The sequence below is a fragment of the Peribacillus aracenensis genome (genome assembly GCF_025175645.1).
Classification (GTDB): domain Bacteria; phylum Bacillota; class Bacilli; order Bacillales; family DSM-1321; genus Peribacillus; species Peribacillus aracenensis.
The window spans coordinates 1-57671 of record NZ_JANZMJ010000025.1 but is presented as its reverse complement, the minus strand read 5'-3'; the positions used below and the strand labels follow the sequence as shown (position 1 = coordinate 57671).

General features: G+C 41.4%; 50 protein-coding genes, 9 tRNA genes and 2 rRNA genes (1 of these 61 running past the window's edge). 11 read left to right on the top strand and 50 right to left on the bottom strand.

The genetic code is table 11. The features are described from left to right. The 3 genes from nagB to N0M92_RS20905 all read left to right on the top strand — a co-directional run. Positions 1 to 646 carry the 3' portion of a glucosamine-6-phosphate deaminase gene (gene nagB / locus N0M92_RS20915; RefSeq protein ID WP_260287639.1) on the top strand. Its footprint begins 89 nt before the window's first position, so only the last 646 of its 735 coding nucleotides appear in the window; the start codon falls outside the window, past its left edge; its stop codon occupies positions 644 to 646. Between the two features lie 15 nt (positions 647 to 661). Beyond that, complete coding sequence (locus N0M92_RS20910; RefSeq protein WP_260287638.1) at positions 662 to 1384, top strand: GntR family transcriptional regulator; 723 nt, start codon at positions 662 to 664, stop codon at positions 1382 to 1384. Between the two features lie 63 nt (positions 1385 to 1447). Further along, positions 1448 to 2170, top strand: coding sequence for an SIS domain-containing protein (locus N0M92_RS20905; RefSeq protein WP_260287637.1), 723 nt, complete (start codon positions 1448 to 1450; stop codon positions 2168 to 2170). Positions 2171 to 2279: 109 nt separating this feature from the next. Here N0M92_RS20905 and N0M92_RS20900 read toward each other — a convergent pair whose 3' ends face one another. Both N0M92_RS20900 and N0M92_RS20895 read right to left on the bottom strand, forming a co-directional pair. Beyond that, on the bottom strand, positions 2280 to 5396 hold the full coding sequence (locus N0M92_RS20900; protein ID WP_260287636.1) for an MMPL family transporter: 3117 nt from the start codon (positions 5394 to 5396) through the stop codon (positions 2280 to 2282). Continuing rightward, entirely contained in the window at positions 5397 to 5861 is a 465-nt protein-coding gene (locus tag N0M92_RS20895) for a MarR family winged helix-turn-helix transcriptional regulator (protein ID WP_260287635.1), read from the bottom strand. It abuts the gene before it with no gap. Positions 5862 to 6030: 169 nt separating this feature from the next. Here N0M92_RS20895 and N0M92_RS20890 point away from each other — a divergent pair, with 169 nt between their 5' ends. Next, positions 6031 to 6555 carry a YtxH domain-containing protein gene (locus tag N0M92_RS20890; RefSeq protein ID WP_260287634.1) on the top strand — a complete coding sequence of 175 codons (525 nt, stop codon included), beginning with the start codon at positions 6031 to 6033 and terminating at the stop codon, positions 6553 to 6555. Between the two features lie 180 nt (positions 6556 to 6735). On the opposite strand, the gene N0M92_RS20885 is transcribed toward N0M92_RS20890, so the two are convergent. The 11 genes from N0M92_RS20885 to N0M92_RS20835 all read right to left on the bottom strand — a co-directional run bounded on the left by N0M92_RS20885 (position 6736) and on the right by N0M92_RS20835 (position 18659). Beyond that, on the bottom strand, positions 6736 to 7626 hold the full coding sequence (locus tag N0M92_RS20885) for a peptidylprolyl isomerase (protein ID WP_260287633.1): 891 nt from the start codon (positions 7624 to 7626) through the stop codon (positions 6736 to 6738). Between the two features lie 230 nt (positions 7627 to 7856). Next, positions 7857 to 8930: an ABC transporter substrate-binding protein gene (locus N0M92_RS20880; RefSeq protein ID WP_260287632.1), complete on the bottom strand. Its 1074-nt coding sequence runs from the start codon at positions 8928 to 8930 to the stop codon at positions 7857 to 7859. Further along, complete coding sequence (locus N0M92_RS20875) at positions 8927 to 9730, bottom strand: ABC transporter permease (RefSeq protein ID WP_192207493.1); 804 nt, start codon at positions 9728 to 9730, stop codon at positions 8927 to 8929. The genes N0M92_RS20880 and N0M92_RS20875 overlap by 4 nt, the downstream gene beginning before the upstream one ends. 1 nt (position 9731) lies before the next feature. After that, complete coding sequence (locus tag N0M92_RS20870; protein ID WP_192207492.1) at positions 9732 to 10535, bottom strand: ABC transporter permease; 804 nt, start codon at positions 10533 to 10535, stop codon at positions 9732 to 9734. Beyond that, positions 10525 to 11634 carry an ABC transporter ATP-binding protein gene (locus tag N0M92_RS20865; RefSeq protein WP_260287631.1) on the bottom strand — a complete coding sequence of 370 codons (1110 nt, stop codon included), beginning with the start codon at positions 11632 to 11634 and terminating at the stop codon, positions 10525 to 10527. The genes N0M92_RS20870 and N0M92_RS20865 overlap by 11 nt, the downstream gene beginning before the upstream one ends. A gap of 63 nt (positions 11635 to 11697) precedes the next feature. Then, the gene (locus N0M92_RS20860; RefSeq protein ID WP_192207490.1) at positions 11698 to 12240 is read right to left on the bottom strand and encodes a helix-turn-helix domain-containing protein; all 543 of its coding nucleotides are present in this window, start codon (positions 12238 to 12240) and stop codon (positions 11698 to 11700) included. A 496-nt stretch (positions 12241 to 12736) separates the two neighbouring features. Beyond that, complete coding sequence (locus N0M92_RS20855) at positions 12737 to 14122, bottom strand: protoporphyrinogen oxidase (protein WP_260287629.1); 1386 nt, start codon at positions 14120 to 14122, stop codon at positions 12737 to 12739. 164 nt (positions 14123 to 14286) lie between these two features. Next, a complete protein-coding gene (locus N0M92_RS20850) occupies positions 14287 to 14811 on the bottom strand; it encodes a GNAT family N-acetyltransferase (protein ID WP_260287628.1) in 525 nt (174 codons plus the stop codon). A gap of 121 nt (positions 14812 to 14932) precedes the next feature. Further along, positions 14933 to 16966, bottom strand: coding sequence for a Na+/H+ antiporter (locus tag N0M92_RS20845; protein ID WP_260287627.1), 2034 nt, complete (start codon positions 16964 to 16966; stop codon positions 14933 to 14935). A gap of 485 nt (positions 16967 to 17451) precedes the next feature. Then, positions 17452 to 18342, bottom strand: a complete 891-nt coding sequence (locus N0M92_RS20840; RefSeq protein ID WP_260287626.1) for a diacylglycerol/lipid kinase family protein — start codon at positions 18340 to 18342, stop codon at positions 17452 to 17454. Between the two features lie 146 nt (positions 18343 to 18488). After that, positions 18489 to 18659: a hypothetical protein gene (locus N0M92_RS20835; protein WP_260287625.1), complete on the bottom strand. Its 171-nt coding sequence runs from the start codon at positions 18657 to 18659 to the stop codon at positions 18489 to 18491. A gap of 195 nt (positions 18660 to 18854) precedes the next feature. Between N0M92_RS20835 and yhfH (N0M92_RS20830) the strand changes: the two genes are divergently transcribed. The 5 genes from yhfH (N0M92_RS20830) to yhfH (N0M92_RS20810) are packed head-to-tail and all read left to right on the top strand — an operon-like array spanning position 18855 to position 19674. Beyond that, the gene (yhfH, locus tag N0M92_RS20830; RefSeq protein WP_098372155.1) at positions 18855 to 18989 is read left to right on the top strand and encodes a protein YhfH; all 135 of its coding nucleotides are present in this window, start codon (positions 18855 to 18857) and stop codon (positions 18987 to 18989) included. A 43-nt stretch (positions 18990 to 19032) separates the two neighbouring features. Beyond that, the gene (gene yhfH, locus N0M92_RS20825) at positions 19033 to 19170 is read left to right on the top strand and encodes a protein YhfH (protein WP_260287623.1); all 138 of its coding nucleotides are present in this window, start codon (positions 19033 to 19035) and stop codon (positions 19168 to 19170) included. Between the two features lie 29 nt (positions 19171 to 19199). Then, positions 19200 to 19337 carry a protein YhfH gene (gene yhfH, locus N0M92_RS20820; protein WP_076372630.1) on the top strand — a complete coding sequence of 46 codons (138 nt, stop codon included), beginning with the start codon at positions 19200 to 19202 and terminating at the stop codon, positions 19335 to 19337. 29 nt (positions 19338 to 19366) lie between these two features. Further along, the gene (yhfH, locus tag N0M92_RS20815) at positions 19367 to 19504 is read left to right on the top strand and encodes a protein YhfH (RefSeq protein ID WP_192207483.1); all 138 of its coding nucleotides are present in this window, start codon (positions 19367 to 19369) and stop codon (positions 19502 to 19504) included. Between the two features lie 29 nt (positions 19505 to 19533). Continuing rightward, the gene (gene yhfH / locus N0M92_RS20810; protein WP_098371755.1) at positions 19534 to 19674 is read left to right on the top strand and encodes a protein YhfH; all 141 of its coding nucleotides are present in this window, start codon (positions 19534 to 19536) and stop codon (positions 19672 to 19674) included. A gap of 126 nt (positions 19675 to 19800) precedes the next feature. Here the strand turns inward: yhfH (N0M92_RS20810) and N0M92_RS20805 are convergent, their stop codons facing one another. The 18 genes from N0M92_RS20805 to N0M92_RS20720 form a co-directional block, all read right to left on the bottom strand. Continuing rightward, entirely contained in the window at positions 19801 to 21432 is a 1632-nt protein-coding gene (locus N0M92_RS20805) for a PucR family transcriptional regulator (RefSeq protein ID WP_260287622.1), read from the bottom strand. 166 nt (positions 21433 to 21598) lie between these two features. Then, the gene (locus tag N0M92_RS20800) at positions 21599 to 21814 is read right to left on the bottom strand and encodes a hypothetical protein (RefSeq protein WP_192207481.1); all 216 of its coding nucleotides are present in this window, start codon (positions 21812 to 21814) and stop codon (positions 21599 to 21601) included. Between the two features lie 16 nt (positions 21815 to 21830). Then, entirely contained in the window at positions 21831 to 23315 is a 1485-nt protein-coding gene (locus N0M92_RS20795; protein WP_260287620.1) for an NCS1 family transporter, read from the bottom strand. Positions 23316 to 23357: 42 nt separating this feature from the next. Then, complete coding sequence (gene hydA / locus N0M92_RS20790) at positions 23358 to 24776, bottom strand: dihydropyrimidinase (RefSeq protein ID WP_260287619.1); 1419 nt, start codon at positions 24774 to 24776, stop codon at positions 23358 to 23360. 14 nt (positions 24777 to 24790) lie between these two features. Beyond that, a complete protein-coding gene (gene preA, locus N0M92_RS20785; protein WP_098371750.1) occupies positions 24791 to 26077 on the bottom strand; it encodes an NAD-dependent dihydropyrimidine dehydrogenase subunit PreA in 1287 nt (428 codons plus the stop codon). Positions 26078 to 26103: 26 nt separating this feature from the next. Beyond that, positions 26104 to 27462 carry an NAD(P)-dependent oxidoreductase gene (locus N0M92_RS20780; RefSeq protein ID WP_397443892.1) on the bottom strand — a complete coding sequence of 453 codons (1359 nt, stop codon included), beginning with the start codon at positions 27460 to 27462 and terminating at the stop codon, positions 26104 to 26106. Positions 27463 to 28168: 706 nt separating this feature from the next. After that, positions 28169 to 29434 carry a GTPase HflX gene (gene hflX, locus N0M92_RS20775; protein WP_260287616.1) on the bottom strand — a complete coding sequence of 422 codons (1266 nt, stop codon included), beginning with the start codon at positions 29432 to 29434 and terminating at the stop codon, positions 28169 to 28171. Positions 29435 to 29704: 270 nt separating this feature from the next. Then, positions 29705 to 31828, bottom strand: coding sequence for a heavy metal translocating P-type ATPase (locus N0M92_RS20770; RefSeq protein WP_260287615.1), 2124 nt, complete (start codon positions 31826 to 31828; stop codon positions 29705 to 29707). Continuing rightward, a complete protein-coding gene (locus N0M92_RS20765; RefSeq protein WP_192207476.1) occupies positions 31821 to 32192 on the bottom strand; it encodes an ArsR/SmtB family transcription factor in 372 nt (123 codons plus the stop codon). The genes N0M92_RS20770 and N0M92_RS20765 overlap by 8 nt, the downstream gene beginning before the upstream one ends. A 536-nt stretch (positions 32193 to 32728) precedes the next feature. Beyond that, complete coding sequence (locus N0M92_RS20760; protein ID WP_034304915.1) at positions 32729 to 32929, bottom strand: cold-shock protein; 201 nt, start codon at positions 32927 to 32929, stop codon at positions 32729 to 32731. A 599-nt stretch (positions 32930 to 33528) separates the two neighbouring features. Further along, positions 33529 to 35223: a methyl-accepting chemotaxis protein gene (locus N0M92_RS20755; protein WP_260287612.1), complete on the bottom strand. Its 1695-nt coding sequence runs from the start codon at positions 35221 to 35223 to the stop codon at positions 33529 to 33531. Between the two features lie 13 nt (positions 35224 to 35236). Next, positions 35237 to 36406, bottom strand: a complete 1170-nt coding sequence (locus N0M92_RS20750; RefSeq protein WP_260287611.1) for an ATP-grasp domain-containing protein — start codon at positions 36404 to 36406, stop codon at positions 35237 to 35239. 186 nt (positions 36407 to 36592) lie between these two features. Beyond that, positions 36593 to 37318, bottom strand: a complete 726-nt coding sequence (locus tag N0M92_RS20745) for a class A sortase (RefSeq protein WP_260287610.1) — start codon at positions 37316 to 37318, stop codon at positions 36593 to 36595. Positions 37319 to 37442: 124 nt separating this feature from the next. After that, a complete protein-coding gene (locus tag N0M92_RS20740) occupies positions 37443 to 38519 on the bottom strand; it encodes a DUF916 and DUF3324 domain-containing protein (RefSeq protein WP_260287609.1) in 1077 nt (358 codons plus the stop codon). A 166-nt stretch (positions 38520 to 38685) separates the two neighbouring features. Beyond that, entirely contained in the window at positions 38686 to 41901 is a 3216-nt protein-coding gene (locus tag N0M92_RS20735) for a pectate lyase-like adhesive domain-containing protein (protein ID WP_260287608.1), read from the bottom strand. Between the two features lie 167 nt (positions 41902 to 42068). After that, positions 42069 to 42803: a WxL domain-containing protein gene (locus tag N0M92_RS20730; protein WP_260287607.1), complete on the bottom strand. Its 735-nt coding sequence runs from the start codon at positions 42801 to 42803 to the stop codon at positions 42069 to 42071. Between the two features lie 22 nt (positions 42804 to 42825). Further along, a complete protein-coding gene (locus tag N0M92_RS20725; RefSeq protein ID WP_260287606.1) occupies positions 42826 to 43596 on the bottom strand; it encodes a WxL domain-containing protein in 771 nt (256 codons plus the stop codon). Between the two features lie 20 nt (positions 43597 to 43616). Continuing rightward, positions 43617 to 43958, bottom strand: a complete 342-nt coding sequence (locus N0M92_RS20720) for an LPXTG cell wall anchor domain-containing protein (protein ID WP_260287605.1) — start codon at positions 43956 to 43958, stop codon at positions 43617 to 43619. Between the two features lie 1044 nt (positions 43959 to 45002). Here N0M92_RS20720 and N0M92_RS20715 point away from each other — a divergent pair. Continuing rightward, entirely contained in the window at positions 45003 to 46463 is a 1461-nt protein-coding gene (locus N0M92_RS20715; protein ID WP_260287603.1) for a helix-turn-helix domain-containing protein, read from the top strand. Between the two features lie 392 nt (positions 46464 to 46855). Here the strand turns inward: N0M92_RS20715 and N0M92_RS20710 are convergent, their stop codons facing one another. The 7 genes from N0M92_RS20710 to sigW all read right to left on the bottom strand — a co-directional run bounded on the left by N0M92_RS20710 (position 46856) and on the right by sigW (position 54758). Then, a complete protein-coding gene (locus N0M92_RS20710; protein ID WP_260287602.1) occupies positions 46856 to 47227 on the bottom strand; it encodes an iron chaperone in 372 nt (123 codons plus the stop codon). Between the two features lie 273 nt (positions 47228 to 47500). Then, on the bottom strand, positions 47501 to 49303 hold the full coding sequence (glmS, locus tag N0M92_RS20705) for a glutamine--fructose-6-phosphate transaminase (isomerizing) (protein ID WP_260287601.1): 1803 nt from the start codon (positions 49301 to 49303) through the stop codon (positions 47501 to 47503). A gap of 451 nt (positions 49304 to 49754) precedes the next feature. Further along, positions 49755 to 51104 (bottom strand): phosphoglucosamine mutase, encoded by a 1350-nt coding sequence (gene glmM, locus N0M92_RS20700; RefSeq protein ID WP_260287600.1) that lies wholly within the window; start codon positions 51102 to 51104, stop codon positions 49755 to 49757. A gap of 56 nt (positions 51105 to 51160) precedes the next feature. Then, positions 51161 to 52519 carry a CdaR family protein gene (locus tag N0M92_RS20695; protein WP_260287599.1) on the bottom strand — a complete coding sequence of 453 codons (1359 nt, stop codon included), beginning with the start codon at positions 52517 to 52519 and terminating at the stop codon, positions 51161 to 51163. Continuing rightward, positions 52512 to 53336 carry a diadenylate cyclase CdaA gene (gene cdaA, locus N0M92_RS20690; RefSeq protein ID WP_137020543.1) on the bottom strand — a complete coding sequence of 275 codons (825 nt, stop codon included), beginning with the start codon at positions 53334 to 53336 and terminating at the stop codon, positions 52512 to 52514. Before cdaA ends, N0M92_RS20695 begins: the two co-directional genes overlap by 8 nt. A gap of 218 nt (positions 53337 to 53554) precedes the next feature. Further along, the gene (locus N0M92_RS20685; RefSeq protein ID WP_260287598.1) at positions 53555 to 54178 is read right to left on the bottom strand and encodes an anti-sigma factor family protein; all 624 of its coding nucleotides are present in this window, start codon (positions 54176 to 54178) and stop codon (positions 53555 to 53557) included. Positions 54179 to 54194: 16 nt separating this feature from the next. Continuing rightward, positions 54195 to 54758 (bottom strand): RNA polymerase sigma factor SigW, encoded by a 564-nt coding sequence (gene sigW / locus N0M92_RS20680; protein WP_063236211.1) that lies wholly within the window; start codon positions 54756 to 54758, stop codon positions 54195 to 54197. A 172-nt stretch (positions 54759 to 54930) separates the two neighbouring features. On the opposite strand from sigW, the gene N0M92_RS20675 reads away from it, so the two are divergent. Further along, positions 54931 to 55116: an aspartyl-phosphate phosphatase Spo0E family protein gene (locus tag N0M92_RS20675; RefSeq protein WP_260287597.1), complete on the top strand. Its 186-nt coding sequence runs from the start codon at positions 54931 to 54933 to the stop codon at positions 55114 to 55116. 138 nt (positions 55117 to 55254) lie between these two features. Here N0M92_RS20675 and rocF read toward each other — a convergent pair whose 3' ends face one another. The 12 genes from rocF to N0M92_RS20615 all read right to left on the bottom strand — a co-directional run. Continuing rightward, positions 55255 to 56157, bottom strand: coding sequence for an arginase (gene rocF / locus N0M92_RS20670; protein WP_260287596.1), 903 nt, complete (start codon positions 56155 to 56157; stop codon positions 55255 to 55257). A 206-nt stretch (positions 56158 to 56363) separates the two neighbouring features. Then, a tRNA-Ala gene (locus N0M92_RS20665) sits at positions 56364 to 56439 on the bottom strand. Positions 56440 to 56462: 23 nt separating this feature from the next. Then, positions 56463 to 56534: transfer RNA gene (locus N0M92_RS20660), tRNA-Gly, on the bottom strand. A gap of 3 nt (positions 56535 to 56537) precedes the next feature. Beyond that, positions 56538 to 56612 (bottom strand) — tRNA-Gln (locus tag N0M92_RS20655). 104 nt (positions 56613 to 56716) lie between these two features. Next, positions 56717 to 56800, bottom strand: a tRNA-Tyr gene (locus N0M92_RS20650). An 18-nt stretch (positions 56801 to 56818) separates the two neighbouring features. Further along, positions 56819 to 56894: transfer RNA gene (locus N0M92_RS20645), tRNA-Thr, on the bottom strand. Positions 56895 to 56915: 21 nt separating this feature from the next. Beyond that, a tRNA-Val gene (locus tag N0M92_RS20640) sits at positions 56916 to 56991 on the bottom strand. Positions 56992 to 57001: 10 nt separating this feature from the next. Beyond that, positions 57002 to 57076 (bottom strand) — tRNA-Glu (locus tag N0M92_RS20635). A 31-nt stretch (positions 57077 to 57107) separates the two neighbouring features. Further along, positions 57108 to 57180 (bottom strand) — tRNA-Thr (locus N0M92_RS20630). 3 nt (positions 57181 to 57183) lie between these two features. Continuing rightward, a tRNA-Asn gene (locus tag N0M92_RS20625) sits at positions 57184 to 57258 on the bottom strand. Positions 57259 to 57303: 45 nt separating this feature from the next. Next, positions 57304 to 57419 (bottom strand): 5S ribosomal RNA (rrf, locus tag N0M92_RS20620). 75 nt (positions 57420 to 57494) lie between these two features. After that, positions 57495 to 57671: ribosomal RNA gene (locus N0M92_RS20615) — 23S ribosomal RNA — on the bottom strand; the annotation flags it as partial.

Genomic DNA, 57671 nt, shown 5'->3' with positions numbered 1-57671 from the left:
TAAGTTGGGCCTTGCTACAGGCGGCACCCCAAAAGGAATGTATGATAATTTGATTGAAGATCATGTGAATAATCATACTTCCTATGAAAATGTAACATCTTTTAATCTTGATGAGTATGTCGGCTTAAAACCAAATGATCCAAACAGTTACCATTATTATATGAATGACTCCTTATTCACTCACATCAATATAAATAAAGAGCGTACTCACCTGCCAAATGGTACGGCTGATGATACTTACGGGGAATGTAAACGGTATGACGAAATGATTGATTCAGTGGGAGGGATCGATCTTCAGATACTTGGTATTGGGCAAAATGGCCATATTGGTTTTAATGAACCTGGAACTTCATTCACATCGGGTACACATGTCGTGACACTTGAAGATTCAACGCGCCAAGCGAATGCACGTTATTTCGATTCCATAGACGAAGTTCCTACACATGCCGTTACGATGGGCATTTCAACGATCATGAAAAGCAAGGAAATCCTGCTGCTGATATCTGGTGAAGAAAAAGCCGAAACCTTGAAGAAATTGATAAACGGTGACATTTCCGAGGACTTCCCTGCATCTATCCTAAAAAAACATAATAGTGTTACAATTATCGCAGACCAAAAAGCTTTATCCGGAGTGATAATACCCTAAAAGGAGCGAAAGTCGATGATTGATAAAAACTCACCTCTTCCGATTTATTTTCAAATCGAAGAACAAATAAAAAGACAAATAGAAAACGGTGAGTTCCAAGCGCACAATGCCCTTCCATCTGAACGTGAATATGCCGAGCAATTCGAAATTAGCCGGATGACCGTCCGGCAAGCCATAAATAATTTGGTGAATGACGGATACTTATACCGTCAAAAAGGAAGGGGAACCTTTGTCGCCGATAAGAAGCTGGAGCAGCAACTCAATGGGTTGACCAGCTTCACCGAGGACATGAAAGCCAGGGGATTAAATCCAAGCAGTAAGCTGCTGAGCTTTGAAATCATTCCGGCTGATAAAAAGATTGCCAGTGAATTGCACATTTCCCTTTATGCTCCCGTTTATGAAATAAAACGCATTCGGTTGGCTGATGATGTTCCAATGGCCCTCGAGACCGTATACATGTCTGCCAATTTAATTAAAGGGTTAACGGAAGAGATCATTAACCTCTCTCTTTACCAATATGTAGAGAATTACGTTAAACTTAAAATAGACTATGCTACACAAACGTTGGAATCATCGATTGCTTCTGAATTAGAAGTCACCCATTTAGCGATTCCAAAGCACTCACCCATATTATTCATTCAAAGGAATACGTTCCTAATGGATGGAACTCCCCTCGAATATGTTAAATCGGCATATCGTGCGGACAGATATAAGTTCACTATCACTATAAGCAGATAAAATGGAATATTTTCATCACTAAAGTCTTTTAATTGCCAAAGGTAATCGGAGGGTGTCACAAATATGAATTCATACTTTGAAGAAGTGCAGGCTTTACTCACAATTGTGGGAGAACAGGAAAAGCAGTCAATTAAGGAAGCCGTGGACCATATCTCAAAAGCGGTGATGTCGGATGGAATCATCCATCTATTCGGAAGCGGGCACTCTCATATTTTGACCGAAGAGGTATTCTACCGGGCAGGTGGGTTAGCCGCAATTCGTCCTATTTTCGTTGAAGATTTGATGCTTTTTAAGGGAGCTTCAAGGTCATCCCAACTTGAACGGCAAAATGACCTATCAGAGAAATTCATGCATGATGAGGATATCCGTCCTGGTGATGTCTGTATCGTCATTTCATCATCCGGCGTAAATCCCGTTCCCATAGATGTCGCCACTATCGCAAAAGAAAAAGGGGCCTTCGTCATTGGATTAACATCACCGGAGTATGCAAAAAGTTGTCCTTCGCGGCATAAACAGAAGCATTATCTCCACGATGTCGTTGATTTGGTCATAGACAACCATATTGCCAAAGGTGACACATTACTGAAATCAAATAATATATCTTTTGGTTCTGGATCGACCGTGATCGGGGCCGTTCTCCTCAATATGATATTCACGCAAGTCATCCAAACGATTATTGAAACAGGGGAGACCCCTCCCGTATTCCTAAGCAGTAATATCGAAGGGGCAGATGAACACAATCAAAAGATCATCGCGAAATATAAAACAAGAATCGCCCAATTATGAACCGATATAGCCAAAAAGGAATACATAAGCTTTTATGTTCATCGTGAAGCAGTCATTTAAAAGAAGGCATCCATTCGGATGCCTTCTTTTATTCAATGGGTACTTCCCTTTATTCCTTATTCTTCAAAAAGGGCCACCAATTCGCATTACCAAACGTCGCAACCATAACAGGAATAAACAATGGCAATATGACAAACGCATATAAAGCAAGTCCCACCAAAATTAAAGTGGCTATCTCCAAGAGCGATAAAACTCCTGCTGGCATCATGGCAGCAAAGGTTCCACCCAGAATGACGGCTGCTGAGATGATCACCGTTCCCATTTTTCTCATGGACAGTAACATCGCTTCCTTGACCGGTTTACCTTTCCATTCGTTAAAGCGATCCATCAAGAAAATGCTATAGTCAATGCCAAGTGCAATCAAGATAACGAACGCAAAGAAAGGAACTGCCCAGCCGATGCCGGCATAACCGAGAATATTAACAAAAATCAATTCTGTAATGGCTGCCGCTGTATAATAAGTCAAAACGAGTGACACAATCAAATAGACCGGCATGACCAGGGATCGCAGCATGAAAAAGAGAATGATTGCGATACCCGACAGCATCAAAACGACCGTCCGCGAGAAATCCTCCTCAGACATTATGCCCAAGTCATGATGCGTATTTGTGATTCCCCCTATCGCCACCTGCGCATTTTCAAGCTTTGTATCTTTCGTTACTCTTTCAACGGCTGCCTCGATCGAATCGATTTGCTCGATTGCTTCATTGGAATATGGGTTTGCCTTGAATACCACATCCATTGTCATGATTTTACCATCTTCAGATAAATACGCGTTCAATGCCTCCCCGAATTCTTCGCTTTCCACTACTTCTTTGGGAATGTACATGCCTGTTACCGTTTTATCCGTTTTTGCCAGTCCTGATAAATAACCCTGTGCAGACGATAGTCCATCATGGACTTCATTCAGACCATCCGCACTTTCATTTAAGCCATCTGTCAAATCGGTAAGTTGTCCGCCGAGGCTTGAAAAACCATTTAGGAGCTCTTGCTGCCCATTGCTTAAGCTGGTAAGTCCTCCTTTAAATCCTGACAGGTTATTTATGACTTCCCCCTGACCATTGGCCATCGTGCTTAGACCTTTTTGTAAAGTGTCAACACCTGAAATCAATTGGTTCAGGCCCTCCCCAAGAGAAGTTTGACCCTTTACGATTTCTTCCATGTTTTGATTCGCCGTATTCAAACCGCCGGACACTGAACCAAGATTCCTATTGAGTTCGGAAAGGCCTGCTGCCATGGTCTCCAAGCCACCCTGTGCCCCTTGCACCGTTTGCTTGATCGTTTGATAGGACTGATCAGCCTGTAACTCTGGATGTGCGGCTTCCATTTGCTCAAAAGAAGGATTTAAACCAACAAGGCTTTGTGATACGCCCGTAAGGTTAGTTTGAATCTCTTTGTATCCCCCTGTGAGCTCACTTAACCCATTAGCTGATTGTTTATAGCCTTCGAGGAGCTGTCCGCTTCCGGCCGCGAGCTTTTCCAAGTTTGCCTTGACCTCAATCAGGCCGTTTTTTATATCCCCAGTGCCTGAGGAACCATCGCGAATGCCTGCTTCAATGCTTGTTAGCGCCTTCTCCACCTGACCTACGCCGCTTTTTAATTCATTGGTGCCTGATATGAGACCCCCTATTCCATCCGTCGCTTGCTTCAAGCGCGGTCCTGAATCGGAAAGCTCACTGCCTGCCGTCTTTAATCCATCACTGATTTGTTTAATGCCTTCATTTCCTTCCCCGATTCCCTTTTCCAAAGTTTCGGCTTGGTTCGCGACAAATAAGTCCTTAATGGGTTCACCTGTCGGGCGGGTCATGGAACGAACTACATCGACTTCATCCACCTTGACGACTTCCTGGCTGATTTTTTCAGCAAGTGCAATGTAATCCTCCGAATCCATGCGTTCGTCATTTTTTATAACAATCTGTGTTGGCATGGATTGTCCTGGCCCGAATTCATCGGAAATGATATTAAATGCCATGATGGAAGGAACATCACCACCCGCCTCTTCAAGGGAGTTATATGAAATCTTCCCATCATACATAAACAAAAAGGGAACACAGACGATTGCCACGATCATAAGCGCCAACAATGGGCGGTTCAAGGAGAAGTTACCCAGAATTCCCCATAGTTTACTTTCACTATGCTCAAGCTTCCCTTTTGCCGGCCAAAATAGCTTCTTGCCAAGAACCGCCATGAAAAATGGAACGATCGTATAAAGGGCGATCATTAAAATGAAAACCCCTATGGCAACGGCCGCCGCAGATTGATAGAGCTTAAAAGTAGAAAAACCGATTGCCGCAAAGCCAATCATTACAGTCAGCCCACTGAAGAAGACAGTCTTGCCGGCGGTTCGGTATGTCTCCACGATCGCTTCAGGCAAGGACTCCTGTGACGATAGCTCCTCCTTGAAACGACTAAGAAGCAGGATGCAATAATCAGTCCCGATCCCAAATAAAATACCTACCAGGAATATTTGGGTGTAAGACGAAATCGGAAAGTCCCATTTATCCACCAGGAATGAGACGATGGATTGTGAACATAAATAAGTGAAACCGACTGTCACTAACGGAATGATCGGTGTCACCACTGAACGAAAGACTATCAGCAATACAGCCAGAATGAAGACAACCGTGATGCCTTCAGTTTTCTTCAGCCCCTCTTGGGAATTGGCATTAAGATCTTCATCGATCATCCAGCTGCTTGTGTAATAATGCTCGACATTCACTTGTTCCAACTCTTTATAAAGGGCATCGATCACATCCTTAGCTTCTCGGTCCCCCTTTACCATCGTGATGGAAGTCAAAACTGTTGATTCATTTTCCGAGACCAACTGACCTTTTAGCGAGGGCTCTTTAAAATGGGTCATGACCTCTTTGATACCAAGCTCCGCTTTATTCTTTTCAAGCTTTTGGACCGCTATCTCAATCTCTTTCAATTCCGAGGAAGTCAACTTCTTATCACCATGGAATACGAGAGCCACTTGTGACTCATCCTTATCCTGGATCTCTTTCATTAGCGCATTGGCCATCCCGGAGGAATACTCTGCCGGTACATCCAGCTGTCCCTTATTCCGGACAAGTTCCGCCATATTCGGTGCCGCAAACAATAATCCTGCTGTCATTGCAACCCAAACGATAATGACCAGCCATCTTCCCTTTATGATCCCCCTCATTTATATTTCCTCCCATTCCTCATTTTTCATTTGAATGAAAATTTGTGAAAGCTTCTCATATGTATCAAGGAATTTAACGATCTCTTCATAATCGAATTTCGTCATGATGCTCTCTACCAATTTATGAATCTTATTTTCCGTTTCCTGTAACAATGCTTCCCCCTCTTCGGAAAGCTTCAAGTGAAAGACCCTTCGGTCACCCAGGTCCTGTTCCCGTTCTATCAATCCTTTTCCTTCCAGCCTGTTGATGTTGGACGTGACGGCACTCTTATTAATATAAAAGGCATCACTGATTTCCGTCGATGTACACAACCGCTGTTGTTGAATGAACCGTAAAGTATAGTATTGTTCGTTCGTCAGCACATCACAAATCTGATCTTTTATTAAAAGCTCACCCATTTTATTGACATAGAAGGAAACCCTCATATATCGATCAATCAATCCAGAAACTTTGTCATTAGACATCGTTGCACCTCCCAAAAAGTAGTTCAGTCATTTAACTATATGTAGATTACTATTGTTTTATTTATTATGTCAATCCCATGATAGTTTATTATTTCCAGTTTATCTTATGGTAAATAAGGGAAAACCCAAAGTAAGCAAACAATCTACTATTCTAAAGGAGGAACTATAAATGACTCAATCAACTATCGAAAATCAACCGAATAGCAAACTCTTAAAAGGGATTCTGATTGGGGGGCTTGTTGGTGGTGCGTTGACCTTACTTGACTCCAATACAAGAAATAAAGTAAAGCGTTCAGCCGTCCTTTTAAAAGACAACTCCATGAATATGATTGAACAGGCCAAGGAAAATCCCGGAGAAATGAAGGAACAGATGGTATCAGGAGTCAAAGGGGCAACAGAGACGATTAAAGAGGCAATCAATGACGTTGAAACACTATATGAAACTGTTAATGAAGACGTGGTGGGTAGAGTATCCGAAGTAAAGGATATCTCCACTGATGCCCTTGGTACAGCTAAAGATGCAACAAGTGAATTGAAAGACATCAGCTCAAAAGTGGTCGTTGCCGGTAAACAGCTGAAAGAAACACCATCACAATCATTGAAAGCCGATAATGATAAAGGTGAAAAAGAGAGTGATGAAATCGTTAAAGAATCAGGATTATCCAATCAAAAATCCATTTCATCCAACTTCTAATATAAAAAAAGCTGAGGCATGATGCCTCAGCTTTTTTTTATCGCTTGTACAATTGGGATGTTGATCGCTCCAGACACTCGCTTTCCGCGGGCGGTCGGAGCCTCCTCGGCTTCCGCCTGTGGGTCAATTGGTTCGGGAACAACCCTTTTGTTTTTTCATATATCACTTCACTTGATAACCTTAATTAGAGTCCTCCAATTTATTCGTTATCTCATGGTCTTTTTTCACTTCAGCCAACCAAACTGGATATTCCTCTTGTAATTTTTCAGAAAGAAGTGTTTCTTTAATTACATCTTTACTGTCTTCTAAATTAGCCTTTTTTGCTTCCTTCTTACCGGTTACTTTTATGATATGGTACCCATAATCGGATTTGACTGGATCACTGACTTTATTTATATCAAGATTAAAGGCAACATCTTCAAACTCTTTCACCATATCACCTTTCCCAAAATACCCTAGGCTTCCGCCCTTATCCGCCGTTTGTGCATCAGTGGAATATTCAGCTGCCAATTTAGCGAAATCACCGCCTTCTGCAATTTCTTTCGCAACTTTTTTAGCCGTTTTTTCATCTTCGACTAAAATATGACTAGCCTCCACTTGTTCGGCTTGATCAAATGTATCTTTATTATCTTCAAAATACGTACTGATTTCATCGTCCGTCACGGTAATTCTCGGTTCGACCAGTTTTTTCGTTTGCAGGTAAACCACAATGTCCTTTTTCAGGGCATCCATGGAAGAGCCGCTTGCTTCCAATTGCTCTTTTAACGACTTTTCATCACCATAGGACTCTCCCATAACATCGATTTCTTTCTGGATTTCTTCATCCTTAATTTTAATTCCCGCTTTTTTCGCTTCCAATTCAATCAATTTATTCGTAATTAACAGGTCTAAAGTATCTGCTCCGTACCCCGCAACAAGCGTGTCATACAGTTCATCCTTATTGATTTTCTCGCCATCGATACTCGCCATTGTCTTACCCGTTGATGATATCATCGCAAATGCCATGATCCCCGCAATGATCAAAATGCTCCCAGCCCAAATATATGCCTTCGTGCTTCTTAATAGTTTCATGAATACTCTCCCTTAATTTTTTCTATCATGATAGCTTGTGAATATTAATTAATCCTTAAGATTTACAACCTTCAATATGCACTAACCCATCATTATACTAACATACTTATATCCCTACAGATATTTTAGAGTATTTCATCTTGCTACCAATTGATTTGGTTGATCATTACCAAAAAACGAAAAAGCATGGTGTACGGAGGGAACTCCTACACCATGCTTTTTTTCTTGTATTATTTACGATGCATCTTGAATTCAAGGAAGAGTTCGTTGTAATGGGCCAAGTTTTTCTTCCCGAGGTTTTCGTACACTTCGAGTTTCTTTGTCAGTTCCGGTGATGGATAGAAGCGTTCATCCTTCACCACTTCTTCAGGCATATATTTCAGTGCTGCTTTATTGGGTGTCGAGTAACTTACATATTCAGCATTCTGTGCCGCAACTTTCGGGTCCAGCATGAAGTTGATGAACTGGTGAGCTGCATCGACATTTTTAGTTGTTTTCGGGATGACCATATTATCAAACCATAAATTGGACCCCTCTTTTGGAACAACATATTCAAGATCTTCATTTTCAGCCATGATTTCAGAAGCAACTCCCGACCAAACCAGTCCAATCGCCGCTTCCTGGGCTTCCAATAGCATGCGGCTTTCATCTCCCACTATCGCCTTAATATTCGGGGTGAGGGCATCAAGTTTGGATTTTGCCTCTTGAAGGTGTTCTTCATCTATATCATTCAATGAATAATTCAAAGAGTTCAGACCCATGCCCATCACTTCCCTAGCGCCATCCGTCAAAAGGATTTCATTCTTTAAATCTTTATCCCATAAATCCGCCCAGGCCGTTATTTCTTTGCCACCAAGCATCTTGGAATTATAAACAATTCCGACTGTTCCCCAGAAATAAGGGACGGAATATTTATTCTCCGGATCGAATGGCAGGTCGATGAACCGCTCATCGATGTTTTTCAAATTCGGAAGCTTGGAATGATCCAAGGGAATCAGCAAGTCTTCTTGCCGCATCTTATCGATCATATACTCAGACGGAATGGCAATATCATAAGTCGTACCGCCCTGTTCGATTTTAGTCATCATGGCCTCATTCGAATCGAACGTCTCATAAATGACCTTTATCCCTGTTTCTTCTTCAAAGCGTTCGATTAGATCCGTATCGATGTAATCGCCCCAATTATAGATGGTAAGCGTATTGCTGCTCGTAAACCCCTGCGATGAATTCAATCTTGAAATCGCATATAGCAGCAAAGCGGATACGAGGGAAATGATCAAAAACATTTGGACAAGCCTTTTCATCGTTTCCCCCCCATTCCCGTTTGCCTTACACGTTGAGTTATAAAGTAATATACGACAACCAACAGCAGTGTCACGACGAACAGCAGTGTGGATAATGCATTGATATTCAATGAAATCCCACGGCGGGCCAATGAATAGATTTCCACAGAAAGAGTGGAGAAGCCATTACCGGTCACAAAGAACGTAACCGCAAAATCATCAAGTGAATATGTCAATGCCATAAAAAAACCAGCAAAGATACCTGGTAAGATGTATGGAAGGATGACCTTCGTCAATACATCCCACCGGCTTGCCCCTAAATCTCTAGCGGCATCAATTAAAGTAGGGCTCATTTCCTGAAGTTTCGGCAGGACCAGCAGCACTACAATCGGGATGCTGAAGGCGATATGCGACAACAGTACCGAGTAGAATCCAAGCTTGATCCCGGCCATTGTGAATAAAATCAGGAAGGAAGCACCGATGATCACATCGGGACTGACAATCAATACATTATTCAATGATAATACCGTATTCTTAGCTTTACTGCTCGTAAAGGACCGAATACCAATCGCCCCCATCACCCCTATGATCGTTGAGATCAGTGCAGATAATAAAGCGATCACAAGTGTATTCAATACAATGATCAGCAGCCTTGTATCTTGGAACAGTTCCTTGTACCACTCCATCGTGAACCCTTTAAAGTCATACATCGTTCCACCGCTGTTAAAGGAGTAAAAGACTAAAAAGAAAATCGGTGCATAGAGTATGATAAAAATCAAAACGAGAAACGCTTTTGATATTGGTGATAATTTATTGCCCAATTTACACACCCTGCTTTCGGTTACCCGTTACAAACATAATCAGGAACATTATAATAATCAAAAATACCGCGATTGTGGAACCCATTCCCCAATCCTGTGTCACAAGGAAGTGCTGCTCGATAGCCGTACCAAGCGTAATGACGCGGTTACCGGCAATCAGTCTTGTAAGCATGAACAAAGAAAGTGCCGGGATGAAGACTACCTGGCATCCCGTCTTTACACCATCTAACGTCAATGGAAAAATGACACGGCGGAATGTCATCCAACGGGACGCTCCCAAGTCATTGGCCGCATCCACAAGGGTTGGATTCATTTTATCAAGCGCATTGAATATCGGTAAGATCATAAACGGGATGAAAATATAAACCGAAACGAATATGAAGCTGAAATCCGTAAAGAGAATCTGCTGCTTTCCGATTCCTACAACCTCTAGAAAACCATTCGCCACACCATATGTGCCAAAAATACCAATGAAGGCATAAGCCTTCAAAAGTAAATTGATCCAGGAAGGGACGATGATCAGCAAAAGCCACAGCTGCTTATGCTTTGTTTTCGTTAACAAATATGCGGTTGGGTAAGCGACTAAAAGGGATATTCCCGTAATCAGGAAAGCATACCAAAATGAGCTTAATGTCATTGTTAAATATACTGGCGTAAAGAACTTTTGATAGTTAATCAATGATAGATTTCCTTCAATGTCAAAGAAGGAATAGTATAGGATTAACAAAATGGGTGCAATCACGAATAAAGCAATCCATAAGACATATGGGATGAAGTAAATATTCCGGGATAATTTATTCTTCATGACTTTCTCCATCATGATACGCTTCCAGACGCTTATCGAATTCTTCTTCAGTCTCACCCAATCGCATGACATGAATCGATTCCGGATCGAAATAAAGACCTATTTCATCTCCAACTGCCACTTTTTTCGTTGATTGGACAAGCCATTCATTCCCATCATGGTCATAACAGCTGATTTCATAATGAACACCGCGAAATAACTGGGAGCCCACCCGAACTTGCAGTTTTCCGCGGTCGACGGAAGTAATCTCTAAATCCTCCGGGCGGATGACAATATCGACAGCTTCATTACTGTTCAATCCTTGGTCGACACATTCGAACTGTCTGCCGACGAATTCCACGAGATAATCTTCAATCATTTTTCCTTTTACAATATTAGACTCACCGATGAAATCGGCAACGAACCGATTCAGCGGTTCATCATAAATATCCGTAGGGGTTCCACTTTGCTGAATTTTCCCTTTGTTAAGGACAAAAATCTCATCTGACATCGCTAATGCTTCCTCTTGGTCATGAGTGACGAAGATAAACGTGATTCCAAGCCTCTGTTGCAGCTCCCGCAATTCATATTGCATTTCTGTACGCAATTTTAAATCGAGGGCAGATAGCGGTTCATCCAGAAGGATAACTTCCGGTTCATTAACAATTGCCCTGGCAATCGCCACCCGTTGCCGCTGACCGCCGGACATTTCCCTGATTTCCCGTTTTTCATACCCCTCCAAATTGACAAAGCTGAGGGCTTCCTTCACCTTGATTTCCACTTCCGAATTCTTCATTTTTTTGATTCGAAGACCAAATGCTACATTTTCAAACACATTTAAATGCGGAAAAAGTGCATAATCTTGAAATACCGTATTCACTTGCCTTTTATTGGCTGGCACATCATTGATCTTTTTCCCTTCAAAGTAAATATCACCTTTGGAGGCTTCCGTAAATCCAGCAATCAAGCGAAGGATCGTGGTCTTCCCACATCCGGAAGGACCCAAAAGCGTATAGAACTTCCCTCTCTCGATTTCAAAACTAACATTATCGAGAACTACCGTATCATCATCAAATTGCTTCGTAACCTGATCGAAGCGTATTATATTCCCGTTTGACATTGCTTCTTCCCTCTCTCCATTACCTTACTCATCAATCTTCAACCATTGCATTTGTTTTGGATTCTATAAGTATGATTCCGTCACCACGAGTAATAACTCTGACGGACCTTCAAAATCATTAATGATTTGATGTTCATCTGAAGCATGAAAATAAATCGACTCCCCCGCCTTGACAAAATACGTGTGTGTACCTAGCTTTACAATAACTCTTCCGCTTAATACATAACCGAATGTTTCAGACAAGGATGGTTCAAACTGTTTGAACTCCCCTTTTTCCTGGAGAGTCAGCCGAATAGGTTCCATTTCCTTTTCATTCGATTCAGGCACGAGCCACTGAATTTGATACCCGCGTTCTTCATCGATGAAAAATGTTTGTGCTTCTTCTTCATAAACCACTTTTTGGACTTGATCCTCTTCATCGAAGAACTGCTTCGGCTTGCAGCCGAGTACTTCTAAAATATTGAAAAGAGTTTCAATTGAAGGGGAACTAAGATCCCTTTCCAACTGTGAAATATATCCTTTGCTTAAATCCGTTCTTTCCCCCAATTCTTCCTGGGTCAACCCTTTTTTCAAACGAAGGTTCTTTATTTTTCTTCCAATTTGCATCCCATTACCCTCAATCGGTTTACTTATAGTAAACCCAAAGTAGTTAAAGTTTTGTATAAGTAAACTTCCAGTTTAATTTTACGAATATCATTATACAGGAAATGCGGGAAACTTCAAACGGAATTTCCAGTCATGCAAAAAAAGGACCGCCACAGGGCTGTCCTTTCTGATTTACTATTGGAAATGAAGCAAAGCAGGGTATAGAAATAGTTACCTCTCGTGATTCTTCCACGTTTTCAATTGTAATTCTTACATATTATTATCATAACTGGTGCTGCAATCGTACCTATTACAAAATCGCTAAAAGTTAAAACAAAGTTGATTGGTACGGAAGGTACGAGACTCCTGCGGGAAAAGCGCGTCCAGGGGAGCCCGTGGAAAGCAAGTGCCTGGACGGAAATCAACGTTCCATTTTACAAACACTCAAAAAAAACAGTAGATGATATTTTTCCTCGAGTTTGTCTACAGTCTGAGACCGCCACTGGCAGCCCCCCTTTTACAACTTCAGACATATCTCTTGCGCTTTCTTTTCCCCATCAGCAATACAGTCCGGTATACCGACACCATTGTATGAACAGCCCGCAAGTAAAACATTGGGATAATTCTCGGAGATTTTCGCCTCCAGCGATTGAACGATTTGCGGATGTTTAATATGGTAGTTCGGCATATTTTCATGCCATTTCGTCACTTCATTCGTTACTGGATCCGCGGAAATGCTTAGACTGTTTTTAATGTCACGTAAAGCCACCTGGATCAATTCCTGGTTTGTAAGGGACCGTAAGCGTTCATAGTCCGGACTAGAGCTTTTATAAAAAAGCCTTACCAAAAGCTGACTGTTTTCAGAAGTATGCTCCCATTTTCGGCTAGTCCATGTACATGCATTGCAAATCAAATCACTATTATCACCTGCAATGAAACCTGTCCCGTCTTTAGGAAGCTTGCTGTCCGGGATATCGAATCCAAGATAAACGCTAATCATCGAACTATTGATCAAGCCGTCGAAGTCCTCATCCAACTCCCGATCACCCAATAATTCCTGGGCTACTGTATGCGGTGTACTCAATACGATGAAGTCCGTTTCCAGCGTTTCACCGTTTGCCAATGAAATGATATATCCTTCATCTTCTCTTCCGATTTTATCCACGCTGACCCCTTTTGAAATTTCCACCAGATCGAGGCTTTCCTCAATTCGGTCAACCAATGTTGATAAACCATTTTTAAACGAAAGGAACTTCTTGTTTCCCTTGCTTAGGTATTTCTGCTTATTTTCCGATAGACCGCGTATTATACTGCCATATTCATTTTTATAATCCAGCATCTCTGGCAGTGTTTTGGCAATGGTCAATTCATTTAATTTTCCTGAGTAAACACCCGATAGGACAGGTGATATCTGCTTTTGCACCAATTCCTTACCTAAGAAGCTTTCAAGAAATGAACCAATTGAGTCATTCTTCGTAAACGTCTCATTTTTTGTATAGAAATCCTTTAAGGCGTCAACCTTCCCTTGGGCAGAAACCAGATCGCTTTTCGCCAGCGACTCCAGGCTCATTGGTATTCCGAATAGGGCATCCTCGGGAATTCCCTTCAGCATCCCATCTGTATGGATAAAGGACTTTCCCGTCGCATTATAGACAACTTGCTCCTCTAGGTTCAATTCCTTAATAAATGGTTTTACATTTTGTTTCCTGGCGACAATCGAATCGGCACCCGCTTCGATTTTAAATGGACCATTGTGCACAGTCCTTATTTTACCGCCTAGTTCCTCATTTCCTTCTATTAATATCAATCGTACAGAGAGACTTCTCGCTTTAACTGTTCTTTGTAAATAATACATCGTTGATAAACCGGTAATGCCTCCACCTACGACTACGACTGTTTTCATTAGGACTACACCTCGATTAACGAATTTTACATTAAGTAAAGTGTACCATAAGGCAGCAGCATTATTAAAAGCGGCCCTTCTAATTCATTGGTTTTGTTATGACACCTGTAACAAATTTGACAAAAAAAGACCTCTCCTCTTGGAAAAGTCGAGATCAAACAATATTAGTTATTCACTTCTTCCTTGTTCATCGTATCTAATCGATACTCCATTATCTCCATCAACCCGCTTCTGCCTACTTTTTGAATCCCTGTATCCTTATACCCGGACTTCGCATATAGCGATTTTGCAATCACGTTCATGACATTCACTGTCAGAATGATCGAATCCTTGTTTGGAAAAATCGCTTTTGCGAATTCCGGAAGGATTTGCAAGGCTTTCTTCGCAACCCCTTTACCTTGATGCTTTTGATCAACAAGAAATCCACGGAGTAATATCGCTTTTTCATCATTGGTGAAAGGGGTGATGTCCTCGCCAATGTGTAAAACGAAAAAACCAACTGGGATACCTTCAGCCAATATTACGATAGGATGCCTGTCGCAATCTTCCCGGCAATATTTCAGTGACTCTTCGGGCAGGGCTGAAAAAGGGGTTTGTGTATCCGGTAAATAAAACTGGGAAAGCTGGTGAAGATGTTCCTGTAAATAAGGCGTTAAGATGATGGTCTCGTTTTCCTTGTCCTGTTTCATTGAACACACCCTCTATCATCAATTTTTGGATACATTAATGATTCGATGACCCGCCCGATATTCCCTTCACAAACCAGAAGGAGCACTGTCGAATATACCGGCAGTGCTCTCCTTAAGTTAATCAATGTGCATTTTCATTGATGGTCAGTGCTTCCCGTAAATTGATTTGCTGGCGGAGTATGTTGGCAACATCACGGGAAATTACTCGTTTTTCAAACATATCCTGCACGTCGTCACGTTCTGCCTGGATCCCTTTATAGAACAGCTCTCTTTCATAATCGGCCATTTTACTCGGGGTCCGGCCTCTATTTTCACGTTTGCATTTTAAAATCAGCACTTTATACTCTTCTATGATCATCGAGGATGTCTTATGATTATCGGCTGTAATTCCGGCCTGTATCTCTTGGATGGCAGCTTTATACATCCTGATTTTAAGATCCCTGACCTTTTCCAATCTCTTAAGATTGATTTTTCTTATTTCACTTTTATTAGGGAAAAATAATTTTAAAACCCTCAGCATACTTCTTCTGAAAAGCGTTACCGACCTGAAAAAACGGAACTTCAGTCGATTTGTTACGGCACTTTCCATTCGCTGGATGTATTCCTTGCATATATACGCCGTCTCCCGGTCCACTTTTTCATCCTTGATGAGTTTATCCAGGAATCTTTGCTCTGCTTCAAGGGCCTTGAAGCGAAGTTCTTTCTCTTCTTCCCTTAATGCAGCCGGTTCTTTCTCCTGTTCTACATAGGATAATTCATTGATCTTGGTAAAGTACCTCGAAATGATCGATAAAGCCGCTTCCCGGTTTTCATCTGTCATTTGTGACTCAATCACCCGAATTGCCGCTTGATGTGAGTGAATGGCAGCAGTTTTCGTTTTGTCAGCCTGCTTGTCCACCACTTCCTCTTCTTCAGACCGTGCCACGATTGGCAGAAATACACTCGCAACAATCAAGGTCAGCAAAATGACTCCTGCTGCTATGAAAATGATTAACGAACGCTCAGGAAAAGGACTTCCATCCGCCAACACATACGGAATCGAAAACGAACCCGCTAACGTTACAGCTCCGCGAACACCGGAAATGGTAATGATTCCGGCCGCTTTGAAGTCCGGTTTTTGGGCGCCTGTTTTTTTCATCATCCAGCCAATCGACCAGGCAGCCGTAAGCCAAATGAATCGTAAAGCGAAGAGGAAAAGTGTAATGACCACGATATAAAGGATCACTTGTCCATTATTGAAGGCCGGATCTTGAAAGATAATTTTCGCAACGCTTGGGATTTGCAAGCCAAGCAAGACGAATACAAGGCCATTTAATATATATAAAATGACGGACCATGTACTTCTTGAAACGACCTGAAGTTCCACGGTTGGTGATATTTCCCGATCTCGTTCAACGGCATGGACAATTCCCCCCGCCACGACTGCTAAAATCCCTGAAAGGTGGAAATGTTCCACAGCGAGGAAAATAATAAAAGGAGTTAGGATTTGGATCAGCATATGCATCGTGACGTCTTCCATCCCTAAACGGCGAAGAACAACACGAAGCCTAATAATGATGAAAGCAATTATTGCTCCACCTACAAACCCACCAATTGAAATCCATATGAAACTGAAGGTTGCATCGACTAAGGAGAAAACACCAGTGACTGTAGCCGCAACGGCAAACTTAAAGGCAACTAGACCTGAGGCATCATTCATTAGTCCTTCTCCTTCGAGAAGGTGCATGATGCTCTTCGGTAACTTGACCCGACTCGCCAAAGCGCTCACTGCCACAACATCTGTAGGTGACAAAATGGCTGCCAAAGCGAAAGCTGCCGGCAATGGAATCGAAGGGATCATCCAATTAATCAAATACCCGCCTGCCCAAACCGTTATGAATACAAGGCCTAGTGCAAGCATTAGAATGGGCGCTCTCAACTTCCATAGCGCTGTTCGGGGTACATTTTTGCCATCATTGAACAATAGGGGCGCAATGAATAACAGTAAAAACAATTCCGTCTCCATCTCAACATGCATTCCCAAGGGTAAAAGTGCCAATATGACACCCAGTGTTATCTGTATTAATGGTACAGGTATAAAGGGTATAAAATGGTTAATTACATTAGACATTCCAATCAATATAAGAAGGGCTAATATAACAAGAAAAAACTCCATACAAACATCAAACTTCCTCTCTCATCTATTCTCATAACTATAAGCGTAACATATTTATACCCATTCATTCATGCATTAACTATTCTAACCTAGAATCCTCCTGAATAATGATACCTGTTAGAATATCATGAAGATCGAGGTGATTGAATGTTTCAAAATCAACTCCATCAACAAACTTGGTACGCATAAAACAGAAAAAAGCTGATTGGCTAACCATAATCAGCTTTTCCCGCATGATGGATGAAAATGGTCTTTGTGAAAGGCTCTTTTCGTAAAGATTGTTGTTTTTAAAACGAGACTCCTGCGGGAGCCAGCGGGATAGGTGAGTCCCACAGGCGTTTACGCGGAGAAGGCTCACCGCCCGCCCTGCGGAAAGCGAGCATCTGGAGGGGAAATCAACCACACCGCACTACTTGGTAAATAGCAACAAAGCATTGCGAAAACAGCCTTGTGAAAAGACATTACATAAGCTTTGACAAAAAAACTTATTTAGGTCCCGGGACAAAGAGGCGAAGATGTTTGTGCAGTACGTTTGCCTGGAAGGGAAGAAGGATGCCTTCATCGCCATCGATATTGACTGCCAGTTCCTCTGATGTGGCTAAATGGAGCTTGGATGTTTTAATATATTCAACTTCGTCATGCCCCTTGATCTCCCCCTTAATTAAACTGGGAATGATCTTGACGATGAGAGGAAGAGATAAATCCTTAATGATGAATGTGTGCAGTTTTCCATCATTCACTTCCGCCTCTGGTGCAAGTTGTTCGAAACCGCCGACAGAGTTAGTCATTGTTGCAATTAGTAAATGGGCCTCGCCTATCCATTTTCCCTGATCATGTTCAACTGTTAAAGAAAACGGAGTCTTTTTAATGATCGCTTTTGCTCCTTCAATGAAATATGCAAAAGACCCTAGACGGGTTTTTTGTTCAACGGTAACATTATAGGTGGCCTCGGCGATCGCCCCTACTGCCAACACATTCATGAAGTAACGGTCATTGATCTTCCCTATGTCCGATTCCTTAATATGCATATCCTTTAATATCTCAATGGCTGCATTCGGATTCAAGGGTATTCCCAAAGATCTCGCGAAATCATTAATGGTTCCTAGTGGAATGATTCCGAAAATAGGCCGATGTTGCTGCTCGCCCAAGCCATTCACTATCTCATTCACCGTTCCATCCCCACCCATGGAAATGACAGCATCGAACCTTTCTGCACAGGCCTCCTTAGCAAAATCAGTAGCATCCCCCTCTCCTTCCGTTTTACAAACGCTTACCTCATCATAAAATTCACCAAGGGCCTTTTCCGCCTTCGGCAAAATCTTCCCTGCCTTTTCCTTACCTGAAGATGGATTGATGATAATCATCGCCTTCGACATATGCTACCTCCCATGATTGTACTTCTATTAGCAAGTTACCTCTTTACTGATGTACTAAAACCACACGGACATTTTTTCTGATTGTTAAATAAGCATTTCCCCCAGTAATTTACAAATAATCGCTGCCACTTGAATTTTGCACCATTTTAAAACAAGCTCTGATTTGTTACATAGCTGTGAAACAGGCATTCACTGATCACTGAACTTTCCTGTTCCACATCTGTTACATTATATCTATCACAACCAATTGAAAATTGTCTGTCCCTTTCGCTTCGCACTTTGTTTTTTCCTTTCATAAAAAGCATTATTTCTTCCATTCCCTACTTCCCATAAAGAAAAATACAAAAATAAATGGATGTTAAATCGCTTTCCTATAAGGTTTCCACACTAATCGCGAAAAAAAATTTCAAATTTTCTGTAAAATACCTATACAATTTCCAAATTCGGGTATATACTGTATTATAACAACAAACAAATAACGAAAACTGTACTATAAAGAGGAGGAGCGAGACATGCAAGCAAATCAATCAGATTTATTCATAATCGATTCATTTAAACATTGCCCGGAGTGTGGTGAAACACATGTGGACCACTCAGATTCCTATCTGATGGAATGCGATCGCTGCCTTTCCAAACGTGAAGAATAAAGCGATCGGAAAATATATCTACCATTAAAAAGGAGGAAATATCATGCAAAAGAAAAAATCCATTGAGTTTTTTAACAATATCCCTGCTAAACATTGCCCCGAGTGCGGTGACCATATTATTGAGCACGCTGAGTCCTACTTAATGGAATGTGACCGCTGCCTTTCCAAACGTGAAGACTAATTAAACCAAATCAAAAAGGAGGAGCCATCATGCAAACTATAAATCCACTGGAATTCTTCAGGACTCTGCCGCCTAAACAATGTTCGGAGTGCGGAACCCATATCACTGAACAAGCTGAATCCTACTTAATGGAATGTGACCACTGCCTTTCCAAACGCGAAGACTGATTAAACCAAATCAAAAAGGAGGAATCATCATGCAAACTAAAAACCCATTGGAATTCTTCAGGACTCTGCCGCCTAAACAATGTTCGGAGTGCGGGACCCATATCACTGAACAAGCCGAATCCTACTTAATGGAATGTGACCGCTGCCTTTCGAAACACGAAGAATAAATTAAACCAAATCATAAGGAGGAATCATCATGCAAACTAAAAACCCATTGGAATTCTTCAGGACGCTGCCACCTAAACAATGTTCGGAATGCGGGACCCATATCACTGAACAAGCTGAATCCTACCTCTTGGAATGTGACCGCTGCCTTTCCAAAAAAGATGAATATTAATAAAAGATGCTGACATCAAGAAGCTATTTAGGCCATTTTGATGTCAGCATTAATCCTTTATTAGCTTTCCTTTCCTTGCATTAAAAAAGGATGTCCCCGGGACACCCTTCGGTCGTTCTTATTTTTTTATCTCCCAATATATTTGTCTACATATTTCCCACTTACCTGCCTGCTGCTGTATTGTAAGAAGTCCAATGCAAAAATCATGAATTCAAGGCCTAGACGCTTATCTGAACGCATAAAATCTGAACCTAGCAGTTTCTCCAATTTTTCAAGCCTATGATATAGTGTTTGCCGGACAATGAATAGTTGTTTCGATGTTTCCTGTTTGGAACCGTTACAAGCAAGATAGGTCTTCAAGGTAGGCATTAACTCACCATTGTTTTGCTTGTCATACTCAATGACCGGACCTAAATATTCGTACACCGTTTCCTCCAGATTACCATGTTTATTTATGAGCGAAATCATGCGATGCATATGTAAGTCCTGATAAAAGAAGCTCCTGCTATCCTCTGGTAGTGTATCCTGAAGCAGCAAAGTCTCACGGGCCGTTTCATAACTTTTATAAATCTCACTTAACCTTTGAACATGCTTTCCAAACCCAATGGAAAGCAGACCCATACGATTACGCCCGCTTACATCCATTTTCATGATTCGATCCACCGCGCTTGTAACCCTTGATTTCCAATCTTCAGATGAACGATTATCACCTAAAATAAAAACAAGATGCTGATGTATTTCCATGGAGAATATCTGGAATCCATACTGTTCAAAAACTGTTCTAAACATTATCTTAAAATAGGTTCCATCTAATTTTGTGGAACTTTTATATTTTGGGTGTGGTTTGCAAATGCAAACAATTCCGCCATCCAACTGCATTTTCGGATCAAGATAGGAAAGCCTCTCCCGGATTGCTTCGTCACTATATTCACCTTCAATCCAATTTGTAAGCCATTTACTTTCTTCCGACATTTTCTTTTCTTCTATATATAACTCCCTTAATAGATGCTGTGCCAATGCGGTAGCCGTTCGATCCAAGATCAGAGAATCAAAATCAGTCAACTCTCTGCCGTTGCTGCAAATGAACAGTTCCGCATAATTTTCACCGAGCACTTGAATCGGCTGTCCAAGAACGGTTTTATTTAATTTCCGCTTCTCTTCGTATATGTCCGCTACCATTTGAAAGGTTATTTTTTTCTTGGTTTTTGGAATGACTGCTATTTCATTTTCATTAAAGATAAGAATAACCTGTACATTTAAATAGCTGTGGAGAAATTTTAGAATTGGTTCATAATGGTCAATTTCGAGGAGATTTTTATTTAACTGCTGGGAGTAGTTTTCTAAGTTGGAGATCATCTCATATTGTTTATTGATGATAAGGGAATGAATATCCTGTGTGATTTCTACGAAGGGGACTTCTTCATGAAATAGGATGATAGGGAATTGCCGTTCATTTGCGAGATCAATGGCACATTGCGGCACGGCCATGGTGTCGGCGCCAACCTCTATACAGAGTCCGGCCGCATCGCATTCAATTAACTGTCTTAAGTAGGATAGAAATGTGTCATCGCAATCCTTCCACCCTAAACCTGTGGTCAGAATCAGTTCATTTCCATTTAACAAATGGCTGATTTGGGTGACTTCCATACAGTGTACCCACTTCACTTGACGCTTTATCCCACCGCTACCTGCAATTATATCCGTCAGATTAAAATGCTTGCGTGTTAGAATTTCCTCGACTGTAATCGATGTATTCATCCGTCCACATCCTTTTATAATACTGCTTTAAAATCTATTATAAACGGACACCCCTTAAATCTCCAGACACTTGTTAGAAACTCTAACGTCAAAATTCTACAAAAAGCTCGAGCAGGTACAAGAAAAAGGACCCATTCGTGAGGAATAGGTCCGGTCCATAACCATTTCAATGCAATTTTTTGACAAGCAATGTAGAGAAGTATTTCCTTCCTTCCGGGGTCTTGATGTTCAATTGCTTCCATTCCTGTTTCGTTCCTTCAATCAGTTCAAAATCGAGAAAAGCTCCACTTAAACTTTCGGAAACCCGGGTGATTCGATATCCTCTTTCAAGTAAAAAATCGATTTGTTCCCTTTCTAAGAGATACTCTTGATATTCGGACATTTCCATTCCCCCCTTTTCATACGTTCTCCTTGCCCGTTGTAGCCGGAAAAACCATCTCTTCCTCAAGTTCTGTACCTTTTTCGATTTTCCAATCCCTGCCAACGGAAATCCCTAAATATTTCTCATCGCTGGGATCCATGATTTCAGCTTGTTCATATCGCTTGAACCACCAATACTTAGCTAATATATAATAACTTGCACCGCCGAGAAATAAGCCAATAATAAACGAATAATTTGAAAAAATCGTCGCCCCTATTCCTCCAATCACCCAAGAAATGATTCCTGCCCAATTCACTCCATTCAAGTATTTATACTGACCTTCACTCTCATAAAGTTCTTTTACATTCACTCTCCGTTTACGGAGGAAATAGTAATCCGCTACAAGGATGCCGACAATGGATGCCAGGATTCCACCTATTATTAATAAAACTTCTATTATGATGCCGAACAGGCTCCATGGCTGAACTACTATCCCAATAACTCCCGCCACAACGACTCCCGCCCAGAATGGCATTTTAGGACCCATGACATTGGAGAAAATGGTAGCCGCGGGAATGACATTGGCCGTAGTATTCGTCGACCATTGAGCGAATACGATCATGATTAAAAGGACGCCGAGAGCAATTCCACTTGCTGATCCCTGTACGGCAACTACAGGATCATAATTGGAAACGGCCATATAAGAAACCGCTCCGATAATGACCATGAACGTCTGCGTGATGGGATAGGTGATAATATTCCCAATTATTTGCCCCTTATTGCGCTTGAACCAATTTTTTTCATTTTTTGGTGCCTTAATATAGCGGGAAAGTGTGGGCATATCTGCAGTCAATGTGCCCCAAAACCCCATATTAGCCATGATGACGACCACGAAGGCAGTGGCGGCAGCCCCGCCAGTGACCGGACTTTCAATCCAGGACCATACATCTCTCCCTTTGGCCACAGCCTGATCGGATAGAGTGAAATACATCCAGCCAGAAATTAAAATGATAACGGGCGCCGCCAAGTCGGCGAATCGTTCTATCGACTTTATTCCCATTGCCGTGTTGACCAATTGTAATACGGCAAAAATGAGAAAGCATATAAACCAATTATCAAAGTCAAAAAGGGTTGTGAAGATAGCGTTCATTGCAGTGGCTCCAAAGTAAGTATTGAGGCCGAACCAGCATGACGCTACAAAACCCCGTACAACCGAAGGGATGTGGGTGCCAATCGTACCGAACGGCGCCCTCATATAGACTGGGAATGATATTCCATGTTCAACACCAATATCCCCTGTCATTGTCATCAAAAAGCCGAGAACCACACAGGCAATGACCGTTGCAAGAACGACCCAGCCTAAGGATAAACTTTGAACACCGTTCCCACCGATTGCGAAGGCGGCCAATACTACAGCCATGCCCACCCAAATGAAACCAAATCCGGCTGCACTTATATTTTTCTCACTATGAGGTATAGGCAGCAAATCGGGAGACTTTAAATAATCCTTCTTCTCACTCATAGAAAATCCCCCTAAATTAATTTGCAAGTTTCCTTACCGAAGTTAGACTGGAAGCTTTTTCCCGGTATCCGGCTTCAGCGCCGCATTATATTTTGCCCGTTTCAGGAATTGCCCTTTTCCAGCTTCGCCTACAAATTGTTTGTCTTTAATGACGAATTGACCTCTCGATAAAACGGAAACCGGTTCACCTGTAATTTCCATACCTTCGAACGCATTATAATCCACAGCCATATGATGGGTATCAGCAGAAATGGCCCTTTCAACTTTAGGGTCAAAAATGACAATATCAGCATCCGAACCTACTGCAATCGTCCCTTTCTGAGGGAATAACCCAAATAGTTTAGCAGCACGCGTGGAGGTCATGTCGACGAATTGATTCAAGGTAATACGCTCTTTCATGACCCCTTCAGAGAAGAGGATGCTCATGCGGTCCTCAATCGTTGGGCCACCGTTCGGTATTTTCGTGAAATCTTCACGCCCAAGTTCCTTCTGTCCCTTAAAATCAAAAGAGCATTGATCGGAGCCGATGGTTTGCAGCTGTCCCGTTTTCAAAGCATTCCATAGCACTTCCTGGTTTTTCTTCTCCCTTAACGGCGGGGACCATACGTACTTAGATCCTTCGAAATGGGGCTTTTCAAGATAAGACTGGTCAAGAACCAAATATTGCGGACAAGTCTCTCCCCAAATATCCACCCCTTTATTTCTTGCCTCAGTGATCTTTTCAACCGCATCTTCACAGGTGACATGAACCACATAAAGCTGACCATTTGCCATTTCCGTCAGTTTAGCTGCACGTCCAGTTGCTTCCCCTTCAAGTTCCGGTGGCCTTGTCAATGCATGGTAAATTGGATCGGTGTTACCTTCAGCAAGCGCCTGCTTTGTAAGATAATCGATGACATCACCATTTTCAGCGTGAACCATGACAAGTGCGCCAAGTTCCTTTGCTTGCAACAAAGTGCGGTATAGCGTGGCATCATCAGCTTGAAAAACATTCTTGTAAGCCATGAACACTTTAAAGGAAGAAATCCCTTCATTATCGATGATACTTGGCAGCTCAGCCAATACATCATCATTAATCTCACTGATCATTAAATGAAATCCATAATCTATGGCCGCTTTTTCATTGGCCTTTTCATGCCATGTTTCAATTGCTTTTTTTAACGGCTCCCCTTTTTCGGTCAGACAAAAGTCGATGATCGTCGTCGTGCCCCCATATGCAGCAGCTATCGTCCCCGTTTCATAATCATCCTTCGTCGTTGTCCCTCCGAACGGCATATCGAGATGGGTATGCGGATCAATGCCCCCCGGAAAAATATATGCCCCTCTTGCATCAATGATTTCAGCCCCTTCAGCAGGCAGGTCCTTGCCAATCATTGCAATCTTCTCATTTTCAATCAATATATCCGCCTGATACGTATCTGCAGCGGTTGCAATCGTTCCATTTTTAATGATTTTCTTCATCTTCAATCCCTCCATCATTTTACGAAATCAACACTTTCACTGCTTATGCCCCCAAGGAAAGACTGGCGTTCATTCCATGTCATTGGAGGTAATTCATTTGTCAATTCGATCATATCGATCGCCCCATCGACAGGACAGACGATCGAGCAAAGGTTACAGCCTACACAATCCTCTTCGCGCACTCTCAAGAAGGAGCTGCCTGACGTGTCCTTTAACATATCTATACATTGATGAGATGTATCTTCACACGCAATATGGCATTTATTGCAGTTGATGCACACATCATTATTAATGCGCGCAACAACCTTGTAATTGAGGTCTAAATTCCCCCAGTCGGAATAACGCGGTACGGACTTACCGACAATATCCATCACGGAAGAGATCCCTTTTTCATCAAGGTAATTGGACAGGCCATCAATCAAGTCTTCTACTATTCTAAAACCGTGATGCATGGCAGCCGTACAAATTTGAACTCCAGTCGAACCCATCAATAGAAATTCCACCGTATCCTGCCAATTTGAAATGCCGCCTATTCCGGAAATGGGAACATTGATCATTTTATTCCTTGCACACTCAGCCACCATATTCAAGGCAATCGGCTTCACGGCCGGACCGCAATACCCTCCGTGAGCCCCCTTGCCGCCTACATGAGGAATCGTATTCCATGAATGGATGTCCACTCCCGCCAAGCTGTTGATCGTATTGATCATGCTTATTGCATCCGCACCGCCGCGCACCGCCGCTTCAGCCGTAACCGTAATGTCAGTTATATTGGGTGTAAGCTTGACGATGACAGGTTTGGATGCAGCTTCCTTCGCCCAGTATGTTTGCTTTTCCACAAGTTCGGGAACCTGTCCCGAAGCAGCTCCCATCCCACGCTCAGCCATACCGTGCGGGCAACCAAAGTTCAACTCGTAACCATCGACCCCTACATCTTCTATACGTTTGATGATTTCATGCCACTTTTCCTGTTGTGGCTCCACCATCACCGATGCAATGATTGCATGATCAGGGAATCTCTTCTTCGTTTCATATATTTCTTTCAGATTCACTTCAAGAGGTCGATCCGTAATCAATTCTATATTGTTGAACCCGGCAACTCTCTGTCCATTAAAGCTGACCGCTGCAAAACGCGATGAAACATTCAGGATGGGATCACCCAACGTCTTCCAAACAGCTCCACCCCAGCCAGCTTCAAATGCGCGCTGGACTTGATAACCCGAATTAGTAGGTGGTGCTGAAGCAAGCCAAAAAGGATTGGGAGATTTAATACCTGCAAGATCAATTGATAAATCAGCCATGATAAGCCTCCTAATTTTTATAGTTATTAAGCAATGTCCACCGCTTCGCCCATCAAAATCGAGTCAATTTCATAGGCTGTCTTCTTCCCCTGCTGGGCAGCTGAAACAACCATTGCCTCACCTTGTCCTTTTCCGAAGATCACGTCACCGCACGCAAAGATCTTTTCATTGGATGTCCTGTAGGAATCACCCTCCAATGTTACGACCCCATCATCATGTTGAATGCCGAACTGTTCAATCAATCCTACATACCTGGATTGGCCTATGGCACGAATGACTCCATCGACCGGTATGACGAACTCTGATCCGGAAATTTGGACTGGACGGCGCCGGCCATCTTCCCCCGCCTCGCTAAGCACCATCTTCACGCACTCGATGCCCGTAACCTGACCGCTTTCATCCGAGAGTATCCTGGAGGGGGCAGTCAGCCAGTGAAAACCGACACCTTCTTGTTTGGCAAACTCATATTCAAAATCATAGGCTGTCATTTCCTTTTGTGTACGACGATAAATAATGCTCACCTGTTCGGCGCCCAGGCGTACAGAACAGGTTGCGGCATCGATCGCCGTGTTTCCAGCCCCTATTACCGCCATCTTCTTCCCAATGAATTTATCAGTGATTGCCCCTGTTTTCGTTGCTTTTACGAAATCGATTGCATCATAAACGTCAGCCAAGTCCTCCCCTTCAATTCCAAGCTTAGGAACATCGGACATGCCAATCGCTAAAATGACCGCATCAAAGTCGGCAGTCAGCTGATTTGCGGAAACATCCACCCCGACCCGAGTATTCGTTTTAATATCAACATCCAAACTCTTTACTTGTTCAACTTCCCAATAAGAAATGCTCTGAGGTAAACGGAACGATACAATTCCGTAAGTATTTAATCCGCCTGAATTCTTTTCAGCTTCGAAAATGGTTACGCTGTAGCCAAGCAAGGCTAGCTCCCTTGCTGCAGACAAACCCGCCGGACCGCTTCCAACAATGGCAACTTTTTTGCCATTCTTCTTTCCGGTCTTGAATAGGGCTTGTTTATTTTGGATGGCCCAATCTGTGGAATAACGCTGGAGATTGCCAATCATGATTGGCTTTGTAGAATGGTTCAGGACACATGCCCCCTCACATAGCTCCTCAGTCGGACATACCCGCGCACAGCTGGCACCGACAGGATTGGCTGTCATGATGGTCTTGGCCGATCCTTTAAAATTACCTGAAGCTATCTTCTTAATAAAACCTGGAATATCTATTCCAGTCGGACAGGCTTGGATGCATGGGGCATCATAGCAGTATAAACATCGATTCGATTCTTCCAAAGCTTCCCTTGGGGATAACCCCCTCTCCGCTTCCTGAAAGTTAATCTCCAGATCACCTTTTAACGGGCTCGTCATACTCATTCACTATTTCTCCTTCCAAACATTTATTTTGAAAAATAAAAAGGGAGGAATTGCATGCGTTTCTCTCTACTGTCCTAATATTCAAACGATTGAAAGCATTGCCAACATGGTTTTCATCATTATTCAACTAACAGTCATGGCGATTTCCCATCCAAATTCTCTCGTTTTGTTTAATATTTTCTATCATTCTCTCACTGGTCACGCCTCGGTCCCTGCTTCCTTCTAACACAAAAGACCCCCCTACTAATCTTAAAAACTCAAATCCTGATGATAAATCAGAGAATTGAGTATTCTTTATTTTATAATGTTAAAAAGTAAGTTACATTATACAAAGTGTAAAGTATTTCCATGTGCTAGCTATGCAATATGTAATAATCATGTTATATTTCCTAACAATAAGCGATAAACATCGTCATTTTTCTACATTCAAACATGCTTTTCATCATAATTATTGATATTCTTCGGAAGGTTTGTACTGAATACCTAATTATCAACACTTTGTCCACATAAAAAAAAGCCCGGAAACTAAAATCTTGGTTTCCTGGGCCTTTTCACCTTTATCCACAACTTATTCACATATTATGTGGTGTTATTCTCTTTGTTTGTGCAGAACGGAGGCATTTCACCAAAAGTTATCCACATTAGAGAATCGACTTTTCCACTTATCAACAAACCGTTAACATTTTATCAACAGGCAGGTTCATTCCGGATGAATAACGTACCGTTTATATTTCTCATAATCCGTTTTCTTGCACTCAAGCTTTATTCGATATCCGGTTGCCTCATATTCTGTTTCGGTTATGTGACCATTTTCATTGAAATAAGAAACCAGCTGTCCTTGATCAAATGGAATCAGCATTTCACAGTGAGTATAGTCGACAAAAATATGCTTGCGAATTTGATCTATCAATTCCTCGATGCCAACTTTGTTTTTTGCCGACATATACACAGAGCCACGATTCACCTGAGGGATACCCAATTCGGTAAGGTCGGCTTTATTATAAGCAAAAATCGTTGGAATCCCTTTAATGCCTATCTCGTTTAAAGTTTTATCCGTTATCTCAATTTGATGCTCATGATCAGGATTAGAAAAATCGACAACATGGATCAATAGGTCCGCTTCTACCACTTCTTCCAATGTGGAGCGGAATGCTTTCACGAGATGATGGGGCAATTTGGACACAAACCCCACCGTATCCGTCAATAAAAATTCCTTTTTATCCGGAAGCGGGATGTTTCGGACGGATGTCTCAAGCGTTGCGAACAGCATATCCTTCTCAAACACCTGCTTCTCGGCTGTTGGATGGAACATCTCAATCAGGGCATTCATGATCGAAGATTTACCTGCATTGGTATAACCGACTAAGGATACGACAGGGATGGCATTCTTTTTCCGCTGTTTCCTCTGTGTTTGCCGGTGTGCAACAAGGGCTTCCAGTTCTTTATTCAATACACTTATATTTTCCTCGATTCTCCTGCGGTCAAGCTCTAACTGCTTTTCACCTGCACCTTTGTTTGTACCGACCCCACCACTCTGACGCCCTAATGACTCCCTCAAACCAACGAGACGCGGGAGCATATACTGAAGCTTCGCCACTTCTACCTGAAGCTGTGCTTCCTTCGTTTTCGCCCGAAGCGCGAAGATGTCCAGAATCAAGATTGTCCGGTCGATCACCTTGCAATCCATGTCCCTCTCCAGATTACGAAGTTGCGAAGGGGAGAGCTGATCATTAAAAATGACGACATTCGCTTCTTTATGCTCAACGAGATTTTTCACTTCCTCGATCTTCCCGGTACCGATAAAATGTGACGAGTTCACCCGATGCAAATTTTGTGTGATGGTCGCTGCAACCTCTACCTCACATGCTTCCGTTAAATTGGCCAATTCCTCCATTGAATACTCAAAATCCTTTTGACCGTTGAGATTAACTCCAACCAAGATTGCCCTCTGCTGTAATTCCATCATTTCAAATCCCTTCCGTACATACCTTACTCCCTATATTGCTTAAACAAACCTAATACTGCCTAAAAGCCAGCCACATTGTAGCACACCAGACATTACTTGCATAACGTTCGCTGCACAAGTTTATCGGACTTCCTTTTACTATAAAAGAAAATTCACCAAAAAAATAACCGGACCGATCACTTTTTTCAAGTTTCACATGAAACAATTGGAAAGCCCATAAATAAAAGCTCCCTGGTTCACCTTAAGATGCACCAGGGAGCCCATATTACTCTATTCCTTTATTCTCAATAACCTAAGACTATTCAATGTAACTAATAACGTCGCACCCATGTCGGCAAAGACCGCCATCCAAAGTGTTAACCAGCCCGGCGCTATCAATAATAAGGCCAGGATTTTAATCACCAATGAAAATGTGATGTTCTGCTTAATGATTTTTAATGTTTTACGGCTTAAGCTGATTGTATAAGGCAGCTTCGATAAGTCATCACCCATTAAGGCAATATCGGCCGTTTCAAGGGCCGTATCTGTACCCGCCCCGCCCATTGCGATTCCTACCGTGGAAGCTGCCAAGGCCGGAGCATCATTAACACCATCGCCTACCATGGCCACTCGATCATATTTTTGTTTCCATCGTTTGATGATGGTCAATTTATCTTGTGGCAATAGCTCCGCCTCAATCTCATGAACGCCAGCCGCCGCCCCGATAGCTTTAGCTGTTCCGATATTATCCCCGGTCAGCATGATCGTTTTTTCAATGCCCAATGCATGCAGTTTCCGAATTGCTTCCTTACTGCTTTCCCTTATTTCATCAGACACCGCGATGAGCGCCAAGATCTTCACTTGATCGCCGAGCACCATCACCGTTTTCCCTGTATTTTGAAAGCCGCTGATTAATTTAAGCACATCATCAGAGAAGCCTAAACCTGCCTCTTCTTCAAAAAGGTGGGGTTTACCAATGTAATAGATTCCTTGATTGATTTTCCCCTTTATACCTTTACCGGTAATTGCAGTAAAATCCTCTACCAATAAAGAATGATAGTCCACATCGTGGTCTTCCGCCTTTTGGAGAATGGCCGTGGCAAGCGGGTGCTGTGATCTGCTTTCTAAAGCAGCAGCGATAGCCAGCACATCCTGTTCATTCAACTCAGCAGATAACACTGTGAAATCAGTCACTTCAGGTATGCCCTTTGTTAAAGTACCCGTTTTGTCAAACGCAATCGCCTTTAAGGCTCCCGCTTCCTCCAAATGGACCCCGCCTTTAATCAGCACACCATGTTTCGCAGCATTTCCGATAGCTGTCACAATGGCGATGGGCGTAGAAATGACCAAAGCACACGGACAACCGACAACAAGTACAGCTAGCCCCCGGTAAATCCATTCACTCCAATCCCCGCTCATCACAATCGGGGGCAACACGGCAATGGCCAAGGCAATGAGCATTATGGCCGGCGTATAGAATTTTGCGAATTTATCCACGAAGGCTTGGGAAGGTGCCTTTTCAGCCTGTGCTTCTTCAACCAGGTGGATGATTTTTGCAATCGTCGTATCCTCGACTCGCTTCGTGACCTCCACTTCGAGCAACCCTTCACCATTTAAGGTTCCGGCAAACACTTCACCCTCAACCGTTTTAAAAACCGGCTCGGATTCCCCAGTAATGGCTGCTTGATTAAGTGTCGAGGCACCTTTCATGATCCTGCCATCCATGGCAAGCTTTTGACCCGGTTTAACGATCATGATGTCGCCCACTTCAATCTCATCAACAGCAACCATCATTTCGTGATGCCCCCTACGGATCAAGGCTTCTTTAGGTGCGATGTTCATTAATGATTCTATCGAATTACGGGCTTTATCCATCGAATATTTTTCCAGTGCTTCACTTATCGCAAAGAGGATGACGACAGTCGCCCCTTCGCCCCATTCACCAAGCACGGCCGCCCCGATGATGGCAACCGTCATAAGGGTGTGCATATCAAAGCGAAGCCTGACAAGATTCTTCAATCCATTGATAAATAATGAATATCCCCCAACTATGATTGCAGCCGCATAACCGATTACCGGCACGATGCTTCCATCAGCATATCGATTATCCAAAATCCAGCTGATCAGCAAAAGGATAACCGAGAACACCACTTTTATATTTTCTTTTTGCTTCCAAAATGGTTCCTTTTGTTTCACCTGTTCCTGTTCACCGCGGATTCTCAGGTTATCAAAAGAACCCGCCTTTTCAATCTCTTCGATAGTCGCACTGCCCTGTACAGAAATCTTCGAGGCACCAAAGTTGATTTTGGCATCCTCCACACCTTCTAGTTCACGGACATTGTTCTCAAATTTAGCTGCACAATTCGTGCAAGATAGACCTTGGATACGATATGTTTTTAATGTGGACTCAGCCATCGACCCTTACCTCCTGCTGATGTTCTAATGCAATGAGAATTAACTGCCTTATATGGTGATCATCCAAAGAATAAAAAGCCAACTTTCCTTCTTTTCGGTATTTTACGATTGCGTGTTTATAAAGCGTACGAAGATGATGGGACGTAGTCGCCATCGAAGCACCAATGATATTGGCCAGATCGCACACACACAATTCCTCGTCCTTACAGAGCGCATAAGCTATCTTTGCCCTATTCTCATCGCCTATAACCTTAAACAGCTTTGACATGCTGGATAAATTCACCTGGTTCATTTCCTCTTGAATGCGATTAACCTTCACTTCATCATGCAGGTGGACATCACATATATCTTTCAGTTCCGTCATCTTCTCACACCTTTCATTCAAATCTGTGTTTGATTATAATATAACATAATTACCTGAATATTCAAATCAATATTTGAATGTACAAGAGCCTTTTCTCCTTCCTCAAAAGCGGCTTAGTGAAAGCACCTATATGTCTTTATATGTGGGCCATCGTTTTTTGTTTCACTTCTCAACTGCTCCCCTGGAATTTTGCTGAACACAAAGTGCAGGCTGTCCTCTTTTCAGGGCCTCCATGAATCTCCTGAACCGAAACCCATATTCTTCAGGCGAAAAAAAAGAAGGGACATAAATCCCTTCGCGCCCCTTCAATCCAATGATTTTAATAATTTCCTATTGATGCCTTGATAAGTATAATATATTTAATTTAGTATTTTTTAGAAAAACTATGATATACTTAGTCAAACCTTTTTAAGCGTTTTACTTTACTTGTACCATTTACCCTGCTCATCGTTGAGCAGGGTTTTTTGTCATGTATTTTCACAAAACAAAAAAAGACGAACCCTTTAACAAGGATCCGTCTTTTTTTGTTATTGAAATTATGCTTTTTGAACGTTAGAAGCTTGAGGTCCGCGTTGACCTTGTTCTACTTCAAAAGTAACTTCTTGACCTTCGTCTAAAGATTTGAAACCTTCGCTTTGGATAGCTGAGAAATGTACGAATACGTCGTCTCCGTTTTCGCGTTCGATGAATCCAAAACCTTTTTCTGCGTTAAACCATTTTACTTTACCTTGTTCCATTGTTGTTGCCTCCTAGTGCATCTAAGCACAATGTATTACTATCCTTGCTCTAAGTCATCATCGAAAACGAAAAGTAGTACTTTTAGTATCCTTAGTACCGAACAAAAATAATTAAGACTAAGCATAACATTAAATGGTAGCGATTGCAAATAGTTTGGGGAAACTTTTTTCCAGAATTTTTAATACTCTTTAAATTCATTCATTTATAATCAAGCATTAACCAATGGGCTCTATCTATTCAGGTAATGGCTTCATGACCTGCCACACGTATTCCATCCAAACAAAAACCTCTCGTTTACAAAGTTAAAGAGGTATCAAACTGTAGACAAACTTGATGTTATTTATCATTTGCCTACATTTTTTTGAGGAGGTGTAAAGCGGAACGTTGTTTTACCCTCCAGGTGCTCGCTTTCCGCGGGCGGTCCGGAAGCCTCCTCGGGTCTCTTAGCGCCTGCGGGGTCTCCCTTGGGCCTGCTTTTCCCGAAGGAGTCTCGTACACCCGCTCCAATCAATTATGTTTAAAAATTCAGATGGAACCCTTTTGTCTACAAAAACCTCCCGAAAGTAAGAGAGGTTTTTGTAAATGTTCACATCAAATATTATTTTTCGGTAATGAACTTTTCTACCATTTCTTCTAAAATGGCCGATTCTTTTGCTAAATCTTCATTTTGTTCCTTCAATCCAGTCATTATGGTGTTTTGTTGAATGGCAGCTGCCGAGATTTGCTCCGTCGTTGCGACTCCTTCTTCTGAAATCGCCGCAATTTCCTGAATGGATGCCAGGCTTTCATCCGAAGACTCATTGATTTTTTTCGAATGGACGGCTAATCGTTCCGTGCCTTTCAGCAATTTCTCTACAGATTCAAATATCTTATTGAAAATCTCGCCATTGTTTTCCACTAAGGAAACACCATTTACTATATCCTGAAAACTTTCATCATTATTTTGGATGACTTTGGCTGTTTGTTCATTAATCCGCATGATGGACTCTGAAATGATATCGATGGATTCATCTGTTTGCACAGCCAATTTTTGCACCTCTTGAGCCACTACGGCAAAACCTCTGCCGGCATCACCCGCTCGTGCCGCTTCAATGGAAGCATTCAGGGATAGCAGGTTCGTTTGAGAAGCAATCACCCTTATTAAGCCAATCACTTCATTTATCTTCACTACATCCTCTTCCAGGCTCACCAAATTGGCTTTAGTCGCTTGGCCGTTTTCCATGATCTTATTCATCTGGCTCGTTACATCTTGCACTTGTTTACTTCCTTGTTCAGCAAGTGTATTCGTATGCAAGGTAAATTCATTCATTTCATTCGTTTGTTCATTCATTAAACGGATTGTATCCGTTAAGTCACTGATCATATTGGAAATTCGGTCAATATGATGGGCACGTTCTTCTGAAGCTTTTGCTTCTTCCGTTGTCCCCGTCACTATCTGGCCATAGGATTCCACCATCTCTTCAAATGATTGCTGAATGGACACTGTCGTTTGATTCATCGTTTGAGCGTGTTCACGGACATTCTTGATAATATAGGCCAAACTTAATCTCATATCTTCGAATCCATTTGAAAGATCGCCAATCTCATCCTGTCTACCAACGGGAATCGATTTACTTAAGTCCCCTTTTGCCATTTCATTCGTGTAACCAACAAGTTCATTGACGGGTCCCGAGATCTTTTTCCCGATGACAACGGCGCATAACACACCTAATATAATGGCACTTGCAAGAAATAAGATATTATAGAATATCATTGTGCTTTTCAATTCATCGATGAATTTTGCATCCATATCGATTCCGACAATCGCGTCCGTCCCTTTGATTGGCGTAAAGTACGATTTGTGTGTACCCCACTTATCTTTATATATTTCACTTAATACGTCTTCGTCTCCATTTATCGATTTTGCCTGTTCCGGCGTGAAAGGGGACTCCACCATGTAGTCCTCGCTGCCGTTCAAGGCTGCAATCATGTCGGCATCATTCTCCCGCTTCAGCACATAAACATATTCAATTCCCTTTTTATCTTCAACAAAGGCATCTAGTTTCCGCCTAATCTCTTCGCCCCGTTCGGAAGCTTTGTTTATCAAAGTGGGATTGAGGCTCGCTGCTAAACTGTGGGCATTTTCAGAAAGGCGTTCATCGAATTGCGGAAGGACATTCTCATTGATCATTTTATTAGTAATATAGGAAAAGCAAAGGCCCATGGCCCCTGCGAAAAGTACGAAAGGAATAATATAAAACAAGAATAGTTTTGCCAGCAAAGATTTATTAGGATTAAGCTTTGAAAATCTCATTTCGATGCCCCCCTTAGATGAAAACCAGGTGTTTTATAGTCAAATATGGTATTAAGTCCAAATGGAGCAATTGGAGATTTTCATTCAAATCCTCACTTCTATAAAAGATGATTGCCATGCTCCGGTCATTTTGAAAAGGAAGCTGCCTATATTCCATAACATGTTCGAATTCATGACGCAGTCCATCATGATCCATACATGAAACATCCTCCGGATTTATTTCCAGTGGTACCTCTGCAAAGAAAAAGCTATATATATGATCGTCCATCTCTTCCAATATCCGATTCCAATCGGGTTTCGTTCCTGAAAAATAGTGTTCATACATATTCATTCCATAAGCATGGTAACCTAGATCCGTTGTACCCGCCCCAGCAAAACGCAGGGGATTGATTTCAATGGGTATCACCCGGTTTTCCTTTTTGCGAATTTCAAAGTGTACAGGGTAATTCCTAAGTGGAAGGACCGTTTGAATATTCTTCATGAACTTTAGTGCATCATGATAGATTTCGTTAATGGCCAACTTCGAAGTATAATAAATTCGATCGGAAGTATCGTAATCGTCCTTGAATAATCGTTTGAAGACATTCAAAATGACCGGTTCACCATCTTGATTGTAATAGCCATCAATGGCATACTCTTCACCCTGAATCCACTCTTCTATTAAAACGGTCTGGGAACCGACCACTTCTGAATCATATAATCCATCCGAATGAAGTAAATCCGCTTTAAGCTGATTCACGGCTATATCCCAATCCTGCCCATTCTTGACTTTGTGGACCCCTACACTCGAATAGCCAATATTGGGTTTAATCACTACCGGAAACGGTATTTGATTTTTATCCAGGTCACTTATTATGGATGAATCAATATCTTGGAAATAGAAATCAGGATATAAAGATTTCGTCAAATTTCGCACCTGACTCTTATCCTTCAATAACTTTGACCAAATGTACTCATTGCTATTCGGTTGAAAATGACCTAATAATGTTATGCCATTTTCAGAGTTTGTAAGAATTCTTTTGTCCTTTTCCATGGACATGAAAAATTCTGTATCCTTTTGAATGTTTAGCTTTTCTGATGTTAATGTGTCTCCCCATTGCCCCTGTTCCAGCACTGGAATTTGCTGTTCCTCCAACACCTTTAGAAGAATTGGCGACACAATGGACTCATTCAAAATAATCATTTTTTCCACCTAACTTATACTGTTTTTTGTATCTCCATATTTAATCGGTTAAAAGCGGTAAGTATTTAGCTTATATAGGTATTTATTATTATATTCATATCGAAAAGTAAAATTAAAATATGTCCTTTTACCCATCCGCTCTAGCTTGAAAATTATTTGAGGACAAAGGAAAAAGGCGAGATATCACTATCTCGCCCCATCTTTTCGTCTCTTTATGATTAACATGATGAACATCAGAACACACGGTAAGCCTACCACTAATAAAACCCAAAGGAAATAAGTGACACTTGAATGCAATGTCGGCTCTTTACCCATTCCGTATCCATACTTTCCCTCGAATTCAGCCTGATTGGAATTATCATTCGTATCGACTAATTCCGCTTTAACGATGACACGTTTGTCCGTATCGATCCCCGTAACATCACAAGTGATCAGAGTAAGTTCAGGTCTTCGTGTATCTGCAAGAACACTAACGTCCGTCTCATGGACAATCTTCTTTTCTTTCACCTTATAGGTGAATATTTTCCGTTTATCCGATATATGGATATATGCGCCTTTTTCAATCTTTAATAAAGGCCCAAACAACAGGCGGTCATCTCTCATATGATGCCCAGCCAGCACATAATTTCCTTTACCCATTACTTGACCGTTTTTAACTGTCGTGGCGCCTACAAGTAAATTTTGTGTATTCGTACCATGTAAGATCGGTAAAGATACTGTATCACCCTCAATTACTATTGCACCTATCACGTCTTCTCGTTTCACTGAAGAAATATTCGCTAATACCTTTAGAAAATCGGGAGCTTCTATACTTGCATTCTCAGGAAAAGGCTTTTTATTATCAATATTATCTTGGATTTCCTCTTCAGAAAAACTAGCTATATTGTACTTTGTGATTTCCTTTTTGATCATCGCTTCTTGTACCCAAGGGGATAGAACCAACAAAAATCCTATTAATAAAAGAAAAAAGAATGAAATGGTTGTTAAAACATCACATATTATAACTTTCTTTTTTTTTAGCATCTCAAATTTGGAATCATATAACATCATTCGATCTATTGGCTATTTGTTCTTTATTCTCATCATTCTCTTTTTTCTTTCTTCGCATAAAAATAACACATAATATTAAGGCTAATAATATGACGATGCCCCCTATTATTACATAAAGCCACGTATAATCCTTTTGAATGGACACATCACTATCATTAAGCTTCTTTGCTAGACCCCCATCAATCTTAAAATTACGCTTCCAATGCCATTCTTCTCCCATGGAGGCAGCGGTCATTTCCAATGTATATTCACCTGCCTGAAGCCTTTCACCATGCAGTGAGATCGGATAATCAAAATTAGAGTTTGGGGCCATCTGCATGCCCTCTTTATTAGACTCGTACATGACTTGGCTATCTCCCTTTTTGGTCACTTTTGCTTTCACGGTCATTTGATTCATATACATGGGCATGATATTTTGGATATTAGCATTGATTACGTTTCTTGCATTTATTTGATCTGGGAACACATCATTCAATTGAATTTCCGGTTTGATTTCATTTTCATTTTCCCTTAATAAAATGGCGACGACATAGGCAAACTCGTTTTCAATGGACAAACCTTTATTATTCTCATTCTCTTTTTGTTTATCACCAGTACCTTCAGTTTTCTCCTGAAGGATTATGCCACCAGCTAATACACCATCAAAATCTTCTTTTGGCATCACTACATCCATTTTTAATTTGTAGTTTCCTTTAGCTGGAATGTTAATTTCCTCTTCCGTCTTCACTATGTCTTCCATCTTGTACAGCAAACTCGAATCCGATTCTATATCATTCTCTCCATATTCAACTACACCATTAAGGTTTGTCGTTGCACTATGGATAAGCGGGTTTATTTTAACATCATTCTCTGTATCATTACGCAAGTTGATTTCCAGTACTTGTTTTTGTCCTGGCTTCATCATCAAATCAAAATATGTCTTTTTTTTATCCACTTGATTTTTTGGAATGACTGTCTCCACGGCAAAATTGAATTCCGCAGCCGAAGCCTTAAGGATAGAAAAAGTGAAAATGATGGATAGGCAACTTACTAGTAATAAAATGAAAATGGAATTCTTTTTCATATGACAGCACCTCCAAGTTGATGCGCGGCTTACTTTACAATGTATCTCTTCATTTATTATACAAACACCAACTTGTAACACCATTTGCAGGGGCATCTGTTAGCAGTATTATTAAAATATCAAGTAGGTTAATTTGATAAGGTTCTTTGACTATCTTCATCCATTTTCATTCATTTGCTGGAGTATCTTCCAATGACCATTTAATCTTTGCCTCATATTCCCCGACTCTAGCTTCTCCAGCCTTCGCCTCGACAAACAAGCCGTTTTTTGTGTCTCCGTACCATAAGTCATTTATATATAGTGGTTCATCGTCGGTACTAAGATGTTCATAAATTAGCGATCCTGTATTTGAAAGAACTGTGTCACTACCATTATTTGAATAAACCAGAGTTAACGTACTATCATAAGCAGAGTTGTAAAGTTCATCCACTAAGGCTGCTTTCAGCTTCCAAGTGGATTTATGTTTCCGATCATCCTGTACACCAAGTTTCTGATTCATCGATTCAATTTGATAGCGTTTAGATTGTGGAGATATTTGAACATCACTACCAAATGATAAAGAGTCAGGGGCAAGCAATGTTAAACTTCCTGAGTATTCCGCCACTGTAAATAAAGGACCTGCTTTAAAAATGGCATCATGGTATTCAATAGATACAGTCGGGTTTACATTCCCCATACTATTGTTCGTTATTGGAACATCGGATAACCCTGTAATTTCACCGGTATTATCATTCAGTAATATTTGTACAGTTTGGCCTACAGCCAATGGTGTTGGTAAATCAATGGTCCATGTTCCATTTTCCGCTACTGTCGTTTTAATTAGATTCCCTTCAGCATCCTTTAACGAATCCCCATCCATTTCAACAAGGACAGTTGCTCCCACCTCATCAGCAGTTCCAGTTATCTGATATGTTCCTTCTTCAATCTCTTGAAGTGATACCTCTGCCGGTGTTGGGGGGGTTACATCAAATACTGTCGTTTCGGATTGACCATCTTGTACCCAAGGCCCTCTTGTTGATACCCCAGACATCTTTTGGCCGCCCACATTAAAAATCGAATCCATATACTGCACATAGCCATTTGCATCCGTTTTTAAATCCCGATGAACTATACCATGTGTATCAGTGATATCAACACTGGCCTGATTCTCGGAAGCATATACATCCATATAACGAACGACACCGTTCTCATCCAGGCCATCATTATCAGGTGTTTCCCCGATTTTCACCCTTGCCTTAATGGTTAAATCAGCATCTGTCACTGGTTCAAACTCTAATATAGGTTTTGTATTCACTCCCGCAATTCGCCTATAGTACGTTGTATTGAAACCAGATTGTAATGCCGGTTCAGAGGAGACTACCGTTTGACGGCCGGCAGTACTAGAATGACGGCCGGTAGCAGTAAAGTTTTCGACTGCCGCATATGAAAAGTCGGATGGCCCCAAAACGTTACTGCCAGTTTTCCATAAATCGATATCGGATTCATTGATTTCAAAAGTATTCGCATATCCTGTTGCAGAGGTATTTGCCCCCAAACCAACCGCGGTATTATTTCCTATATTCCGCAAATCATATTGTTTCGGATTATCCAATGTGAAGCTATTTCCCCTATGGCTGGTAAGAGGTCCTAAATTAATTAATGGCGTTGAACTATTCCCAATAACATACAATTCCGCATCTGGAGCAACATGGAAGGAATTATTGCTTGAATAATATTCAACAACAGATCCAGAAGTTTGCTTGCTTGTTAAATTAACGTAAGCACCGCCTTTTACAGTAAATGAACCATTTCCATAATTGAATCTAACAGCATTTCCAGGCATGTTGATATCTAGCTTAGCGTTTTCCCCTACCGTGATATCTTTGTAATACAGATAGACTGCGGGGTAGGTTTTCCCTAATTTTTGAGACTGAGTTAGCTGAACAATACTTTCATCACCAATTGTAAATTCCCTGGATTCCCCAGTATCCCCTGATCTTGCAACGGACTCGTAATAAAATGTCGAAAAATCATAATAATTTACATTCCCGACGTACTTCGTGCCATTTTCCATTTTGAAGCTACCCAGATAGAAATTTTCGGCGCGTGTATCAATATTCATTTCTCCATAAACCGTTACTTCGGCATATTTAGCCCTAGCTAGTCTTTGTACGGAGGGCTCTGTAGTAATATTTCCAAATCGGTATTTCCATTTTCCTGTGTATGAGGCATAAAGCCTTGAGCCGACTATATCTTCCGAATGTCCACTTGCATAGTATTGTGCCAATACGATATCATGCATATGGAAGTTACCCATACCATTGGTTGGATTGCCTAAATAAATGGATGAGTCTCTAAAGGAAAGCCTATGTCCATTTCCGTTAATCTCCAAATCTCTGGTTACCTGGTAAGTCGATAATCCTAGAGTATCTCCAAGAGCACTTGGATTTTCAATATCTTTAGTTAAATTTATTTTAGACATGGAAGTGTTTTTCACCGCAGCTACAAAAGTACCCCAACTATCAACGTCTATTTCGTCAGCGGATAAAGCATCAGCCATAATATTGCCTTCAACACTATTGGAAGGATCCACTTCTGGAAGATCTTCTTCCTCTTTAGCTATAGCTTCATTATCCTGTTCCTTCTCTTGATCACTCTGATCAATTGATGCATCCCCTTGATCGGCATCTACATTTTCACCATCTGTTTTGTCGTTTTCCCCCACAACTTGTCTGGATTCTTCAGACTCTTCCTTTTCTCCCTCAACTTGGACCGATTTTCCAGGTTCTTCTTTCTCTCCAACAAATTGACTGGATTCTTCAGGCTCTTCCTTTATTTCTTGATCATCAGCCTTTGCCTCATCTTCCTTTATCGTTCCACCCTCTATATCTGGTACATCCTTTTCTATGGCCTCTATATTTATGCTGATCTCATTTGACTGGTTCCCATCAGATGTCGCAGCTACCACAAAATTCCCGGGATTTTGGGCCTGAAAGAATAAATGAACTTCATTTTCACCTATTTGTTGTTCACTATACGCTATAGTGACTTCTTTTTTAGCAGATTCATAATCCACCATGGGTGGACTACCATTAGTTTGTAATGATTGCTTTGTAGCATCTTGGTCATATGCCAACCCTTCAGGAACTTTTACTGAAATAATTCCAGCTTCTTCTATGGTCGAGTTCACTTCTAACCTCATTTGGTCACCTAGACTTACAGTACTTTGTTCCGATGATAGCCTTACAGTAGCTGCGGCGGCTGCGGATTTAAGATTGAAAAAACCATTTATATTCATTTGCTGCAGAATAATAACCAATATAATGCCCCAAACCCCTATATATGAATAATCCTTTAAAGCCCTTCTGGATCTCCGTTTATATGTTAGACGTCCCTTTCTCATACCTATGTTTCCACCTCTATTCCCATTGAAAAAGTGTTGTTCATGCTCTTCCGCTCAATAATATTCCAGTTTAATCTAGTGTAATATTCTACAAGTCATAAAATAGTGATACACCGTATTTAATTCATACGATGTATCATCTTCTCTATGAATGCACCAAGGTCACTTTAATTTGCCGGTGTGTCAGTCAGAATCCAGGTAAGTGTCGTATTATACTCTTTTGCATATTTTGTCGTACTGCCTGGAACGGATAATTGAACACTTTTATCCATGTTGCCATCATCTGCTTTACCAAAACGAGAAACGTAAGTACCGGCACCTTCAGCATCTTTTGCTGCCAGCACTATTGACGGTGTTCCTGGTACTAAGTCGATTTCAGCAGGGACTGTACTTGGTACTGGAGAAGTCGAAGATGTGGTTACATCATTATTCAAGATTTTTATGGCTGCACCATCCAATACATCATTATCAGTGGTTTCAAACTGTGCATCTTGTCGTACTTGTAGTGTCCAGCCTGTTTCAGTACCTCTATTATCACTGACTTGTACATAATTAGGCCGTAACTCCTGCGTGGTCCCTCCTTGGTCATCCGTAATATTGACTTTTTGTGCAGCAGAATTATAAACCATGTCTTGTGTTGTGATTTCCTGAGTGCCAAAATCAAATGATGAAGCGAAATCAATGCTTAATGGACCACTTGTCCCTGGATTTGGAGTAGGTTCCGGGTTAGCCTCTTCACCTGGATTTTCTGGGTCAACTGGAGGTGTAATACCTGTATATGGCGAAAATGTAATGGTACCGCCAGATTCATATTCTCCGCCTTCTGCTGAGGCTCCTTGTCCCGCTATTCCCAAACCTGTGACCAATAACGTTGAAGCAACAAGATATTTTGCAATTTTCATAGTGTACTCCCCTTTTATTAGTTTAGTTATTTGTCGGTGAATCCGTTAAAACCCATGTTAGTTTTGTACTGTATTCGACTGCATCCTTAGGAGTGCTTCCAGGTACGGATAATGTAATCGCAGTATTTTTAGCCTCACCGTCCACATTTTCCACTGTCCCAAAAACATCAAGCCATTTTCCTGCACCAGTATCCTCAGCCGCTGTCATCACTAATGATTCGGCTCCTGAGGGATCTAAGGTGATATCGGAAGCGGTAGGCGCAGTTACATTTTCCATATTTGTTACTGGCTCACCATCAGTGAATTTTATTTCAGCTCCTATCAGAATAGGGTTCAGTGTAGCATCGTTTTCAAATTGGCCTTCCTGTTTCACTTTTAAAGTCCAGCCTGCATTGCTCCCGCGATTATCCGAAATCTGAACATAATTGGCTCTGTTTTCCTGAGTGACTGCACCTAGATCATCTGTGACGTTAACTTTCTGGGGCGCTGCATAATATACTTGATCCACGTTTGAAATTTCATTTTCGCCAAAGTCTAAACTTGAAGCGAAGTCAATACTTAATGGACCATTCGTTCCTGGATTTGGATCCGTACCATCCGGATTTTCAGGTTTCACCTCTTTATCTGGATCATTCGGGTCAACCGGCTTCGTGATTCCTGTATACGGTTTGAACTTCACTGTACTAGAGGAATTATGCTCCCCTCCATCTGCCGCAAATGCCAAAATTGAACCGCCTAAAATTAGTGATGTTGCTAAAGCCGAGCCTGTAAGTACTTTCAACCGTTTTTTCAATGTATTTCCCTCCATGACTTTTATTTATCTATAACTCTTAATGACTTTCTTTGTAAAAGAAAGAAAGCTAACAAAATTACTAGAGCTCCCAAAAACATATTTTGAGTGCTCGATTGATAACCCGTTTGGGGTAATTTTTCAAGCCCTGCATCATTTGATGCCCCATTTTCATTTGATCCATTTCCAGATACACCTGATTCGGGGGATTTATTACTGTCAGAATCTTTTTTATGAATATATTCTCCATAAAACCCTACATTTGAGTCAGAACCATATGAACTGCTTGATTCGGCATGTACATTTGAAAAATTCATTCCAAGTAAAACTATTAATATACTTAAATATATAATTGGTTTTTTCACATTCCACCCTCCTTCAATCATTTGGTGGACTTTCTTCCATTGCCATAAAAATGATTCCATTTAGATTCAAAATAAGATGGTCCTAAAAGACTATCCCAGAAAAACCTGAGATTTTCCGGTTATTAAAATCCACTACCGACCCTTGTGAAGAATAAGACCTTGTTCGACATTCTGTCCGTTTGTTTGGCTTCCTGTTATTTTTCACCTCTAATCCTGTAGAAAATTCCCATTATTGATCCTCCATTGTTGTTCCACTTTCTATCCGTTTGTTTGGCTTCCCATTATTTCTCACCTCTAATCCTCTAGAAATTTTTCATGATGCCGCAGGGTTTCTACAACCCATAATAATTACAGTTCATCGCGATATACAAGAGAATGAAGTGTTCATATTTAGTACCTTAATTAAGCATTTTTCGAAAAATGCCAACTATCCAATCGCTGATATTCGAATCAATAATCGGATTTTTTCAAATTCGGTTATTGTTAAGTACAATATATGAACTCTGAAAAGATACCGCTTACCATGGACGGAATACCTTTCAAGTTCATACTCCGTTCTTCCTAAAGCACAATATTCACTTTTTAAGCCATCACATTACGATACTCACCATTTTTATCCCGATACCATTAATCAGGTACGGCATTTGATTTCATTATTAGCCATTGAAGCCGATTAAAAAGCATGATTGTGCAGTACATGATCTTTGATCTCGAGGCCCAGTTTCCTAAATATGTAAGTTCTAGTATTACACCATGTACCATAATCTCATTTCATATTTTCCGCAAACATTAAAAAAAACCGATAAATTAGCTGACGGTTCATTGCTTTTTATATGGTTTTAATGTCATTGAAAAGTGGGGTGTTTCCATTTTTGTGGCAATAAATGAAAAGAATGAAAAGAATGAAAGGTAGTTTCATTGATAATATTATATTATTTTGCCATTGTAGAAGTAGATGTTTCTGGTATAAAAGGAGTGGGTAATAAGAATCACAAAAGGCGATTGGAGTTTTTATAACGTTTTAGAGTGAGGGGAAGTGATTGGATGTATAACTTTTTAGATCGTTCAGTTTATCAAAAAGTACGGATTTTAATCTACTTGCATTCAATAAATCAATTTTGTTCCATTTCTGATATCGCAAAAAGCTTAAAGGCATCAGATAGGACCATCCTAAAATTTATTGACGAACTAAAACATGACTTGAAAGAAATTGGACCAGAAGCAGAAATCATTGAACGTGAGCATAAAAACTTTTATTTAAAGACAGAGGATAATTTCTCAATCAAATCGGTCGAGAGGCGGTATTTAGAACATTCTTTAACGTATAAGGCGTGTGATCAGATATTCTATAACAAGTTTGGTGACATACATGCCTTCTCAAAAAAGAATTATACAAGCTATGCATCCATGTACAGACGAATCAATAAAATTAAACCGCTTTTAGATCAGTTCAAATTACAGTATACAACACAGCATATGGCGACTTTCAATGGTACGGAAAAGCAATTTCGATATTTCTTTTACTTGTTTTATTGGAATTCATGCTGGGGCGAGGTTTGGCCATTCTCATCTGTCAACAGGGAGCAAATCCTTGGGATGCTAAAAGGAGACAGGGAAAACATCCCTGAGCATGTGTTGTATTGGCTGGCCATATCCCTCACTAGAGCTAAGTTGGGGTTCATCATTGAAGAAGATCCCACCTATGAATCATTCACGAAACATCATCATTTATTTAAATCATTTTCAAGATTGGCAGAACCTCTATTTAAAGAGTTAACAATATTAACGGAAGAGCAAATCACTTTAGAAATCATGTTTTCCTTTACTGTAATTAGTTGTTTTGAATTTTATGATAAAAAAAATCCCCAAATCAGTTTAATCATGAATTTTGCCCAGCATCATAACCAAGATCTTTTTGTACAAACGACCATACACTGGTTGGAATCTTTCATGGAATTCTTTTCGATGGAAATTGACGCGGAAGAGTATGGTGCCTTGTTTGCCAATCTATTATACCTTCATTACTATACTCAGATTTTTGATGGGCCTACCTTTCTATTTAAAGAGGATCCATATAAGATAGCTTTTGAACAGGATTCCCCTAATCAAGTGGAATTAATGAACCGTTTCTATGATCAACTTGCCAAGAAAAAGACGCTTTCGAGAATATTGAAACATCGGGAGAGATTATTGGGTAGGTATCACGGATTACTGAAGCGCACAATTAATTTTAAAGTGGACAACAAGCCAATCAAGATTAAAATCTTTTCAATCCTGGAAGGAAATCCAAGCGAATATATCATTAATCAAATAAAAAGGATATCCAGTCATATTCAACTCTGTAACGAAGGTGAACATCCTGATTTAATAATCACTGATCGCTTATATATGTCTATTGAAAAATATGATGCAAAAGTATTTGTGTGGAGTTCCGTTCCAAAAAGAATTGATTTTGAGAGACTTAGAGACTGTATTGAGAGAATGCGCTTGAATAAATCACCATAACTATCGGTTTTTTCAAGCTTTTGTAATTAAAGAGAGGAAATCAGCACAATCATGCACCGGAATAATCAGGAGTACAGAGAAAGAAAATCGTAATCTACACTTAAACACTGTCTTGCCTTGGAAGACTATGTCCTTCAATTGCCATTAACTCCATTAATAAAGCTGACCTGGCATGGGCGTGCTTATTTAGTCTATCCATCGCGAAAAAGATCATTGATATGCATGTGGGAATATATCCGTGAACTCGCAAAGGGTTAGCATCCTGCTTCCCATTTCATGAAGAGATTCGTGATTCGATAAAAACAGCTGCAATGGCAGCTGTTTTGAAATCTATTTGTTGGTTTAGTTAAAGTTTGATTAAAATTAATTTCACTCTAAATAATCCGATTTTTTTATTTCCGCCAAAAAGTTGAACAGTCTGCCTTATCCAAAATATTAAACTCGATCATTCTCTCAAGTAATGAGTAATCAACCGGACGATCCCACTTGATACGCACCAACTGCTTGGTGTGATCATAGCCAGCCTGCACGATTTCATCAGAGAAATGATTAATCCCTGCTATTTCAGGGGCCACAGCCAAATGATGTTTGGCTACACTAAAGCCAATGATATATGTGCCATGATCGGTAAACATAGGCTGATTCCACGCGATTTTCGGAATTAAATTTGGATATTTGTTAATTACCCAAGCCAAAACTTCTTCCGTTCTGTCCCGATGTTGCGGGTCATCAATCTTCGCTAAAAATTCTTCAAAAACTTCCATGTCATTCTCTCCTAAAATTGAAAATTTTTTTGAATAATGTCATTTTCCCCTCATCCGTATCATAATCAATATGTATTAAACGACTTTATTTACACTGCACACCGATTCCTCGGCCTTCCTTAATCCACTTTTCAATGTTAGATGTTCTTTTTCTTTTCGACATAAAAAAACACCCTTTGGCTAATCATAGCCAAAGGGGTGAAGCTTCGCAACTCTTTATAAACAGTTAATCTTTATTTAGATCTACATAACATACATTGCATTCATTCCGACTTACTCAACCGTTACACTTTTCGCAAGATTACGTGGTTTATCCACGTCACATTCACGGTGCAAGGCTGCGTAGTAAGCAATGAGCTGCAGCGGGATAACAGAGATAAGGGGTGTTAATAGTTCATTCACTTCCGGGATGACGAAACGGTCATCCTCTTCTTCAAGCCCCTTCATGGAAATGATGCAAGGGTTTGCGCCACGGGCAACCACTTCCTTTACATTACCACGGATGCTTAGGTTGACGCCTGCTTGCGTAGCAAGGGCTATGACAGGTGTACCATCTTCAATCAAGGCGATCGTTCCATGTTTAAGCTCTCCGCCAGCAAAGCCTTCAGCCTGGATGTATGAAATCTCCTTCAGCTTAAGAGCCCCTTCAAGCACAACATAGTAGTCAAGGGAACGGCCAATGAAGAAGCAATTTCTCGTAACGGACAAGTATTCACGGGCAATGTCTTCCATCTCTTCTTTCGAATCACATAGGGCTTCCATTGCTGTCGCAACGATTCCAAGCTCTTTTACAAGGTCGAAATCATACTCCATGTTACGGAATTGGCCAGTTACATTTGCTAAGATGGATAAGACTGCAACTTGAGCTGTGTAGGCCTTTGTGGAGGCTACGGCAATTTCAGGGCCAGCATGCAGCAAGAGCGTATAATCCGCTTCACGTGACAATGTAGAGCCAGGTACGTTCGTGATGGTCAGGGCTTTATGACCAAGCGCTTTGATGGACACTAACACGGCACGGCTATCTGCAGTTTCACCACTTTGTGAAATGAAGATGAATAGCGGTTTTTTCGATAATAACGGCATATTGTAAGTGAATTCCGATGCCACATGGACCTCAACCGGAATTTCAGTCATTTTTTCGATGAATTGCTTACCAATCAACCCTGCATGATAGCTGGTTCCGCAAGCGATGATATAAATACGGTCAGCCTCACTTACGGCTTCAGTAATGCTATAATCGATTGCAAGTTTACCTTCTTCATTTTGGTATGCTTGAATGATTTTACGTATGACAGCTGGCTGCTCGTCGACTTCTTTAAGCATATAGTGCGGATACGTACCTTTTTCAATATCACTTGCATCCAATTCAGCAGTGTACGGAGCACGCATGACTTCTTCGTTGGAAAGGTTCTTGATCGTTACCTTTTCTTTTGTCACGATTACCATTTCCTTATCCATCAGTTCAAGGAATTGATCTGTGACTTGCAACATGGCCATTGCATCAGAAGCGACAACGTTAAAGTCCTTTCCGACACCGATTAGCAGCGGGCTTTTATTTTTTGCGACTAAGATGGTTTCATCATTTTCAGCATCCAATAGGGCAATGGCATATGAGCCCTCCAAAAGAGTGAGTGTTTGACGGAACGCCTCTTCCACTTCCATGCCCTCGTTCACGAACTTCTCTATGAGTTGAACGATGACTTCCGTATCCGTTTCGCTTTTAAAGGCAACATCCTTCAAATATTCACGTTTTAGAATCGCATAGTTTTCTATGACCCCATTATGAACTAAAGTCAATCGACCTGAATTACTTTGGTGAGGATGGGCATTTTCACGGCTTGGCACACCATGGGTGGCCCAACGCGTATGTCCTATTCCGGTATGTGCCATAGTAGTTTCATCGACGGCTCCGCGTAAGTCTGCGATTCTTCCCTTTTCCTTAAAGATTGTAACGCCTGCTTCATTTCTCACAGCAATCCCTGAAGAGTCATAACCGCGGTATTCAAGCTTTTCAAGACCTTTTAATAAAATTTCCTTTGCATCGTTAAGTCCAATATATCCAACAATTCCACACATAATTTCTGTTCCTCCAACCGATTCGAGGGAACAGGAATGCACGGGGGCATCCCTGCCCCCTCATCTCTGATATATATTTTTTATAAAGGAAATGCTTTAAAGCACTTTTTCCCTTTGTGCATTTCCAACCCTTTGTGCAGTAAGTTGCCCTACTGTTTTAAGATTGGAATTACTGCGGCTGTGCACTTCAGCCGGGAGGTATCCGCCGATCATTCGATAAACCTCCTCCTCGTCAACTAAGCCATTTCTCGTCCAGACTTAGTTCAGGCGCTTTTATGAATCCGTTCCTTGTCTACCCTCCTTTTCATGACAACGATTGTTGTAAATCAGGATAATCATACCTTAAACAAGGGACATAGGTCAATTCTTTATTACCAAGACCTATAAAAAGAACTTCTTTATAAAAAATATGCATAAAAGGAAATTTCGTTCCTTTTATGCATAGGATTAGTTATTCATTCATACCCATTTCCGCTCTTACCACTGCGACGATGCGCTCTACATAATTAGTGCATTCGTCAGCTGTCGGTGCTTCAGCCATTACACGGACTAGCGGTTCAGTACCGGATGGTCTCACCAAAATACGACCGTTCCCGTTCATTTCCGCTTCGACTGCCTTGATGACTTCCTGTACCTTTTCATTATCGGTTACAGCATGTTTATCGGTAACTCTGACATTGATCAGCGTTTGTGGATATTTCTTCATCTCGCCAGCGAGCTCCGATAAGGTTTTTTTGGTGTCACTCATGATGTTCACAAGCTGCAGGCCCGTCAATAAGCCATCGCCTGTCGTGTTATAATCCAGGAAGATGATATGTCCGGATTGTTCGCCGCCAAGGTTATAGCCGCCCTTTCGCATCTCCTCGACCACATAGCGATCCCCCACCGCCGTCTGGGCGCTTTGTATACCATGCTCTTCAAGACCTTTATAAAAACCAAGGTTGCTCATGATCGTAGAAACCACTGTTCCCTGTTTCAGACGGTTATTTTCTTTTAAGTATTTCGCACAGATATACATGATTTGGTCGCCGTCCACTATATTCCCTTTTTCATCTATCGCAATGACTCTGTCACCGTCACCATCGAATGCAAGTCCTACATCCGCACCTTTTTCTTTTAAGAATTCAGCAAGTGCCTCAGGGTGGGTGGAACCTACCTTATCATTAATGTTCAAGCCATTGGGCGATGCTCCCATCGTAGAGATGTCTGCATCAAGATCTGCAAACAAATGCATGGCCAAGGCAGATGTCGCCCCATGTGCACAATCAAGAGCAACATGAATGCCTGTAAAATCTTCATCCACTGATTGTTTCAAGTACTGGAGATACTTTTGCCCTCCTTCGAAATAATCGTTCAAATGGCCTAAATCCCCGCCTACAGGGCGTGGAAGTTCATCCTTTTCCATATCTAATAGTGTTTCAATTTCCGCTTCTTGATCATCTGATAACTTAAACCCATCCGGTCCAAAGAATTTAATCCCATTATCCGCTACTGGATTATGAGAAGCGGAAATCATGACACCTGCTTCAGCACTTAAAGCCTTTGTTAAATAGGCAACTCCCGGTGTCGAAATGACACCCAGGCGCATCACTTCAGCTCCAATGGATAAAAGACCGGCAACAAGCGCACCTTCCAGCATTTCACCTGAAATTCGAGTATCGCGTCCTATCAGCACTTTGGGTTTTTCTGTATTTCTAGTAAGCACGTAGCCACCAAAACGGCCTAGTTTAAATGCCAACTCCGGTGTTAATTCGCTATTCGCTATACCCCTGACTCCGTCTGTTCCAAAATATTTACCCATCTTTATCGCTCCTTCTTCGAATCGTTACTGAATTTAATGATGATGTTAAAGGAAGGTTATGTCTCTTCGTCTTTCTGTGTGATGGTGACCGAAATCGTTTTAGAATCCAGTTCCCATTCCACTCCCTCAGGCACTGTTACCGCCAAATCCACATCATGCGTACCTTCATCTAAATTACTCACATCTACTGTAAGATTAATGTCGTCTTTAGTTATTTTCTTCAAATCATCCGCCTCACCAAGCAAAGTGATGCTAGTTACATCGGATTCCAATTCGGCATTTTTGTCATCCTGTATGCCCACAGGCACTATTTGTATATTGTTGAAGGTTTTAGACTCTATGGCAGCCGGTTCATCTTCTTTCTCTTCTTCTTCGACTACTTGTTCTTCTTGTTTTTGTTCGGTTTCTGGTTTTTCCTCTTCTACGACTGGCTCTGTATTCTCTTCGTCCACATCAACTTTCTCTGTACGAATCTTGACCTTTGCTTTACCCAAGGACATTTTTTGTACACTTTCCGGTTTATCAAGATCGAGTTCCAGTTCTGTATCACCATCAATTTTCGAGATATTTACAGGAAGATTTACTACATCTATTTTCTCAAGGTCCGTTTCCGAACCAAATAAGGTGACCTCTTTCGGGTCGACACTCATACTCGTGATCCTGATGCCATCCTTTGCCTTGCCAGTTTGCTTCGGTGCTATCGACACCGTCTTGGAAGGAATGCTCACTTTTAAGGAAACTGAAACAGTAGATGGCTCGATCGTCACATCCAGCTTATTCAAGTCCCTGTCCAGGGCTTTTACGGTTGCCTTGCCGTTCACCGTTTCGTTAAGCCCCTTACTTATTTCAAGGTTTGCCTTTACATAGGAAATTTGTTCAATCGCATCTTTAGCACCCGTTATTTTGACAGTTTTCGGGCTGACTGTTGGCTGGCCAGCGGTATATCCCTCTTCAAGTAAAGAGCTATTATACTCGGCTTCAACGGAGAATTCCTTCGTCACCCGTTCCTGAACGTTAACTTCTGCATATTCCGGATCGATCGTTGCCACTAACTTTTCATTCAAATCACTTATTTTAAATGTGACAGTTCTGTCCCCCATTGAGATTGCAGGATCGGAAAGGTCCACATACACTTTAAAGTCCCTTTGGTTTTTCGCATTTATCAATAAGCTTTTTGCTCCCTTTAGAGTAACATCAACCGTCTCCGGCACTCCGCTCACCACTAGATTCTCACGGTCATAGTACACTTCGACCGGTACATTTTCAATGGTCTCCGTGCTGATTTCAGGGGCAGTCGATAAACCGAGGGATTTCTTATCTGACTCCATCTCAAAGTTAATGGAAATGAACAAAAGTGCCGCCAAGGCAAAAGCTACGATTCTCATAAACCAAGCACTATTGGTGTATTTATCCATTCTTTTTCCCCCTCCAGTTAAAGATGCTTGAGGAAGTTGATTTGATGTTTTCCACTACCAGTTCACTTGTAAGCATGGCCTTAAATGATTCTTGATTCAAATCGCGGTAAAGTTCCCCGTTTTTAGTGACGGATATCCCCCCCGTTTCCTCTGAAACGACAATCGTAAGACTATCCGTAACTTCACTCATGCCTATGGCTGCCCTATGCCGCGTTCCAAGTTCCTTTGATATGAATGGACTCTCTGATAATGGCAAATAGCAAGCTGCAGCCGCCACCTGGTTATTTTGTAAAATAACTGCGCCATCATGGAGCGGCGTATTAGGGATGAAGATATTAATGAGCAGTTCTGAAGAAATATAGGATTTTAGAGGTATCCCCGTTTCAACATAATCCCCTAGCTCCGTTCCTTTTTCTATCGTAATCAAGGCTCCGATCCGCCTTTTTGCCATATAGGTGGACGCCTTTAGGATTTCTTCTACTAAACGCTCTTGCTGATTCTCTTCCGGAACGGTGCCCCTTGCAAAGAGCTTCCCGCGTCCTAATTGTTCAAGTGCCCTTCTCAGTTCAGGTTGAAAAATGACGAGAATCGCCAATACTCCCCAATTCATGACTTGTGCCATTAACCATCCGAGTGTATTGAAACCAAACAGGTTGCTTAAGCTTTTTACAATGACAATTACAAAAATTCCTTTTAGCAGCTGAATAGCCTTCGTACCCCGAATAATAGTTAACAATTTATATATCACAAACCATACAAGGAGAATATCAATGAAATTTACTACATAGTCCCAAACAGTCAAGTTGGTTAAAGACATGTTGTTTCCTCCAGTCAGTATTACTCCAAATACAAATTACAATCTTTATACGATAACCTTAATAGTATACCATTTTTTAAATGATACATCTAAAAACTAGTGTGAGAAATTTACATAGGAAAAACGAATCATGTAAAAGGGTCCCCTTCCCTTAAAAAATAAAGCTGAGCGAAGTCACCGTAAATGAAAAAACGGTGCCCTCTCCCAGCTTCTATTCCTTATTCCTTTTTCTCCTCTTTAGCAGGAACCAACGAGGTTGCAGTATCCTTTACTTTATACCACATCCACTCAAAAGCTTGGTCAATAACATGGATGCTTCCAGTCACGTTCCCTGCTTTAGACATATATTTATGCCCATTTATGACTGTCACATCTCCCTCTACTTCACCATCTATTTGAATGTTACCATTTTGAACTACCACATTCCCTTTGATTGTCTCACCCTCAGGCACAATCACCGTTTCACCTTCGACCACTAAGTTAGGCTGCTTTGATACTGAAAAATGTTCGTCCTGATTATAAGTGGAAAAAACAGATCCTGTCATCAATATGATGAACATCGCTGCCGCTGTCATGAAGGGATGGCTTTTGAACCAACGTTTGGCACCTGTTGTTTTCGTTTCCTTCGGCAATTGAGCCATAACCTTTGCTGTAAAGTCATCCGGGGCCTTTATATGGGAAGTGCTTTGTACAAGAGCAACCGCCTTTTTCATTTCATGAAAGTACTCCCGGCATTCAGCACAGTTATGCAAGTGCTCCCGTAAAACTTCTTTATGCTCCGGTTTGATGTCCTCATCTAAATAATCATGCATATATTCAATGATTTCCTCATGGCAGTTCATTTTTCTCACCTTCTTTTTATAAATGGCGTAGTTGTTTACGCAAGGCTTCCCGACCACGATGTATCCTCGTCTTAACCGTACCGACCGGCAAATCGAGTATTTCACTGATTTCCTTTAGGGATAACTCTTCAATATACTTCAATACGATTACCGATCGGTATTTCTCGGGCAATTTCATTATTTCCACTTGAATGGTTTCCTGTAGTTCTAAAGATTCAACCTCTTCCTCGGGTTTCGCCATATCCGATGCAATTTGGGAATACATATTCAATCCCTCTGTTCCTGCCACCTCTGCATCTAAATAGTAATCCGGTTTTTTCTTGCGAAGCCGGTCAATGCAAAGATTGGTCGCAATCCGGTATAACCATGTAGAAAATTTCATTTGTATATTGAAACTTCGAATATTCACGTAGGCCCTTACAAAGGCCTCTTGTGCCAAATCTTCTGCTTCTTGCCTGTTTCCGAGCATCCTGAAACATATTTGGAACACTTTGTCCTTGTATATTTCGACAATTTCCCCAAATGCATTATGGTCTCCTTTTAATACTTGATTAATTCTCTCTTTAATGAGTGCATCCATTTTCCGGTATTACCCCCGCTCATGCGGCTATACGATTACTACGAATCGTAAGCTGAAAGGTTTCAAAAATTTAATACATTAATTTTAACAAAGTTTTACATTTTATGTTTAAGAAAAAAAAAACAGGGCTATATAGTAAGAAATTGTAAAATTTAAGGGAGTGTTTCTCTATATGACTGCAGAACAAATTTTAGTCCATATTGAACAATACAGACAGCAAATGATGTTTTTGGCTTCCCGTTCTTCGATGGTGGATAATGAAGTTGTTGAAGTTAGCAATAAACTGGATTCTTTAATCATCCAATACATCCATTTAACTAAAAATGGAGATCTCAATAACAGAAGTGCCCTCAAGTGAATATGGATTTACGATTGCAACCAATTATCTATAGATATGTTCCTGTTACATATGCCCTAGTAAATAAACCTACGTCTTCTAGCATATAAAAAACAGTAACCCATTACAAGCCGGTTACTGTTTCTTTTATTTTTTCAGTTATAATAATTTTTCTCCAAATAGCGAACCCATTAGTGCCACGGCAACGATCGCCGTCTTATTCCGTTCATCTAAAATTGGATTCACTTCAACGAATTCAGCTGATGTAATCAAGTTGGATTCCGCAAGCAATTCCATGGCCAAATGACTTTCCCGATAACTTATACCGCCAATCACCGGTGTCCCCACTCCGGGTGCATCTGCTGGGTCAACTCCATCCAAATCCAATGACAGGTGGACGCCATCCGTTCTTTCCCTTAAATAATCAATGCATTCTTCCATGACCCTTGTCATTCCCATGCGGTCGATCTCATGCATCGTGAATACTTTAATCCCTTTCTCACGGATAAGTTCTTTTTCGCCTTCATCCAATGACCTTGCTCCAATTATTACGATGTTTTCCGGTTTCACTTTTGGAGCAAAACCATGGATATTGATTAGGTCCGGATGTCCAAGCCCAATACTGACAGCTAGGGGCATACCGTGTATATTCCCTGATGGTGAAGTATCCTCCGTATTTAAATCCCCATGTGCGTCGTACCAAATCACACCCACATTTTCATAGTGCTTTGCGACTCCTGCCAGTGTACCTATAGCTATGGAATGGTCTCCTCCCAATACAAGCGGAAAAGAACCCCCTTCTATTATTTCATCAACTTTTGTTGCTAACAGGGAGTTACCCTTCGCTACAAGCTGTAGGTTTTTTAGATTTGTCCCAGGCTCATCTGCGTTTTCAGGACGCCCTACAATGATATCTCCTAAGTCCTCTACTTCTATATTCAACTTTTCAAGACGCTCGATAATCTCAGCGCAGCGAATGGCACTAGGTCCCATATCCACCCCGCGCCTTGCTTGACCAAGGTCCATAGGCAGTCCGATGACGGAAATTTTCTGAATAGACATGCAATTCCCCCTTTTCATCATTTTATATCGTATATGCCGGTTGGTTCAACTCGACATTCTCATGTATAAAGATGCACGTTCCTATTACATATGTTATTTGTGAAATAAGATTTTTCTGGAGATTAGCTTACCCAAACATGTCTTAAACAAAAAAAAGTCTTAAACCACTTTTGGCTTAAGACGTAAGTTTTGGTGTATGTAGTTGATGGTGGAGCCTAGCGGGATCGAACCGCTGACCTCCTGCGTGCAAGGCAGGCGCTCTCCCAGCTGAGCTAAGGCCCCTTTAAGGGATTTAAAATTTATTAAGCGGAAGACGGGATTCGAACCCGCGACCCCAACCTTGGCAAGGTTGTATTCTACCACTGAACTACTTCCGCAAATGGCTGGGCTAGAAGGGATCGAACCTTCGCATGACGGAATCAAAATCCGTTGCCTTACCGCTTGGCTATAGCCCAATATATGATATGCAATGATTAATGTTCAACAAAATAAAAAGGTGGTAATCATATATTTCCCCAATACAGAGAATATATAACTAATCCACAGGATTTTATTAAAATGGTGGAGGGGGGCAGATTCGAACTGCCGAACCCGAAGGAGCGGATTTACAGTCCGCCGCGTTTAGCCACTTCGCTACCCCTCCGCAATATATGGTTGTAAGTGGTGCCGGCAAGAGGACTTGAACCCCCAACCTACTGATTACAAGTCAGTTGCTCTACCAGTTGAGCTACACCGGCAAGTAAAGAATGAAATGGTAATGGTGGAGGATGACGGGATCGAACCGCCGACCCTCTGCTTGTAAGGCAGATGCTCTCCCAGCTGAGCTAATCCTCCGGATTTAAAATGGTGACCCGTACGGGATTCGAACCCGTGTTACCGCCGTGAAAGGGCGGTGTCTTAACCGCTTGACCAACGGGCCGATCTGTTTTGCGTTCATAGATAGATTGGGAAGCTCCCAAGCGGATTCGAACCGCTGACCTCTTCCTTACCATGGAAGTGCTCTACCTACTGAGCTATGGAAGCATATGGCTCCGCAGGTAGGACTCGAACCTACGACCGTTCGGTTAACAGCCGAATGCTCTACCACTGAGCTACTGCGGAATAATATAATGTTTCCTAAAACCCATTTAAAGATTTAAATGAATAGCCTGGCAACGTCCTACTCTCACAGGGGGAAACCCCCAACTACCATCGGCGCTGAAGAACTTAACTTCCGTGTTCGGAATGGGAACGGGTGTGACCTCTTCGCCATCACTGCCAGACTATATTCATTTTTTGAAGAATTTTCATTCCTTCAAAACTAGATAATAAGAAGGTATTTCATTTTTTTTAAAGCGTTGGTTAAGTCCTCGATCTATTAGTATCAGTCAGCTCCACATGTCGCCACGCTTCCACCTCTGACCTATCAACCTGATCATCTTTCAGGGATCTTACTAGCTTGCGCCATGGGAAATCTCATCTTGAGGGGGGCTTCATGCTTAGATGCTTTCAGCACTTATCCCGTCCGCACGTAG

Coding starts and splice junctions, on each gene's coding strand:
- N0M92_RS20910 (WP_260287638.1), top strand. CDS start 662: ATGATTGATAAAAACTCACCTCTTCCGATTTATTTTCAAATCGAAGAA.
- N0M92_RS20905 (WP_260287637.1), top strand. CDS start 1,448: ATGAATTCATACTTTGAAGAAGTGCAGGCTTTACTCACAATTGTGGGA.
- N0M92_RS20900 (WP_260287636.1), bottom strand. CDS start 5,396: ATGAGGGGGATCATAAAGGGAAGATGGCTGGTCATTATCGTTTGGGTT.
- N0M92_RS20895 (WP_260287635.1), bottom strand. CDS start 5,861: ATGTCTAATGACAAAGTTTCTGGATTGATTGATCGATATATGAGGGTT.
- N0M92_RS20890 (WP_260287634.1), top strand. CDS start 6,031: ATGACTCAATCAACTATCGAAAATCAACCGAATAGCAAACTCTTAAAA.
- N0M92_RS20885 (WP_260287633.1), bottom strand. CDS start 7,626: ATGAAACTATTAAGAAGCACGAAGGCATATATTTGGGCTGGGAGCATT.
- N0M92_RS20880 (WP_260287632.1), bottom strand. CDS start 8,930: ATGAAAAGGCTTGTCCAAATGTTTTTGATCATTTCCCTCGTATCCGCT.
- N0M92_RS20870 (WP_192207492.1), bottom strand. CDS start 10,535: ATGAAGAATAAATTATCCCGGAATATTTACTTCATCCCATATGTCTTA.
- N0M92_RS20865 (WP_260287631.1), bottom strand. CDS start 11,634: ATGTCAAACGGGAATATAATACGCTTCGATCAGGTTACGAAGCAATTT.
- N0M92_RS20860 (WP_192207490.1), bottom strand. CDS start 12,240: ATGCAAATTGGAAGAAAAATAAAGAACCTTCGTTTGAAAAAAGGGTTG.
- N0M92_RS20855 (WP_260287629.1), bottom strand. CDS start 14,122: ATGAAAACAGTCGTAGTCGTAGGTGGAGGCATTACCGGTTTATCAACG.
- N0M92_RS20850 (WP_260287628.1), bottom strand. CDS start 14,811: ATGAAACAGGACAAGGAAAACGAGACCATCATCTTAACGCCTTATTTA.
- N0M92_RS20845 (WP_260287627.1), bottom strand. CDS start 16,966: ATGGAGTTTTTTCTTGTTATATTAGCCCTTCTTATATTGATTGGAATG.
- N0M92_RS20840 (WP_260287626.1), bottom strand. CDS start 18,342: ATGTCGAAGGCGATGATTATCATCAATCCATCTTCAGGTAAGGAAAAG.
- N0M92_RS20835 (WP_260287625.1), bottom strand. CDS start 18,659: ATGGAAGAAATAATGCTTTTTATGAAAGGAAAAAACAAAGTGCGAAGC.
- yhfH (WP_098372155.1), top strand. CDS start 18,855: ATGCAAGCAAATCAATCAGATTTATTCATAATCGATTCATTTAAACAT.
- yhfH (WP_260287623.1), top strand. CDS start 19,033: ATGCAAAAGAAAAAATCCATTGAGTTTTTTAACAATATCCCTGCTAAA.
- yhfH (WP_076372630.1), top strand. CDS start 19,200: ATGCAAACTATAAATCCACTGGAATTCTTCAGGACTCTGCCGCCTAAA.
- yhfH (WP_192207483.1), top strand. CDS start 19,367: ATGCAAACTAAAAACCCATTGGAATTCTTCAGGACTCTGCCGCCTAAA.
- yhfH (WP_098371755.1), top strand. CDS start 19,534: ATGCAAACTAAAAACCCATTGGAATTCTTCAGGACGCTGCCACCTAAA.
- N0M92_RS20805 (WP_260287622.1), bottom strand. CDS start 21,432: ATGAATACATCGATTACAGTCGAGGAAATTCTAACACGCAAGCATTTT.
- N0M92_RS20800 (WP_192207481.1), bottom strand. CDS start 21,814: ATGTCCGAATATCAAGAGTATCTCTTAGAAAGGGAACAAATCGATTTT.
- N0M92_RS20795 (WP_260287620.1), bottom strand. CDS start 23,315: ATGAGTGAGAAGAAGGATTATTTAAAGTCTCCCGATTTGCTGCCTATA.
- hydA (WP_260287619.1), bottom strand. CDS start 24,776: ATGAAGAAAATCATTAAAAATGGAACGATTGCAACCGCTGCAGATACG.
- preA (WP_098371750.1), bottom strand. CDS start 26,077: ATGGCTGATTTATCAATTGATCTTGCAGGTATTAAATCTCCCAATCCT.
- N0M92_RS20780 (WP_397443892.1), bottom strand. CDS start 27,462: ATGACGAGCCCGTTAAAAGGTGATCTGGAGATTAACTTTCAGGAAGCG.
- hflX (WP_260287616.1), bottom strand. CDS start 29,434: ATGATGGAATTACAGCAGAGGGCAATCTTGGTTGGAGTTAATCTCAAC.
- N0M92_RS20770 (WP_260287615.1), bottom strand. CDS start 31,828: ATGGCTGAGTCCACATTAAAAACATATCGTATCCAAGGTCTATCTTGC.
- N0M92_RS20765 (WP_192207476.1), bottom strand. CDS start 32,192: ATGACGGAACTGAAAGATATATGTGATGTCCACCTGCATGATGAAGTG.
- N0M92_RS20760 (WP_034304915.1), bottom strand. CDS start 32,929: ATGGAACAAGGTAAAGTAAAATGGTTTAACGCAGAAAAAGGTTTTGGA.
- N0M92_RS20755 (WP_260287612.1), bottom strand. CDS start 35,223: ATGAGATTTTCAAAGCTTAATCCTAATAAATCTTTGCTGGCAAAACTA.
- N0M92_RS20750 (WP_260287611.1), bottom strand. CDS start 36,406: ATGATTATTTTGAATGAGTCCATTGTGTCGCCAATTCTTCTAAAGGTG.
- N0M92_RS20745 (WP_260287610.1), bottom strand. CDS start 37,318: ATGATCAAAAAGGAAATCACAAAGTACAATATAGCTAGTTTTTCTGAA.
- N0M92_RS20740 (WP_260287609.1), bottom strand. CDS start 38,519: ATGAAAAAGAATTCCATTTTCATTTTATTACTAGTAAGTTGCCTATCC.
- N0M92_RS20735 (WP_260287608.1), bottom strand. CDS start 41,901: ATGAGAAAGGGACGTCTAACATATAAACGGAGATCCAGAAGGGCTTTA.
- N0M92_RS20730 (WP_260287607.1), bottom strand. CDS start 42,803: ATGAAAATTGCAAAATATCTTGTTGCTTCAACGTTATTGGTCACAGGT.
- N0M92_RS20715 (WP_260287603.1), top strand. CDS start 45,003: ATGTATAACTTTTTAGATCGTTCAGTTTATCAAAAAGTACGGATTTTA.
- N0M92_RS20710 (WP_260287602.1), bottom strand. CDS start 47,227: ATGGAAGTTTTTGAAGAATTTTTAGCGAAGATTGATGACCCGCAACAT.
- glmS (WP_260287601.1), bottom strand. CDS start 49,303: ATGTGTGGAATTGTTGGATATATTGGACTTAACGATGCAAAGGAAATT.
- glmM (WP_260287600.1), bottom strand. CDS start 51,104: ATGGGTAAATATTTTGGAACAGACGGAGTCAGGGGTATAGCGAATAGC.
- N0M92_RS20695 (WP_260287599.1), bottom strand. CDS start 52,519: ATGGATAAATACACCAATAGTGCTTGGTTTATGAGAATCGTAGCTTTT.
- cdaA (WP_137020543.1), bottom strand. CDS start 53,336: ATGTCTTTAACCAACTTGACTGTTTGGGACTATGTAGTAAATTTCATT.
- N0M92_RS20685 (WP_260287598.1), bottom strand. CDS start 54,178: ATGAACTGCCATGAGGAAATCATTGAATATATGCATGATTATTTAGAT.
- sigW (WP_063236211.1), bottom strand. CDS start 54,758: ATGGATGCACTCATTAAAGAGAGAATTAATCAAGTATTAAAAGGAGAC.
- N0M92_RS20675 (WP_260287597.1), top strand. CDS start 54,931: ATGACTGCAGAACAAATTTTAGTCCATATTGAACAATACAGACAGCAA.
- rocF (WP_260287596.1), bottom strand. CDS start 56,157: ATGTCTATTCAGAAAATTTCCGTCATCGGACTGCCTATGGACCTTGGT.